The following is a 56,686-nucleotide window of genomic DNA, read 5'->3' as shown; positions in this document are numbered from 1 at the left end:
CCCGCCCCGCGCCGCGTCAAGGACGATCACCCGTCCGGAGGGCACCACCGTGGCGCCCCCACCAGGAGAGGTAGATGTAGTTTGCATTAATTAGCTGCTCTAACTTATTATGTGTATACGCCAACGATCTGGCCGAAGGAGCAGGCATGAGCCACAGCAGTACAGGGGGTCCTCCCGAAGGGGACACGTTCGACGCAGGGGCGACCAGCACGACCAGCATCCTGCGTCAGCCGAAGGCGGTCTGGGCGACCGCCGGGGCATCCGTCGTCGCCTTCATGGGCATCGGCCTCGTCGACCCGATCCTGCCGTCGATCGCCAAGGGCCTCGAAGCGACACCGAGCCAGGTATCCCTGCTCTTCACCTCGTACTTCCTGATCACCGCCGTCGCCATGCTGGTGACCGGGTTCGTTTCCAGCCGCATCGGCGGCAAGAAGACCCTCCTCGCCGGCCTCGCCCTCGTGGTGATCTTCGCGGCGCTCGCGGGCACGTCCGGGTCCGTCGGGGAGCTGGTCGGCTTCCGCGCGGGCTGGGGCCTCGGCAACGCGCTCTTCGTGTCGACCGCGCTGGCGGTCATCGTCGGCGCCGCCGCCGGTGGCAGCGCCGCCGCGATCCTCCTCTACGAGTCCGCGCTCGGGCTCGGCATGGCCTGCGGGCCACTCGTCGGCGCGCTGCTCGGCAACGCCAGCTGGCGCTACCCGTTCTTCGGCACTGCCGCACTGATGGCCATCGGCTTCCTCTGCATCACCGCGTTCCTGAAGGAACAGCCGAAGCCCGCGAAGAAGACCTCGATCCTCGACCCGCTCAAGGCGCTCGGCCACGGCGGCCTCGCCTCCACGGCGATCTCGGCCTTCTTCTACAACTACACGTTCTTCACGGTGCTGGCCTTCACGCCGTTCGTGCTGAACATGACGCCGTACAAATCGGGCGCCGTCTTCTTCGCCTGGGGTCTGCTGCTCGCACTGTGCTCGGTGATCGTGGCGCCGCGCATGCAGGCCAGGTTCGGCTCGCTGAAGGTGCTCGGCGGCTCACTCGTGCTGCTCGCCATCGACGTGCTCGTCCTTGGGTACGGCAACCACACGGCGGCCATCGTCTGCACGATCCTGTCCGGCGCCTTCATCGGCGTGAACAACACCGTCTACACCGAGCTCGCGCTCGGCGTCTCGGACGCGCCGCGCCCGGTGGCGAGCGCCGGCTACAACTTCGTGCGCTGGTTCGCCGCCGCGGCCGCCCCGTTCTTCGCGCCGAAGATCGAGGAGTGGAGCAACATCCACATCCCGTTCGTGGTCGCCGCGGGCACGGCGGTGCTCGGCGCGGTCGTGGTCTGGGTGCGCAGGAAGGCGCTCACCCACGACGCCGAGGAGCTGGAGCCGAAGCACGCCACCGAGGACAGCGTCTCGGTGTACGCGAGCTGACCGGCAGTCAGTCAGTCCAGAGGTACGGACTTGCGCAGTGGGTCGCGCAGGTCCGTACCGGCGTTCAGCCACTTCTCCTGGAGCGCGGCGGCGCCGTGCACCCGCTTCCACGCCGCCTCGTTCGGCGTCATGGGCAGCAGCGGCAGGAAACGTACGGGGTCCAGGGGCTCGTCCAGATCCAGGTCCTCGACCAGCCCCCCCGGCTCCGCGACCAGGGCCGAGGTGAACGGGGCGCCCGGCCACAGCGGTTCGCCCACGTCGAGCGAGGCGCCCGGCGCGACGACGATGCCCTCGACCTGGGGCGAGGCCGCGAGGACCGCGAGCGGGCGCAGCACCTTGTCGGTGTCGGCGAGGCCCGCGCGGACGGTGAGCACCAGCTCCGCGCGAGGGCCCTTGACAGGGTCGGCGAGGGCCGCCGTGGGGTCGGCCATCGGAGACGCGGCCATGCCGAGGGTGGCGTAGCGCACCACGTTCTGGGAGGCATCTGTGAAGCGCAACACCTCGATCCGGTCGGTGCCGAGGAAGGTGACGGCCGCGCGCGCGTCCGGTTCACCCAGGGTTGTCCGGAGTCGCGCATCCACCAGCGCAAGAACTTCTGCCATCCCGCGAGCATAGATCTCGGACCCAACGGGTAAGGACTGGGCCCTCTTTCGTCAGTCGGCTGATAGTCTTGGCCGCTGGTCGGGACAACACGCAGTGCGTGTCCGCCGAGGGCCTTACGCGGGCCCGTCGGGAAACCGACCCGTTTCACGTCCCCCACGGGGGACCGGCCGGAGGAGGTGGGGCTGTCATGGATCGAAGTCGACCGTGCAGTACTACCCGTTCTTCCGGCCTGTAGGGCCCAGGGCCTCATCTCACCCGCAGTCAGCCGCACACCATGCTGGCCGCACCTGCCGGAAGAGCACTTCGTTCCCCTGATCTCATCGATGTCCGCCTCGGACGTCGCGATCTGAATCAGTCAGCGAAGCCGCCCAGCGTCGGTGCGGTGCTTCCCGCTTTGTGGACGTGCAGCATGTCCCGGTTCCCGGTTGACCAGGACGTCCTCATTCCGGGTGGTTCCACCCGACGCGCGGCGACTCCCGCCCGCGAAGGAGCCTGCCCATGTCGATGATGCGCGACCTGCGAGCCGCCGTCCGTCCCTCGCTGCGCAAGAGCGTCGCCCCGTACGCCAACGAGGCGCGCTCCTCTTATGACTTCACGCGGGACGCGGCGGCCTGCTCGGCCGTCGTGGACTGCGCCGTGTACCGCGACGGGGTCCGCCTCCCGTCCTCCGACTGCCTCACGCCCGGCGCGGCGAAGCGCCAGGTGCGGCGCGACGGCGGCTTCGCCTGGATCGGTCTGCACGAGCCGACCGAGGAGGAATTCGCCGGTATCGCCGCCGAGTTCGGGCTGCACCCGCTCGCCGTCGAGGACGCCGTCCACGCCCATCAGCGGCCCAAGCTGGAGCGTTACGACGACACCCTGTTCGCCGTCTTCAAGACCATCCACTACGTCGAGCACGCCGAACTCACCGCCACCAGCGAGGTCGTGGAGACCGGCGAGGTGATGTGCTTCACCGGACGGGACTTCTTCATCACCGTCCGGCACGGCGGCCAGGGCTCGCTGCGCGCGCTGCGGCACCGACTCCAGGACGACCCCGAGCTGCTCGCCAAGGGCCCGAGCGCCGTACTGCACACGGTCGCCGACCACGTCGTCGACGGATATCTGGCCGTGGCGGACGCGATGCAGGACGATATCGACGAGGTCGAGACCGAGGTCTTCTCGCAGCCCGGCAAGGGCTCCCCGCGCGGTTCGGACGCGGGCCGGATCTACCAACTCAAGCGCGAGGTACTGGAGTTCAAGCGGGCTGTCGCCCCGCTGCGGCGCCCGCTGCAACTGCTCAGCGAGCGGCCGATGCGGCTGATCGACCCGGACATCCAGAAGTACTTCCGGGACGTCGCCGACCACTTGGAGCGGGTGCAGGAGCAGGTCATCGGCTTCGACGAGCTGCTGAACTCGATCCTCCAGGCCAATCTGGCGCAGGCCTCCGTCGCCCAGAACGAGGACATGCGCAAGATCACCTCGTGGGCCGCGATCATCGCCGTACCGACCATGGTCTGCGGTGTGTACGGCATGAACTTCAAGCACATGCCGGAGCTGCACTGGCGGTACGGGTACCCGATGGTGCTCGTCCTCATCGGCGGCGTGTGTTTCGCGATCCACCGGACGCTGAAGCGCAACGGGTGGCTGTAGGGCCTGGTGCTGTCAGTGGCGCTGGCTACGCTTTCCGTATGACGACTGCTGAACTGCTCGACGCCGCCCTCGTCGAGGAGGCCACGAAGAAGTCCGGGCTGATCTGGGTGCGCGGGGAGCGGGGCGTGGAGCGGGCCCTGTGGCACGTGTGGCACGAGGGCGCGGCGTGCCTCGTCGGCGACGGGCCCGGCGAGCAGCCGCTGCCGGATCTCGTCGACGGCGGCTCGGCCCTTGTCACCGTGCGCAGCAAGGACAAGGGCGGGCGGCTTGTCGGGTGGCGGGCGAAGGTGGTCGAGCTGGCGGTGGGTACGGAGCCGTACGACGCCGTGGTGGGTGAGCTGAAGGGCAAGCGGCTCAACGCGCCCGATTCGGAGGCCATGCCGGAGCGGTGGGGGCGGGAGTGCCGAGTGCTTCGGCTTGAGCCGGTGGGCGGTCCTACGGAGCCGGTGCCCTCCGGGTCCCTGGCCGCCGTTCCCGTGGGGTCCCCCGCGACCACGCGGAATCCCGTACCGGCAGGCCTCCCGAAACTCCTGCGGCGCCGGCGTTGACGCCTCGGGGCTCCGCCCCGGACCCCGCTGCTCAATCGCCGCAGGGGCTTGATTTGCTCACCCGACCGCAGGGGCTTGCATTATCAAGCCCCTCCGGCGATTGAGGCGATCTTTTCAGCCCCGCCGGCGATTGAGGCGCGGGGTCCGGGGCGGAGCCCCGAGGCGTCAACGCCGGTGCCGGTTACGAGCCCGGCAGGGCCTGGCCGTAGTCGACCGTTTCGGTGGAGGACGGTTCACGGAGGGTGAAGCCGGTGCCCCAGTCGCTGAGTTGGATCGTGCCGGCCCCACCGGCCCGCTCCAGACGCATCGGGTACGCACCACCCTCCAGGGACACGTCGAGCGTGCCGCCCGCCCCCTTGTCACCGGTCAGCTCGACCGTACGGACGCCCCCCGCCGAGCCGCGCTCCCCCTTCGCCAGCTTGCCGTGCAGCGCGAGCAGGCCGTCGAGCAGCACGCCCTTGTCGGTAAACGTGCTCAGCCGCTGGTAGGCCGGGTCCCCCTTCGGCACCTTCACGTACTTGCCGTCGAGCTTCTGCGCGGCATTGCCCGCCCCGTGCGCCTCCTTGCCGTCCTCGGAGTGCGTCCAGAAACCGGCGCCCGCCTTGAGGTACAGGTGATCGCCGACCCGCAGCAGCCGGAACGTGCCGCCGCCGCTGCTCACCGACCCCGTGCCGCCGTCGTCCTTCAGCCGCATGTCCAGCTTGTACGTCTTCTTGTTGACGACCACCGTCCCGGCGACGTGCACCGCGTCGGCGCCGCGGGCCGCCTTGACCGTACGGGACTGGATCTTGGCCGCGGTCAGCTTGCCGACCCCGTTCGTCCCCGCGTCCGGGTCCTCCTCGCTGCACGCCGCGAGGCCCACCGCGAGCCCCGTGCACATCACGCCCACCACGAGTGTCCTGCGGCTACGTCGGGTGAGGGGGCGCAGGGTCACGGGCGGACTACCTCTCGTACGGCAGCTGGGGTGCGGGCAGGTACGGCAGCGTACCCCCGCGATCTTCGGTTACCCGCCGGGGCAGGTGGCCGACGCGCAAAGGCGCGGGGAACGGGGAACGGCTAGCCTGGGCGGGAAATTGCCCGTATATCCGGATGAATGGGAATGAGGAACGGAAGGAGGCGCGCGACGGTATGGCTGGAGGCGTTCCCCGGATCTTCGTGTCGCACCTCTCCGGCATCGCCGTCTTCGACCCGAACGGTGATCAGGTGGGTCGCGTACGCGACCTGGTGGCGATATTGCGCGTGAGCCGCAGACCGCCGCGGCTGCTCGGCCTCGTCGTCGAACTGTCGACCCGGCGGCGGATCTTCCTGCCGATGACCCGTGTCACCGGGATCGAATCGGGCCAGGTCATCACCACCGGCGTGCTCAACGTCCGCCGCTTCGAACAGCGGCCCACCGAGCGTCTGGTCCTCGGCGAGATGCTCGACCGGCGCGTACGGCTCGTGGAGAGCGACGAGGAGGTCACCGTCCTCGACGTCTCCATCCAGCAGTTGCCCGCGCGCCGCGACTGGGAGATCGACCGGGTCTTCGTACGGAAGAACTCCCCGAAGCGCGGCGCGTTCCGGCGCGCCAAGGGAGAGACGATCACCGTCGACTGGTCGGGCGTCGACGGCTTCAACCTGGAGGAGCACGGACAGGGCGCGGAGAGCCTGCTCGCCACGTTCGAGCAGTTGCGCCCCGCCGACCTCGCCAACGTCCTGCACCACCTCTCCCCCAAGCGCCGCGCGGAGGTCGCCGCGGCGCTCAGCAACGAACGCCTGGCCGATGTCCTGGAGGAGCTTCCCGAGGACGACCAGATCGAGGTGCTCGGCAAGCTGAAGGAGGAGCGCGCCGCCGACGTCCTGGAGGAGATGGACCCGGACGACGCCGCCGACCTCCTCGGCGAACTCCCCGAGGACGACAAGGAACGCCTCCTCGACCTGATGAAGCCCAGCGAGGCGGCGGACGTGCGGCGCCTGATGGCGTACGAGGACCGGACCGCGGGCGGCCTGATGACGACCGAGCCGATCGTGCTGCGCCCCGACTCGACGGTCGCGGAGGCCCTCGCCCGCATCCGCAATCCCGACCTGTCCCCCGCGCTCGCCGCGCAGGTGTACGTGTGCCGGCCCCCGGACGAGACGCCGACCGGCAAGTACCTGGGCACGATCCACTTCCAGCGGCTGCTCCGCGACCCGCCGTACACGATGGTCAGTTCGATCCTCGACGAAGATCTGCAGGCACTGACCCCCCAGGCGCAGCTTCCGGAGATCGCCGGGTTCTTCGCGACGTACGACATGGTGGCCGCGCCCGTCGTCGACGACAGCGGCTCGCTGCTCGGCGCCGTGACCGTGGACGACGTACTGGACCACATGCTGCCCGAGGACTGGCGCGAGCAGGAGTTCCACCCCCGGGCCTTCGGCTTCGTTCCAGCAGGTGGGACCCCCTTCACCGGGGAGGTGAACCATGCCGACTGAGGAACGCGAACGCGACGCCCCGCGCAGGCCGCGCATCCGGCTCGACCAGCCGCTCGCGCCGAAGCGGAAGCTGATCCCCGATTACGATCCCGAGGCCTTCGGCAGGCTCTCGGAGCGCATCGCACGCTTCTTGGGGACGGGCCGGTTCATCGTCTGGATGACGGTGCTCATCGTCGTGTGGGTGGTGTGGAACATCGTCGCGCCCCCCGATCTGCGCTTCGACCAGTACCCGTTCATCTTCCTGACGCTGATGCTGTCGCTGCAGGCCTCGTACGCCGCCCCGCTGATCCTGCTCGCGCAGAACCGGCAGGACGACCGCGACAAGGTCAACCTCGAACAGGACCGCAAACAGAACGAGCGCTCCATCGCCGACACCGAGTATCTGAGCCGCGAGATGGCGGCCCTGCGGATCGGCCTCGGCGAGGTCGCGACGCGCGACTGGATCCGCTCCGAGCTGCAGGACCTCATCAAGGAGATGGAGGAACAGCGGCAGTCCGGTCGGGGGCCCGGCGTATTCCCCGCCGAGCGGACGCGGGGACGTGACGTAGACGACCGGTGACAGGGCTTTCCGGGTGCGGGTTACCCCGCCGTAGACTCGGGTGCATGGCTACGGAAGACGCGGTGCGCGAGGCACTCGCGACAGTGAACGACCCCGAGATCAACCGGCCCATCACCGAGTTGGGGATGGTCAAATCGGTGGACATCGGTGCGGACGGCAGTGTCGCGGTCACCGTGTATCTGACCGTCTCGGGCTGTCCGATGCGCTCGACGATCGAGAACAACGTGCGGGACGCCGTCGCGGCCGTCGAGGGCGTGACCCGGGTCGACGTCACCCTCGACGTGATGAGCGACGAGCAGCGCAAGGAGCTGGCGACCGCGCTGCGCGGCGGCACCGCCGAGCGGGAGGTCCCGTTCGCCAAGCCGGGCTCGCTGACGCGCGTGTACGCGGTGGCCTCCGGCAAGGGCGGCGTCGGCAAGTCCTCGGTGACCGTGAACCTGGCGGCGGCGCTCGCCGCCGACGGCCTGAAGGTCGGCGTCGTCGACGCGGACATCTACGGACACAGCATCCCGCGCATGCTGGGCGCCGACGGCAAGCCCACCCAGGTCGAGGACATGATCATGCCGCCGTCGGCGAACGGCGTGAAGGTCATCTCGATCGGCATGTTCACGCCGGGCAACGCGCCGGTCGTGTGGCGCGGACCGATGCTGCACCGCGCGCTCCAGCAGTTCCTCGCGGACGTGTTCTGGGGCGACCTGGACGTGCTCCTGCTCGACCTGCCGCCCGGCACCGGCGACATCGCCATCTCCATCGCCCAGTTGGTCCCGAACGCCGAGATCCTGGTCGTCACCACGCCGCAGCAGGCCGCCGCCGAGGTCGCCGAGCGGGCCGGCTCGATCGCCGTGCAGACCCACCAGAAGATCGTCGGCGTCGTCGAGAACATGTCGGGGCTGCCCTGCCCGCACTGCGGCGAGATGGTCGACGTGTTCGGCACGGGCGGCGGGAAGCTGGTCGCCGAGGGCCTGACCAGGACCACGGGCGCCGAGGTGCCGGTGCTCGGCTCCATCCCCATCGACGTACGCCTGCGCGAGGGCGGCGACGAGGGCAGGCCGATCGTGCTCACCAACCCGGAGTCCCCGGCGGGCTCGGCGCTGCGCGAGATCGCGGACAAGCTCAGCGGGCGCCAGCGCGGCCTCTCGGGCATGTCGCTCGGGATCACGCCGCGCAACAAGTTCTGACGAGACGCCCATCGTGTCTCTGAGACACGAACAGAACGGCGGGCCGCCCATCCCGGGCGGCCCGCCGTTCTTCGTTACGCGTCCGGTTCCGGTTCCGGTTCCAGCGCCGCGATGTCCTTCACGACGGAGAACCCGAGCCCGTACGCACTCATGCCGCGCCCGTACGCGCCGAGGTGCACCCCGGCCTGCGTGGATCCTGCGAGCACCCAGCCGTACTCGGACTCCCGGTAGTGGAACGGGGTCGGCACCCCGTCCACCGGCAGCGTCAGCGTCGCCCAGTCGTCGGACGCGAGATCGTCCGCGAGCACCCACGCCGTCTCGGTCTGCTGCTCCAGCCAGTCGTCGCGCAGTGTGTGGTCCATCTGCACCGGCCAGGTGTAGGAGAGCAGCCCGACGCCGGCGAGCCAGGCCGCCGAGGAGACGGACGTGGCCTCCAGGACGCCGGTACCGTCGGCGGTGCGCCGTACCGGATTGGCGGCGACGGTCACCACGGCCGCGAACCGCTCGCTGTCCTCGGTGAGCTCGCTGCGTACGGAGGGCTCGTCACCGTGCCCGATCGAACCGTGCTCGACGGAACCGTCCGCCGTGGTGCCGACCTGCATCAGCCAACGCGGTCCCGTGAAGGCCTCGTCGAGGCCGTACCACGGGAAGGGCGCCAGCAGGTAGCCGTCGACCGTGCGCCGGGCCGCGAGGGCCTCGCCGGCCCCCTCGGTGGCCGGCGCCTGCGCGCCTACCCGACTCGTCGTCTCCATGTACCCGGCCGCCTCCTCGTCAGTTACGGACCGGCGCGGCCCGCCCCCCTCGGGCGTCCTCACGTCCGCTCCGCGCAACAAGAAGGCAGGATGCCACACCGGGTCCGCGGGGCCCGGTTTCGTCAGGCGTGGTTCAGCCGCGTTCGGGGTGGTTCGGGGTGGTTCAGGTCGCGTCCGCGTCGAAGGGCGGCGGGTCGATGGCGGCCGGCTTCCCGGACTTCTCGGGAGCCTTGCTCATGTCGACCGCCTCGGGGCGCTTCTGCATGTCCACGCGGCCACCGCCGCCGGACGGACTCGACGATCCGGAGTCCTCCAGCTCGCCGACGGTGCGCGCCGCGTCGGAGACGTCGGCCATTTCCTTCTTCAGGTCGAAGCCGTTGCGAATCTCCTTGAGCCCCAGCTCGTCACTGTCCAGCTGCTTGCGGATGAACGTCTTGGGGTTCAGGTCCTCGAACTCGAAATCCTTGAATTCCGGGCCGAGTTCGTCGCGAATGTCCTGCTTCGCACTGTCCGAGAAATCCCGGATCTTACGGATGGTGCGTGAAACGTCCTGAATGACCTTCGGGAGCTTGTCGGGGCCGAATACGAGAACGGCCAGCACGACGATCGCCACGACCTCCAGCGGGCCAATATCGTTGAACACCTTGCACTCCTAGCGTGTCCTCGGCCCGCGGTCGAACATCAGCAGCAGGTCTTCGGCAGGGTCCGGCAGCGGACCCGGTCCACGGTACCCGGCCCACCTGTCCATTCGGTAGCCACCGGACCACCTCCAGGATCTCGCATCCCACGCCATGACCGGTCAAGAACCGGTCAGATGTCGGTCAGCCGTCGTCGGCGGAACCGAGAACGAGCGACATTTCCCGCTCTTTTCCGTCCCGTTCGACCGTGACAACCAGTTTGTCCTTGGGGCGGTGCGTACGGATCTTGACGATCAACTCCTGGCCGGTGTGCACGCGGACGCCGTCGACCTCGGTGATCACATCGCCCGGCTCGATGCCCGCCTTGGCGCCGGGGCCGCCCGGGTTGACGGCCGAGCCGCCGCTGTTGCCCTTCGAGCCGACGCGGGCGCCGTCGCCCGAGAAGTCCATGTCGAGGGTGACCCCGATCACCGGATGTGTCGCCCGCCCGGCGTTGATCAGCTCCTCCGCCACGCGTTTCGCCTGGTTGACCGGGATCGCGAAGCCGAGGCCGATGGAGCCCGACTGCCCCTCCGGCAGCTCCGAACCGCCGGTGTCGGCCGACCGGATCGCGCTGTTGATGCCGATCACGCGGGCCTTCCCGTCGACCAGCGGGCCGCCCGAGTTGCCCGGGTTGATGGGTGCGTCGGTCTGTAGCGCGTCCACGTAGCTGACGTCGCTTCCGTCGCCCTTCCCGCCGCCCGCCGTGACGGGCCGGCCCTTGGCACTGATGATGCCGGAGGTGACCGTGTTCGCCAGGTCGAAGGGGGCGCCGACGGCTACGACCGGGTCGCCCACCTGCACGTTCTCCGAGTTGCCGAGCGGCAGCGGCTTGAGCCCGTGCACCCCGGACACCTTGATCACGGCGAGGTCGTAGCCGTTGTCGTGCCCGACCGGATCCGCGCGGGCGCTCTCACCGCTGGAGAACGTGACCGATATCTCACCGTCGGAGTCGGCCGGCGAGACGACGTGATTGTTCGTGAGGATGTGTCCCTGGCCGTCGAGCACGAAGCCGGTGCCGGTGCCCTGCTCCGAAGAACCCGAGGTGTGGATGGTGACGACGCCCGGCAGGGTGCGCGCCGCGATACCTGCCACGCTGCCGGGATCCCGGTGCGTGGACTCGACGCCGGCCTGCGGCAGTTGAATGCTCGCCCCGACCCCGACCCGCTCCATATACTCCCCGATCCCCCCACCAACGCCTCCGGCGACGAGGGCGACGACAACGGCCCCGAGCACGAGCCGACGCTTACACCGAGACCGAACCTGCTCAAGCCCCTGCGGCGATTGAGCAGGCTTTTCGAGCCCCTGAGACCGGTCGGTATCTTCAAGCCCGTGCCGCCGGTCGGTATTTTCAAGCCCCTGCGGCGATTGAGCAGGCTCTTCAAGCCCGTGCGGCCGGTCGGTATTCTCAAGCCCCTGCGGCGATTGAGCAGCGGGGTCCGGGGCGGAGCCCCGTGGCGTAGGGACAGCTCCGGCCGCGCCGCAGCCCACCGACCCGCCTTCGGCCTCGTCCATAACCCGCCGCTCTCCCCACACCTGGCCCACGGCCCACGGCACCGGCACCGCACCGCCTCACCTGGATTCAACCAGGTTCGACGGCGCGGGCGCAGAGAGTGTCAGCGCAGCGACGAAGGACGGGACGACGCGGTCGGCGACGAAGCCGAGGCAGCGGTAAGGCCGGGCCCTGTCGCCCCGAAGGCGATGCCGTCGGACGAGGCCGAGGGCGATCCGGTGGGCCGTGGCGCGACCGAGACCGCGACAGCGGGGGCGGCGGTGGGACGTATGAGAGGCGACATACGGGCCGCACCGGCCAACAACGGCGTCGAGAACGGATAGCCCGCACTCTCCGCATGGCCCCCGCCCGGCAGCAGCGGCGCTCCCGCCCCGGTCGGCGAGACCGGCGCCGCGAGGGCGCCCCCGCGCTGACCGAGCAGCGAGGAACCCGACCTGCGGCGCTGCGTGTCCGAAGCCGCGGCGGCACCCGACGACTGACTGCGCAGCGGCGTGACATTGCTGCCGGATCCACCACCGCGCGCGTCGGAGCTGTCGACCGGAGCCGCGGTCGTCACCCCGCCGAGCGCGATCGCGGCGAGCGACACCGCACCGGCCGCGGCGAAAGCGAAGCGGCGGGAGCGCGAGCCCCGGTCGCTCTCGTGCCGGTCGGCGCGGGCCACTTCGTGGATGCGGAAGCCGTGCTGGTCGCTGGGGAGGACGGCGGCGTGCGCGCCGGAGGGCGCGTAGCCGAAGGGCTCCGGGTCTACGTCGAAGACTCCCTGGCCGAAGCCCCGGATTCCGCCGAGGGGTCGGCCACTGCCGAATCCGCCTCCCCCGAACGGTGGGGTGCCACCGCCCTTGTCACCTCCTGCGGGCAGTCCCTGGAGGCGGGCGAGAAAGCTGTCGGAGGGCGGCGGCGGGGCTGCCTGCGCGAAGACGCTCTTGAGGCGGCGCTGGGCGTCGGCCTCGGCCTTGCATTTGGCACAGGTCGCCAGGTGCGCGAGGACGCGCTCACGGGCGTCGTGGTCCAACTCGCCGTCGACCAGGGCGGCCAGCCTGTCCCCCAGGTGTTCGTCGGCCGCGGTCTGTTGGCGTTCGGCAGGATTGAGACGTGATCCACTCACGCGGTCGCGCCCCCTCCTCCGAGGACAGGGAAGGCCCCCGTCCGACCGGCGCCCGCGAGCGTGCGGCGCTCCTTGCGGGCTTCGGGCGAGCGGTGCTGCAGCGCCTTGCGCAGCTGCGAACGGCCTCGGTGGATACGGCTGCGGACCGTGCCCAACTTCACACCGAGGGTCGCGGCGATCTCCTCGTAGGAGAGGCCCTCGATGTCGCACAGAACGACGGCGGCGCGGAACTCGGGCGCGAGGGTGTCCAGCGCCTGCTGGACGTCGGCGTCGAAGTGCGCGTCGTTGAACACCTGCTGCGGTGACGGCTCTCTGCTGGGCAGCCGCTCCGCGGCGTCGTCACCCAGCGCGTCGAAACGGATGCGCTGCTTGCGACGGACCATGTCGAGGAACAGGTTCGTGGTGATGCGGTGCAGCCAGCCCTCGAAGGTGCCGGGCGTGTACGTCGAGAGCGAACGGAAGACACGGACGAAGACCTCTTGTGTGAGGTCCTCCGCATCGTGCTGGTTCCCCGTCAGGCGGTACGCGAGACGGTAGACGCGGCCACTGTGCGTGCTGACGATCTCCTCCCACGAGGGGGGAGTCCACGCCTGCGAGTCCGCATCGGCGGCAAAGGTCGCGGTCTGTGCGGAGTCAACGGTGCGGATTCGGTCAGCGGTGTTGGTCACGGATTTCGGCTCACCCGCCGACCTGAGAAGACGCCGAAGCCTTCCTCTCCGATCCACAGGCGCAGCCGCACCTCCCCTATCGGCTCTGGTGGTGTCCAGTGGAGCACCTACCATAACCACTCCGTCCGTTAGCTCCGGATAAGCGTTTTTACTCAGATTTGCCGGTCGGTTCTCGACCGCCGCCCGCACGGCTGCCGCCATCGCGTTCTTCCCCGGTGTTCCCCTTGTCCAGCCTGCTCTTTCCCCCTGCCTGTTCAAACGCGCGGTCCCATCTGCGAGTTCCCGCCACCAACGGATAAAGTCACGCGCAGGCATCCACGGGGACGGGAGAGGGCCATTACCGGCAACCGGCAGACGAGTTGGGCGTTCGCCGACGCCTTTGTCGCCGAGGACGACGCGACTCGCTGGGCCCGCGACCGGGCCCGCGAGGCAGGGCTGTGCCCGGTGTCCCCCGGCGCGGGCGCGACGTTGGGGATGCTCGCTGCCACGGTAGGGGCGAAGGCCGTCGCCGAGATCGGTACGGGCACGGGCGTGTCCGGGCTCCACCTGCTGCACGGGATGCGGCCCGACGGCGTGCTCACCACGGTCGATCCCGAGCCGGAGCGGCAGCAGTTCGCGCGCCAGACGTTCCGCGCGGCCGGCTTCGCCACCAACCGGGCCCGGTTCATCCCGGGCCGCGCCCTCGATGTGCTGCCGCGGCTCGCCGACAGCGGGTACGACCTGGTCTTCTGCGACGGCGACCGGATGGAGTGCCTCGACTACCTCGCTGAATCGTTGCGCCTGCTCCGGACCGGTGGCCTGGTCGTCTTCCAGGGGGTCCTCGCCGAAGGGCGGACCGTCGACGCGGGGCCGCAGCCGGTGGAAGTGGTGCGCCAGCGCGAGCTCCTGCGGGCCGTACGGGAGAGCCCCGAGCTGATGGCCTCGGTACTGCCGGTCGGCGACGGGCTGCTCTGTGCCGTGAAGCGCTGACCCGGGCGCGGCGACACCCCGGACCCTCTGCCCTCTGCCCACACGACCGCCCGCACGCACGACTGCCCCGGCACCACATGGGTGCCGGGGCAGTCGAAAAGGTATGGTCGCTCGCGCGTCAGCCGACGACCGGCCCAACCCCGCCTCGGCGGGGCATGGACGCGGATGCAGAAGGTGTCAGCCCACTACCTTCTTCAGTTCGTCGCCGAGGGCGCTCGCCTCGTCCGGCGTCAGCTCGACCACGAGCCGACCGCCGCCTTCGAGCGGAACGCGCATGACGATGCCCCGCCCCTCCTTGGTCACCTCGAGCGGGCCGTCACCCGTCCGCGGCTTCATGGCCGCCATGCTCGTTCCCCTTCCTGAAACCAGCTCATCGTCAGCCGACGGCCCTCAGAGTGGGCACACGTCACCGGCATCGAACACATTGCTTCCAGGTCATTATCCCGCATCGCGGGACCCGATGACCAACATCGGTCGGCATCGCTTGCACAACGCGCTCGACCAAAACCCCTCAATTCGGGGATCCGACTGCGATACTGCGCCATCTTCGGACCCCGGCTGAGGCCAATTCGTTAGACGCAGGTCACATGCCGAGAGCGTTCCATGGGTCGTGATCTACGTCATGCTGAGCACGGACGACTGAGCGACCGCATAGGAGGAGTCCCATGGCCGACACCGTGCTCTACGAGGTGAGCGACGGGCTCGCGACGATCACGCTGAACCGCCCCGAGGCGATGAACGCGATGAACACCGAGGCCAAGGTCGCACTCCGCGACGCGGTGCAGGCGGCCGCCGCCGACGAGACGGTACGGGCGGTGCTTCTGACTGCGTCCGGCGACCGGGCGTTTTGCGTGGGTCAGGACCTCAAGGAGCACGTCGGCTCGCTGCTCGCGGACCAGGAGTCCGGCGAGGGCCGCACCATGAGCACGGTGCGCGAGCACTACAACCCGATCGTGCGAGCCCTGACCCAGATGCCGAAGCCCGTGGTGGCCGCGGTGAACGGCGTGGCGGCCGGTGCCGGGTTCGGGTTCGCGCTCTGTGCCGACTACCGGATCGTGGCGGACAGCGCGTCGTTCAACACCTCGTTCGCGGGCGTGGCGCTCACCGCCGACTCCGGGGTCTCTTGGACGCTGCCGCGCCTGATCGGCCCCGGCCGCGCGGCCGACCTACTGCTCTTCCCGCGCTCCTTGAAGGCCCAGGAGGCGTACGAGCTGGGGATCGCGAGCCGGCTCGTGCCTGCCGCCGAGCTCGCCGAAGAGGCCAGGAAGACGGCGCGCACCCTCGCCGAGGGCCCGACCGTCGCCTACGCCGCGCTGAAGGAGTCCGTCGCCTTCGCCGGGGACCACTCCCTCGACGAGGCGCTCGACAAGGAGGACGAGCTGCAGGCGCGGGCCGGCGCCTCCGAGGACCACACCATCGCGGTGCGGGCCTTCTTGGCGAAGGAGCAGCCGGTGTACCTGGGACGGTGAGCGGTCCCCTGGCGTCGCCGGTGCCGTGCGCTCGTGCGGCCCCGCGCCCCTATGGGGCGCGGTACGCACAGTCCGCCAGGTGGTCGTTGACCAGGCCGCAGGCCTGCATCAGCGCGTAGGCCGTCGTCGGGCCGACGAAACGCAGACCGCGCTTCTTGAGTTCCTTGGAGAGCGCCTTCGACTCGTCGGTGATCGCCGCCACGTCGCCGAGCTCTTTCGGGGCCGGGCGGGTGACGGCGTCCGGCGCGTACGACCAGATGAGCTTGTCCAGGTCGCCGGGCGACCAGTCCACGAGCACGCGCGCGTTGGCAAGCGTCGCGTCGATCTTGGCGCGGTTGCGGATGATGCCGACGTCGGCGAGCAGGCGCTCGCGGTCGGCGTCCGTGAAGGCCGCCACGTCCGCGATCTTGAAGCCGGAGAACGCGGCGCGGAAGCCCTCGCGGCGCCTGAGGATCGTGATCCAGGACAGGCCCGACTGGAAAGCCTCCAGACAGAGCCGCTCGAACAGCGCGTCGTCGCCGTGGACCGGGCGGCCCCACTCCTCGTCGTGGTACGCGACGTAGTCCTCGGTCGAGAGACCCCAGGGGCAGCGCGGCTTTCCGTCGGGGCCCGGGACGGCTCCCCCTGTCGGCTCGCTCACCGGAACCCCTCCCCCGTCTCGTATCCGAACCCGTACTCACCAGGTGGCGCGTAGCCCGTGTCGGGGCCCCGCTCCTTCGGCTGCGGGCCGGCCCGGGTGTGGGCCGAGGTGAGGGCGGCCTCCAGCTCCGTGATGCGCGCGTCCCGCTCGGCCAGTTCGGCGCCGAGACGGTCCAGCGCCTCGTCCACCTCCGCCATCCGGTAGCCACGCACCGCCGTGGGCAGCCGGAGCGCCTCCAGGTCGGCCGGGGCCAGGGGGCGGTCGGGCGGCAGCGGGTCCGCGTAGAACTGGGACGGCTCGTCGCGCAGCGCCCCGCTGTCGCCGCCGCCGATGACCGCGAACGTCACGGCCGCGATCACCACGACCAGCGCGGCGACCAGAAACAAGAACATGACCATGTCTGCCGTCCCCTGGGTCCGAACGGGCCGTGCGGCCCTCAACCGTCAGGCTTCGATCGTGCCATGCCGCACTGACAGTTAAGGTCGCAGACGACGCTCAACCAGGAACGAGAAGGAGAGTCACAGGGGATGCTCAGGCTGGGCCAGCACGAATTCGGTGCGCACGAGCCGGTGATCATGGCGATCGTGAACCGGACCCCGGACTCGTTCTACGACCAGGGCGCCACGTTCCGGGACGAGCCCGCGCTCGCCCGCGTCGAGCAGGCGGTGGCCGAGGGCGCCATGATCGTGGACATCGGTGGCGTGAAGGCAGGACCCGGCGAGGAGGTCACCGCCGAGGAGGAGGCGCGGCGGACCGTCGGCTTCGTCGCCGAGGTGCGGCGCCGCTTCCCCGACGTGATCATCAGCGTCGACACCTGGCGGCACGAGGTCGGCGACGCCGTGTGCGAGGTGGGCGCGGATCTGCTCAACGACGCGTGGGGCGGCGTCGACCCGAAGCTCGCGGAGGTCGCGGCGCGCCACCAGGTGGGCCTCGTGTGCACGCACGCGGGCGGCGCCGAGCCCCGCACGCGCCCGCACCGGGTGACGTACGAGGACGTGATGGCGGACATTCTGGATGTGACGGTCGGATACGCGGAGCGGGCCGTCGCCCTCGGGGTGCCGCGCGAGTCCGTGCTGATCGATCCCGGCCACGACTTCGGTAAGAACACGCGGCACTCCCTGGAGGCGACGCGGCGGCTTCCGGAGATGGTCGACACGGGGTGGCCGGTGCTCGTCTCGCTGTCCAACAAGGACTTCGTGGGCGAGACCCTCGACAAGTCGGTCAAGGAGCGCGTCATCGGGACGCTGGCCACGACCGCGGTGTCGGCCTGGCTCGGGGCGCAGGTCTACCGGGTGCACGAAGTCGCCGAGACGCGGCAGGTGCTGGACATGGTGGCGTCCATCGCGGGACACCGGCCCCCGGCGGTCGCCCGCCGGGGACTCGCGTAACGGCCCGCTGAAGGGGCCTACTTGCCCGTCTCCTTGGTGACCAGCGTGATCGCCTCCTCCACGTCGTCCGTGATGTGGAACAGCATCAGATCCACCTCTGAGGCCTTGCCCTGGGCGATCACCGTGTTCTTCAGCCAGTCGACCAGACCGCTCCAGTACTGCGAGCCGAAGAGGACGATCGGGAAGCGCGTCACCTTCGTGGTCTGCACGAGGGTGAGCGCCTCGAAGAGCTCGTCCAGGGTGCCGAGGCCGCCGGGGAGCACCACGAAGCCCTGGGCGTACTTCACGAACATCGTCTTCCGTACGAAGAAGTAGCGGAAGTTCAGGCCCAGGTCGACGTACGGGTTGAGGCCCTGCTCGAAGGGCAGCTCGATGCCGAGGCCGACCGAGGTGCCCTTGGCCTCCACGGCGCCCTGGTTGGCCGCCTGCATGGCGCCGGGGCCGCCACCGGTGATCACCGCGAACCCGGCCTCCACCAGCGCCTTGCCGATGGCGACGCCCGCCGCGTACTCCGGGGAGTCCTCCGGGGTGCGCGCCGAGCCGAACACGCTGATCGCGGGCGGCAGTTCGGCGAGCGTGCCGAAGCCCTCGATGAACTCCGACTGGATGCGCAGGACCCGCCACGGGTCGGTGTGCACCCACCCCGAGGGGCCTTCGGTGTCGAGCAGACGCTGGTCGCTCGTCCCTGGCTGCATCTGGTCACGGCGCCGGACCACCGGCCCCGTCCGCTGCTCCACGGGACGTCGCTTGCCCTCCGGGTTGCTCATCGTCTGCTCCCTTCCTGCGTGCATTTCGTGCTGGGGTCCGGGGGTTACCCACCGGGGAGACACAGCACGCACTTACGTAGAGCAAGGGTAGGTCTACGCGGGTTACATACGAGGGACCTGGACGTATCAGGAAGCGGTGAGCCAGGCGGCCAGGCGCTTCTCGCCCTCCAGGATGAGCGAGGTATCGACCCGCTCGTCGATCTTGTGCGCGAAGATCGGGTTGCCGGGGCCGTAATTGACCGCCGGAACGCCGAGTGCGCTGAAGCGGGAGACGTCGGTCCAGCCGAACTTCGGGCGTACTTCGCCGCCCACGGCGGCCACGAAGGCGGCGGCAGCGGGATGGTTCAGGCCGGGCCGGGCGCCGCCCGTGTGGTCGTCGACGACGATCTCCTCGATGGGGCAGCCGGCGAAGAAGTCGCGGACGAACTGCTCGGCCTCCGCCATCGACCGGTCGGGCGCGTAGCGGAAGTTGACGGTGACGGCGCACTCGTCCGGGATGACGTTGGTGGCGACGCCGCCCTCGATACGGACCGCGTTGAGGCCCTCGTGGAACTCCAGGCCGTCGACGACCGGCTTGCGGGGCTCGTAGGCGGCGAGGCGCTCCAGGATGGGGGACGCAGCGTGGATGGCGTTGTGTCCCATCCACGCGCGCGCGGAGTGGGCCCGCTCGCCCTTGGTCTTCAGGATGACGCGCAGGGTGCCCTGGCAGCCGCCCTCCACGTCGCCGTTCGTCCCCTCCAGGAGGATCGCGAAGTCGCCCTCCAGCCAGTCGGGGTGGGCGTCGGCCACATGCCCGAGCCCGTTGAGGTGTGCGGCGACCTCTTCGTTGTCGTAGAAGACGAAGGTGAGGTCGCGGTTGGGCTCGCGGACCGTCCGCGCGATCCGCAGCTGGACCGCGACGCCCGCCTTCATGTCGCTGGTGCCGCAGCCCCACAGGACGCCGTCCTCGTCGAGCCGCGAGGGCACGTTGTCGGCGATCGGGACCGTGTCGATGTGTCCCGCGAGGATGATCCGCTCGTCGTGCCCCAGGTTCGTCCGGGCCACGATGTTGTTGCCGTACCGGTCCACCGTGAGGTGCGGCAGCTCCCGCAGGGCCTCCTCGATCGCGTCGGCGAGCTCCTTCTCGCTGCCACTCGGCGAGGCGAAGTCGACCAGCTGCGCCGTGAGGCGCGCGGCGTCCTGGGTGAGGTCAAGGGGGGTGCGGTCCATGGCGTCGAGCCTAATACCCGTGGGACGAGGGGCCTGTCAGTGGACTCCAGTACCTTGGACGCGTGCCTGAGCCCCCCACTCTCGTCCGGCGCGGCCGCCTCCTGCGGATCGGCGCGGCCGTCGTCGTGCTGCTCGCTGTGGCCACGTACATGGCGGTGCAGTACGCGACCGGGGGCCGCTCCAAGCCGAGATGCACGGTCATCTCGGCGGACGGGGAGGGGGACGGGGCGACGTACGAGTTCACCTCCGAGCAGGCGGTGAACGCGGCGACGATCGCGGCCGTCGGCACCTCGCACGGCATGCCCGAGCGCGCCGTCACGATCGCCCTCGCGACGGCGCTGCAGGAGTCGGGGCTGCGCAATATCGACTACGGCGACCGGGACTCGCTGGGCCTGTTCCAGCAGCGGCCCACGAAGGGCTGGGGCACCGCGGACCAGATCATGGATCCGGCGTACGCCTCCGAGCGCTTCTACTCGCACCTGGCGCAGATCCCCGGCTACTCGCGGCTCCCGCTGACCGCGGCCGCGCAGCGCGTGCAGCGCAGCGGCTTTCCGCAGGCGTACGCGAAGCACGAGCCGGACGCGACGTTGCTGGCCGCCTCGCTGACCGGTCGCGCCGCCGCGTCGCTCACCTGCGACGGGCGGGCGCTCGGTGGCGAGGGTGTGCGGTCCGGCGACCCCGCGCGCGTGCGGGCCGCGCTCGCCCGTGACTTCGGGCGGGACGTGGCGTCCGCGAAAGGGTCGGGCGAGAGGTCCGTCCGCGTCCCCGTGCCTGCCGCCGTCGACTCGGCCGAGGGCGGGGAGCGGCAGCGCGGCTGGGAGCTGGCGCAGTGGGCGGTGGCCAACTCCTCGACGCTGCGCATCGAGCGGGTCTCCTACGCGGGCCGCGAGTGGGCCGCCGGTGGGTCCGGGGACACCTGGCGCAAGGTGTCCTCCGCGAAGCGGGGTGGCCGGTCCGGTCCCGCGGCCTCGATGACCGTCGGTGAGGTCCGGATCGTCACTGGGCAGTAGTCCGGGCGCTCACTCGAACGGGTAACGCGGATCATGCTGGGTGGACGTCGAGAGGGCACCTTCGGGTGAGGTGGGGCGCTGCCCCCAAGACCCTTGTGAGCAGGGCGGCGTAAGGGTTCTGCAGAGGGCGGCGATGCGTGCACTTTGCCCGTTTCTGCCCACAACTGATAATGCGACGCATTACGAACCCTTTACGTTTCCGACCCGCAACCTTCCTGGGGGCTGGGGCTGTTGTCACGGCGTCCGATCGCCGCACGGCAACCGGGCGCCAAACGTTCTCTCCCGTCTAAGGAGCATCATGTCCCTCCCCCTGACCCGTCGGATCGCCCGCGCCGCGCTGCTCGTTGCGGCAGGAGCGGCGCCCGTGGTCGGTGCGGCCGGCTCCGCCAGCGCCGTCGCCCTTCCGGCCACGACCGATCTGGGCGGTGTGACCGCCCTGGACGGTGCGAACGTGGGCGGCACCGTCGACGGCGCGGCGCGGCATGCCACCGGTGCTGCCGGTGCCACCGGCGGCAAGGCCGTCCAGAAGGCCGTGCCGGCGGCGGGCAAGGTCGTGGGCTCCGGCGCGAAGACCGCCACGCCGGCGGCACAGGAGGCCGCGGGTGGGGCGGCCGGTAGCGCGGGTGACGTGCTCGGTGAGACGACCAAGACCGCGACGGATGGTGGGCTGCCGGTGGGTGGTGGTGGCCTGCCGACCGGGGCGCTGGGCAACCTGCCGATCGGCTGACCGCCGGTTTGGTTGAACGGGGTGCCGGGAGCGTTCTGCTCCTGGTGCCCCGTTTTGCTGCCGGGCCGTGCCGTGGCCGGGGCCTGTCGTATGGGTGCGCGGCACCGGGGTGCCGCCTTGCCCACCCTGCCGCCCAAGGCGGCAGATTGCCCAAGGCGGGGGTGGTCGACCGCAACCGGTAGGGAGGCGGGTGGCGGCAGATTGCCCAAGGCGGGGGTGGCGGCCACCCGTACGCCTGAGTGGCGGGTTACCCAGGCGGTGGCGGTGCCCCGTCGGGCCGACGCTCCCGGAGGGGGCGGGTGGGTGGGAGATGGGCGGGCAGCCTGGTGGCGGTCCACTGCACCGTGGCGGTGGGTGGATCAAACCCCGCTCTTGAGCGAGAGCCGACGCCCCCGGGCGGAGCCCCCGGCTCGTGAGGCCCCGGCTCGTGAGGCTCCGCCCACGGGCGGAGCCCACAGGTGCCCGGTGGTGGGAGCCGGCAGGCCCCCACCACCCCTCAGGCCAGCCGGGCCACCGCCGCCGCCACTCGGTCGTCCGAGGCTGTCAGGGCTACGCGGACGAAGGTGGTGCCCGCCTCGCCGTAGAAGTCGCCGGGGGCCACCAGGATGCCGAGGTCGGCCAGGGCGGACACCGTGTCCCAGCAGGACTCGTCGCGGGTGGCCCAGAGGTACAGGCTCGCCTCGCTGTGTTCGATGCGGAAGCCGTGGGCCAGCAGAGCCGAGCGCAGCGCCTCGCGGCGAGCCGCGTAACGCTCGCGCTGCACCCGCACGTGCTCGTCGTCGCCGAGCGCCGCGACGACCGCCGCCTGCGTCGGCGCGGAGGTCATCATGCCGCCGTGCTTGCGGATCTGGAGGAGCGGGCCGAGCACCGAGGCGTCGCCAGCGATGAACGCCGCACGGTAACCCGCCAGGTTCGAGCGCTTCGAGAGCGAGTGGACCGCGACCAGACCCTCGTGCGAGCCCCCGTTGACGTCCGGGTGCAGGACCGAGACCGGGTCGGCCTCCCAGCCCAGCTCCAGGTAGCACTCGTCGGAGAAGATCAGGATGCCGTGCGACCGCGCCCAGTCCACGATGCGCTTCAGCTCGTCCTTGCCAAGGACCCGACCCGTGGGGTTCGACGGGGAGTTGAGCCACAGGAGCTTCAGGCCGGCCGGGTCGAGCTCGGTCGGGTCGTCGTAGACGACGTGGTCCGCGCGGGCCAGCCGGGCGCCCACCTCGTACGTCGGGTACGCGAGGCGCGGGTACGCGACCTTGTCACCCGGGCCGAGGCCCAGCTGGGTGGGGAGCCAGGCGACCAGTTCCTTGGAACCGACGACCGGCAGGACGTTCGTGTGGTCGAAGCCACGGGCGCCGAGGCGGCGTTCGCACCAGCCGACGAGCGCGTCACGCAGCTCGGGGGTGCCCCAGACCGTCGGGTAGCCCGGCGAGTTCGCGGCGTCGACCAGCGCCTTCTGGATCAGTTCGGGCACCGGGTCGACGGGCGTGCCGACGGAGAGGTCGACGATGCCGTCCGGGTGCGCCGCGGCCGTCTTCTTGTACGGCTCCAGCTTGTCCCAGGGGAAGGCGGGGAGGCGGTCGATGGGGGCCGGGACGGTGGACACGGTCAGCTCGCTCTCATACGGGGTGGTGGAACAAATACCTCGGTCCCGTACGGCAGTCAGAGCCGTACGGGACCGGGGCAGCGCCTGTGCGTACCGCTGACGGTTACTGGTTCTGCGGCGGCAGCGCGGCGATGAAGGGATAGTCCTTGTCGATCAGGCCCATCTTCGAGGCACCACCGGGCGAACCGAGATCGTCGAAGAACTCGACGTTCGCCTTGTAGTAGTCCTTCCACTCCTCAGGAGTGTCGTCCTCGTAGAAGATCGCCTCGACCGGGCAGACCGGCTCACAGGCGCCACAGTCGACGCATTCATCCGGGTGGATGTACAAGGACCGCTTGCCCTCGTAGATGCAGTCGACCGGGCACTCCTCGATGCACGCCTTGTCCTTGACGTCGACACAAGGCTGCGCGATGACGTAGGTCACGCTGTCGTTCCTCCTCGATAGGGCGCTGGCGGGCCTCCGCAGGCTCCGCCGCCTGGCGCGCGGGAGCGCGGCGTCGTCGATGCCCGCCTCTAGTATCTCCGTTCCTGGCCATGATCCGAACAGGAGGGGTGGGGCGAGCTGTGGAATTCACTGCGGGCGGACGCCTGGAAGTTCGCATTTCAGGTGATGACGTGGGGAAACGCGTCTCTGTGCGACGGGTGAGCGGGGACGGTTCCGCGGGTCGAAAGTTCACCGACACCGTCGGAGTTCTCACATCGTGGAACGATGGTGTGCTCCTCGTCACACGGAGAAACGGTGAAGGTGTGCGGATCGAGGAGTCCACGCTGGTCGCGGGGAAGGTCGTGCCGGCCGCGCCCGCGCGTCGCCGCGGCCCCTCGGCCACGTACCCGGAGCTCGCTCGCGTCGCCTCGCGCGCGTGGCAGCCGATCGAGAGCGAGCGGCTCGGCGAGTGGGAGCTGCGCGCCTCCGAAGGTTTCACCCGGCGGGCGAACTCCGTACTCCCCTTGGGGGATCCCGGCCGTCCGCTCGACGACGCGCTGAGCCGCGTACAGGAGTGGTACGCGGCCCGTGGCCTACCGGCGTACGCGCAGACGGCGACCGGGGCCGAGGGGGCGCAGGAGGTGCTGTGCGCGGGGCTTGAGGAGCGCGGGTGGGCGCGCGAGGTGAGCGCAGAGCTGCGGATCGCGGCGCTCGCGCCCATCGGGGACGCGCCGGACGCGCCGCACGTGTCGCTGAGCCGCGAGCCGGACGAGGCGTGGCTCGCGCGGTACCAGCGCAAGGGGGCGAGCGAGGTCGCGCTGAAGGTGCTGTGCGCCGGCCCCTCGGTGTGGTTCGCGACCGTGCCGGGCGACGGTGGCGTGCCCGCCGCGATCGGGCGGTGCGTGGTCGACGGGCGGTGGGCCGGGTTCGCCGCCGTCGAGGTCGACCCTGCGTACCGCCGCAGGGGACTCGCCACGGACGTGATGACGGTGCTCGCCCGGCAGGCGCTCGACGAGGGCGCGTCGGCGGCCTGGCTCCAGGTCGAGGCGGACAACGCGGGTGCACACGCCCTCTACGACCGCATGGGTTTCGCCACGCATCACGCGTACCACCACTACCGTGCTCCGGAACGGCGTGACGGTTGATGCCGTAGCGACGAATGCCGTACTGATCGATGTAGCGATCGGCCTGAAAGGGCACGAGGCACGTATGTCCCCCCACCTTTCCCCCCGTTCCACGGAACTGCGGCGGCGGTTCGCCGAAGAGGCGCGGGCCGAGCGGCCCGATCTGGCGCAGCTGTGTCTGCTGCTCGCCGCGCAGGGCGACGCCTCGCTCGACGAGGCCGGCATGGACGCCGTGCAGATCGAGCTGGACGAGCTCGCCGGTCGGCTGCCGTACCGGCCGGGGTCGCCGCACGGCTGGGCCACCGCGTGCGCGGAGCTGCTCGGCGCACGCGCCGGCTTCCACGGCACGCCGAACGACTACCAGCGGCTCGAGTCGTCCCTCCTGCACGAGGTCGTACGGCGCCGCAGAGGGCTGCCGATCCTCTTGTCGGTGGTGTGGCTGGAGGTGGCCCGGCGGGCGGGCGCGCCGGTGTGCGGGGTGGCCCTGCCGGGGCACTTCGTGGTCGGCTTCGGCCCCACCGACGAGCAGGTGCTGGCCGATCCGTTCGACGGCGGGCGGGTCCTTACGGGGTCCGACGCGCAGACGCTCGTGGCGGGGGCGACAGGCGGCCCGCTGGATCCGTCGATGCTGCGGCCCGCCGATCCGCTGGACGTGGTGCTGCGGATCCTCAACAACATCCGGGCCTGGGCGGCGACGCGGCCCGAGCGCTCCGACGTGTCGCTGTGGGCCGTGGAACTGTCGCTGCTGCTGCCCGCCCACCCGGCGCGACTGCGCTACGAGCGGGCCCAGCTCCTCGTACGCCGCGCGGACTTCGTGACCGGGGCGGTGGAGCTGGAGGCGTACGCGGACGTGGTCGGGGCCGTCGACGAGACGGCGGCGGAGTCGGTGCGGGAGCAGGCGCGGGCGGCCCGCGCGATGCTGAACTGAGCCGCCGGGCCGCCGGGAGTCACAGCCAGCCCTTGTCCCGCGCCGCGGCCACCGCCTCCGCCCTGTTGCGGACCGCCAGCTTCTGGATCGCCATCGACAGGTAGTTGCGGACCGTGCCCTGCGACAGGTGCAGCGCGGTCGCCAGCTCCGCGTTGGTGCGGCCGTCCGCCGCCGCGCGCAGCACCTCGCGCTCGCGGTCGGTGAGCGGGTTCGCGCCCTCCGCGAGGGCCGCCGCGGCGAGCGTGGGGTCGATGACACGTTCGCCCGCGAGCACCTTCCGTACGGCGTCGGCGAGTTGCGCGGCCGGGGCGTCCTTGACCAGGAACGCGGCCGCGCCCGCCTCCATGGCGCTGCGCAGATAGCCGGGCCGACCGAAGGTGGTGAGTACGACGACCTTCAACCCCGGGAGCGCCGCACGCAGTTGGGCGGCCGCCTCGATGCCCGTGCAGCCCGGCATCTCGATGTCGAGGAGCGCCACGTCCACGGCGTGCGCGCGGGCCGCGGCCAGGACCTCGTCGCCGCGCGCCACCTGCGCGACGACCTCGATGTCCGCCTCGAGTCCGAGCAGCGCGGCGAGCGCCTCGCGCACCATGGACTGGTCCTCGGCCAACAGCACCTTGATCACGCTCATGCGGCGGATCCTAGACGTCCGCGGAGGCGGCCGGGACCCGGGCCACCAGACGGAAGCCTCCCCCGCGTGCCGCGCCCGTCTCCAGGGTGCCGCCGACCGCGGTGAGTCGTTCGGTGAGGCCGGTGAGGCCGTTGCCCGGCGGCGTCCCGGACGGGCCGGAGCCGTCGTCCTCCACGGTCAGTTCGACCTGGGGTCCTTCGAGGGTCTGACGCCGGGTGACCTCGATGACGCAGCGCCGTGCGCCACTGTGCCGTACGACGTTGGTGACGGCCTCGCGCAGCGTCCAGGCGAGCGCCGACTCGGGTGTCTCGGGCAGCTCCGGGGTCTCGGACGGCACGTCCGCGGCGACGCCCGCCGCGGTCAGCGCGGCCTGGGCGCCCGCGAGTTCGGTGGCGAGCCGGGCGCGCCGGTAGCCGCTGACGGCCTCGCGCACGTCGACCAGGGCCTGCCGGCTGACCTTCTCGATGTCGGCTACCTGGTCGGCCGCCTTGTCGGGGTGGTCGGGCAGCATCCGCCCCGCGAGCTCGCTCTTGAGCGTGATCAGCGACAGCGAATGGCCGAGCAGATCGTGCAGGTCGCGGGCGAGGCGCAGGCGCTCCTCGTTGGCGGCGAGCTGGGCGACCCGGGCGCGCGCCTGGCGCAACTCCCGTGTCGTGCGCACCAGTCGGCGTACGCCCGTCATGGAGAAGCCGCCCAGCAGCGCGGAGACGACCAGACCGATGTCGGGTCCCGCCCCGAGGTGCAGGGCGAGCGCCACCATCACGCCGGTCACCACGAGGATCATGATCTGTGCTTGCCGCATGGGCAGCACGGCCCCGCAGCCGACGGCGACGTACACGAAGAGCACCAGCCAGGACTCGCCGAGCGTCAGGCAGAGCACGCAGGCGAGCACGGGCAGGAGGCCGAGCACCGAGACCACGACGGCGCGGGCGAACGGGCGGTTCGTGTGCCGGAACACCAGCACCAGGTACGTGAGCGTGAACGCGCCGAGCCCCGCCCAGCCGAACACGGTGCCCACCGTGCTGTGGTGGCCCGCCGCCAGGTCGCCGACCGGGTCGCCGAGGAAGACCAGCCACACGCCGATCCACAGCGCTTTCACGAACAACTCGCGTCGGTTCGACGGCGCTCGGCCGGCCTCCGCCCACTCCCCTGGCTCGCTCACGCCTTCAACGTGTCCTTCCGGTACAGCCAGGCCGCGCCTCCCGCGAAGAGCAGGAAGTACGCGACGAGCAGTGCGACGTCCTTGGCCTCGGGGGCGCCACCCAGCTCGATGGCCTGGCCGAGGGCAGCGTACGCGTGAGTGGGCAGCCATTCCGCGATGTTCTGGAGCCACTGCGGGAATCCGGTCGTCGGCATCCACAGGCCGCCCAGGATCGAGAGCCCGAAGTACGTGATCATCGTGATCGGCCGGACGGCGTCGCCGGAGGCGAGATAGCCGATGGCCACGCCGAGCGCGGCGAAGACGAGGCTGCCGACCCAGATCGAACCGGTGAGCGCGAGCCACTGCCAGGCGTCGAACCGTACGTCCTTGAAGGCCGCGGCCACGACGAAGACGACCACGATGGACGGGAGCGAGACGACGGCGGCGCTCGCGGTCTTCGCGAGGACGTAGCCGCGTCCGGGCAGCGGGGTGAGCCGCAACTGCCGCACCCAGCCGTTCTCCCGCTCCTTCGCGATGCGCTCGCTGTTGCCCATGAGGACGGCGGTGAGCGCCCCGAAGGAGGCCATCGAGACCATCATGAACGCGGGCACGTTCAGGCCCGTTCCGTCGACCATACTGGTGCTGTCCGCCTTGCCCGCGATCAGCAGGAAGAGGACGGACGGGTAGATCACGGAAAAGAACAGGAACTTCCGGTTGCGCAGGGCGCGGGTGAGTTCGAGCTTGATCAGGCTGTTCATGCCGTTCATCGGGTCTTGGCCTCCTCGGCCTCGGTGATCGCCACGAAGGCCTGTTCCAGGCCGAGTCCGGCGACTTCGAGATTGCGCGGGTAGACGCCGAGTCCGTAGAGCGCGTGCACGGTCGCGTCGGCGTCGGTGGACTGGATGCGGACGGTCTGCCCGCTGACGGATACGCCGGTCAGGAACGGGAGGCCCTTGATGGCGGGTTCGTCGATCGCGCCCTCCAGGTCGAAGGAGACCCGCCGCGCTCCCGCCTTCGCCTTGATCTCGGCGGCCGTGCCGTCGGCGAGGAGGCGGCCGCGGTGCAGCACGAGGACACGGTCGGCGATCGCGTCCGCCTCCTCCAGGTAGTGCGTGGCGAACAGCACGGTGCGGCCCTGGTCCGCCTGCTCGCGCATGGTCGCCCAGAACGCCTGCCGGGCGCTCACGTCCATGCCGGTCGTCGGCTCGTCGAGGACGATGAGGTCGCTGTCGCCCGCCGTGGCGAGGGCGAAGCGGACGCGCTGTTCCTGGCCGCCGGAGAGCTTGTTGACCTTGCGGTCGGCGATCTGCGTGAGTCCGGCGCGGGCCAGCACCTCGTCGGCCGGGTACGGCTTCGGGTGCAGGGCGCAGCCGAGCCGGACGAGTTCGCGCACGGTCACCTCGTCCATCAGGCCGCCGCTCTGGAGCATGGCGCCGACCCGTCCTGCCGTGATCGCCTCGCGCGGGCTCGTGCCGAAGACACGGACCTCGCCGGTGTCGGCGGGGCGCAGGCCGAGGAGCAGGTCGAGGGTGGTGGACTTGCCCGCCCCGTTCGGGCCGAGCAGGGCGACGGTCTCGCCCGCGTGCAGTTCGAGGCCCAGGTCGTCGACCGCCCGCACGGTGCCGTACGTCTTCGTCACCCCGCTGAAGGTGACCGCTGCGTGTGTCGTCATGGCATTCAGCGTCGCCGCTGGGCGGGGGTGCGCGGCAGTGTCGTCAAGCGTGAGTCCCGCATGACGGATGTCATGCGGGACTCGTGACCCGGGTGCGAGTGCGCGGGTGCGCGGGTGTGCGGGTGTGCGGGCCGAGCTATCCGGCGTTCGTCTGGATCTCCGCGGTGCGCTCCGCCGCGGTCTTGCCGAGCAGCGCCTTACCGATGGCGGCGGCCACGTCCGTGGGCTGGACCGGCGTCTTCTTGCCGGTGCCGCGGGTGACCAGGACGCCGTCGAAGGTGTTGCCGTAGAGCTGCTTGAGCACCGGGAGGTTGTACTTCTCGACCAGCTTCCCGTTGACCGGCTGGACGCTCAGGATCTTCGGCAGCGACTTGTCGGGACCGAACTGGATCGAGGCGCCACCCGCCTTGACCGTGACCAGTCCGGACATCGCGGGCTCGGCGAACTGCTGCATCTTCCGGTCGACCTCGGCGTCCGGGATCGTCGGCTTCTGCGTCGACGTCGCCAGCGGGACCGCTCCGGAGGCGCCGGTCTCGACCTGCGCGTTGTACGCGTCCTTGACGGCGGCGGCCGACTGGGCGAGGTCGAGCCCCTTGCCGGTCTTGCCGTAGACGGGAACGGCCTTGCCCGGCGCGAACTTGATCGTGCCGTCGCCGGACGCGGCGGCGCCGCCCGCGGCCCGCTGCAGGGACGCGGCCAGCTTCTCCTCGTCGACGGGCATGACCGGGGCCACGACCCGCTCGTTGCCGAACAGCGAGCCGATCACCGAGACCGGGTTGTAGTCGCTTCCCGCGGCAGCGGCCACGGTCGACGCGGTGTCGAAGGAGAGGCCCGCCTGGGCCGGCTGCATCGCCACGGTCTTGCCGCCGACCTGCAGCTTCAGCGCCTGCTGGGTGCGCTTGCCGAGGGCGTTCTCGAGCTTGCTGGTCGCCTCGTCGCGGGTGCCGCCACCGATGTCGACGCCCGCGACGGTGGTGCCCTTCGGGACGTCGGCGTGGTTCATCAACAGGCCCGCGCCGTACGCGCAGGTGGCCACGACGACGACGCCCACGCCGAGCAGCACCAGCTTGTTGCGGCCCTTCTTCTTGGGCGCGGGGGTGGACGGCACCGGGTCGGGCAGCTTCGGCGGGGTGTGCACCGCGGGGCCGTCCGGGCCCTGCTGGAACGGGTCGGAGGCGCCGGGGGACTTGGGGCCGCCACCCTCCGAGGGGACGACGCGCATGCCGCTGGTGAGCGTGTCACCCGAGACGTTGTTGCCCCTGGTGTTGCCGCCCGCGGGCGGCTCCGGGGCCGGCTTCTGCGGCGTGAGGATCGCGGTGTCGTCGCTCATCCGCGGCGGCGACTGACCGGCACCGGGGACCAGCGGGTTGGGGACGCCGGGCGGCACCATCGGGCCGTCGCCCGCGGCCGGGCCCGTGGTGGGGCCGGTGGGCCCTTCGCCACGGTCGGGCGCGCCCGGGTCCTGGTTGGCGTTGGCGTTGGCGTTGGCGTTGGCGGAGAAGAACGGCAGGTCGTCGCGGGGTCCCGGTGGTCCGCCCGCGCCGAGGGGCCCGGCCGCCACGGCACCGGACACGTCAAACCCTCCGGACGAGCCACCCGAAGTACCACCCGAAGTACCGGGCGGGCCGCCACCGTTGGATCCCGGAGCGGGCGGCGTGGGCGCGCCACCCGCACCGCCACGCGGCTTGCGCGGCGCGAACCACTCACTCGTCCGCTCCTCGCGCTGAGGCGCGGGAGTGGGGGTGGGCTCCTCAAGCCCCGCCGGCGCTTGAGGCGCGGGGTCCGGGGCAGAGCCCCGCGACGTAGGACCGGCGGGCGGACCCGCAGCCCCGGGGACCGGATCCGCACCGCCCTTCGGCGCCCCGTCGACATCGCTCATCGGCGTGCGCATGACGACCGGCGGGATCGGCCGGGAGCCGGGGATGTTGATCCGGATCCGGGTCGTCAGCGTCGTCTCGGTCTTGGGTGACTCCGGGGCATCCTGGTCGCCCGGCGGCGTCGGACCGGCGTCATCGGACGCCGCGCCCTGCGCGGGCGATCCGTACGGAGGCGTCCCCGACGGGTAGGCGGCAGCGCCGCGCCCCTGGGGCCCGGAGGACGAACTGTCAGTTTCACGGCTCAAGGCAGGTTCTCCCGGTTGGCTCCGCCGCCCGTCTCGACCTCTCGCGGGCTGCTCGGCGGCGCGCACCACCATACTGGCCGCCGCCGGAAGTCACTGTGCGACGGATGACGAATCCGGAACCGCACGCGCCGCACGACGACCCAAAGTGCTACGTCACTTCCCAAGTCGGGCGGCGGGCGCGGGTGGTTGCCCGGGCAGCCAGAAGGTGGCGCACATCACAGCGACTGCCATCCCTCCGAGGAGGAAGAGGTACGAGCCGGCTCCCGCGCCGAACAGAAAGTCGCCCTCGGGACGGCTCGCGGTGAGCAGGATCACCGCGAGCACCCAGCCCGCCGCGGGCGCGACCGCCCCCGCGCGACCGCCCGCGATTCGCGCCCCTCCGTGGAACAGCCCGGCCGCCCCGACGAGCGCGAGCAGCAACCCGCCCGGGAACCAGCCCCCTTGGACGAGCGCCCCGCCGACCGCGAGGACCGCGCCGAGGACGAAAAGGGCAAGCAGGACGATCGTCCGCCCCGCACCGAACCCGCCGAAACTGAAGGGCAGGTCGCCCCCCTGCGCCACCGACCCGCCGGGAGCCGCCTTGCCGCCGGCCGCCGCGGCCCGCCCGTTCCTGTCGCCGCTCATCGCTCGGTCACTCCCTCAAGGCCCTCGAACAGGTCTTTCTCGTAAGGCGATCCGGGCTCGCCCCGCACCAACTCGTAGTACTCGATGTCGAACAGCGGCTGCGCGAGATCGTTGGAGAGCGCGAAGACGCCGCGTACCTCCGGCACGTCGACCTGGGTGGCGTGCGCGCGCATCGCGGCCGCCTTCCGCTCCGCGTACGGCCGCCCGTCGATCGCCGCGGTGATCCGCTCGTCGGCGACGACGCCCGGCACGTCGTCCACCACGGCGGCGACGTCGAAGGGTGTGGCGTCGAGCACGCCCGCGAGCCACCGGAACCGCTCCTCGGCGACCGTGCGCGGCACGCGGTTCCAGTAGACCTTGGCGATCGCGTGCGGCTCCCCGAGCTCGCTCCGGAAGGTGGCGTCCGCGGCGAGCTCGACGGCGCGCGTCGCGACGCGGTGGGCCTGGATGTGGTCGGGGTGCCCGTACCCCCCGTCGGGGTCGTACGTGATCAGGACCTGCGGGCGGGTCTCGCGGATCACGGCGACGAGGTGGGCCGCGGCCTCGTCGAGGTCGGCGGCCCAGAAGGCACTCTCCCGCCCGTTCTGCGGGGCGCCCATCATTCCGGAGTCGCGGAACCGTCCGGGGCCGCCCAGGAAGCGGTGGTCGGTGACGCCGAGCTCCTTCATGGCAACGGTCAACTCGCCGATCCGGTGCGGGCCGAGGAGATCCTCCCGGTCAGGGGCGAGATGAGCCAGTTCGCCCGGAATGACCTCGCCCTCCTCGCCGAGCGTGCAGGTCACCAGCGTGACCTGGGCGCCTTCGGCGGCGTACTTGGCCATGGTGGCGCCATTGTTGATCGACTCGTCGTCGGGGTGCGCATGCACGAGGAGCAGGCGCCTACCTGGCATTTCCGTCATGCCCATAGCGTAGAACGCCCCACTGACACCGGGCCGACGGCCGGTGTCGCTAGAACTTGATGCCGCCGACCATGTCCGCCACGTTCGTCGTCAGCTCCTTGATCGTGGGAGCGACGGACGAACTCGCCAGGTAGAAACCCAGGAGCACACACACGACCGCGTGCCCCGCTTTCAGTCCCGACTTCTTGATCAGGATGAAGACGATGATCGCGAACAGCACCACGGCCGAGATCGAGAGTGCCACAGCGGTCCTCCTCCAAAGTGATCCGGTCGCCGACGGACTCGTACCCACACAGCGCTAACGATCATAACTATCCGTACCCGCGCACGAGTCGCGATCAGGGAGCACCCGATGCGACCGGGAGCGCACGGGGGGCGCGCACGCACCATCGCCCGCTCGTCGGCACCGAATGTTCACGGCGGCCCGCCTCCAGCCGGATCCGAACACGACAGTCGACCGTGGCCGGCCCGATCCGCCGGAACAGCCCTGGAGTCTGCCGTTCGGGCCAGGCCTGATCCGAACGGCAGGCCCTAGGCTGCCTGGATGACCATCGAGACCTTTCCCCGTCAGCACGCGCGTACCCAGCGCTTCACGTTGGGGGCGCCGCGTGCCTTCACGGTGGCGCCGGACGGTGAGCGTGTCGTCTTCTTGCGTTCCTCCTCGGGTACCGATCGGGCGAACGCGCTGTGGGTGCTTGACGTGGCGGGTGGTCAGGAGCGGGTGGCCGCCGACCCGGTGGCCCTGCTCGGCGGGGCGGCGGAGAAGCTGTCGGACGCGGAGCGGGCCCGGCGCGAGCGCAGCCGTGAGGGCGGCGCGGGCATCGTGGGCTACGCGACGGACGCCGCCGCCGAGTTGGCCGCTTTCGCCCTGTCGGGGCGCCTGTTCACGGCCGAGCTGCGGGTGGGCACCGCCCGGGAACTCCGGGTGCCGGGCCCCGTGTTGGACCCGCGCCCCTCCCCCGACGGGCGGCACATCGCGTACGTCACCCGGGGCGCGCTGCGCGTCGTCGGCGCGGAGGGCGAGAACGACCGGGCGCTCGCGGAGCCGGAGTCGGAGACCGTGACATACGGGCTCGCTGAGTTCGTCGCGGCCGAGGAGATGTCCCGGTTCCGCGGCCATTGGTGGTCGCCCGATTCGGACCGGCTGCTCGTGGCCCGCGCCGACGACGCGGACGTGCGGCGCTGGTGGATCGCCGACCCCGCGCACCCGGACCGGGAGCCGGCGCGCGTCGCCTACCCGCGCGCCGGTACGCCCAACGCCGAGGTGCGCCTCTTCGCGTACGACCTCGAAGGCAACCGCAACGAGGTGACCTGGGACCGCAGGGCGTACCCGTACCTGGCCCGCGTGCACTGGTCGGCGGACGGCGCCCCGCTGCTCCTGGTCCAGGCCCGCGACCAGCGCAGCGCGCTCTACCTCGCGGTGAACACGGACGACGGTTCGACGCGGATGGTGCACGCCGACGAGGACGACGTGTGGCTGGAGCTGCTGCCCGGTGTGCCGTGCTGGTCGCCGAGCGGGCAGCTCGTACGGATCGCCGACGAGGGCGGCGCGCGGGTCCTCGCAGTGGGCGAACGGCTGCTGACCACATCTCAGTTGCACGTCCGGGCGGTGCTCGACGTGGGCGAGAGCGACGTGCTCGTCTCCGCCTCTGCCGGGGTCGACGCCGCGTCCCCCGAGACCGGCGAGGTGCACGTGTACCGGGTCAACGAGCTCGGGGTGCGGCGCGTCTCCGAGGAGCCCGGCGTGCACTCCGCGGTGCGCTCCGGCGACGGCTCCGTCAGCGTGCTCGTCTCGGCGACACCCGACTCACCCGGCGCGCGTGCGCGCGTGGAGCGCGAGGGCAAGCACGTCGCCACTGTCGTCTCGCACGCCGACCGCCCGCTGCTCACCCCGCGCCTGACGCTCACGGAGGCCGAGGGCATCCCGTGCGCTGTTCTCCTGCCCTCCTCTTACGAGGAGGGGGACGGCCCGCTGCCGGTCCTCATGGACCCGTACGGCGGCCCGCACGGGCAGCGCGTCGTGGCCGCGCACAACCCGCATCTGACCTCGCAGTGGTTCGCCGACCAGGGCTTCGCGGTGATCGTCGCGGACGGCCGGGGCACCCCCGGCATCTCGCCCGCCCGTGAGAAGGCCATCGCGGGCGACCACACCGTCACCCTCGACGACCAGGTCACCGCGCTGCACGCGCTGGCGGACCGCTTCCCGCTCGACCTGTCCAAGGTGGCGATCCGCGGCTGGAGTTACGGCGGCTTCCTGGCGGGACTCGCGGTGCTGCGCCGGCCGGACGTGTTCCACGCGGCGGTCGCGGGCGCCCCGGTGACCGACCAGCGGCTCTACGACACCCACTACACCGAGCGGTACCTGGGCGATCCGGCGGCGAACCCGGAGGCGTACGCGAAGAGTTCCCTGGTGACGGACGACGGGCTCTCGGACCCGGCCGAGCCGCACCGGCCGATGCTGATCATCCACGGTCTCGCCGACGACAACGTGGTCGTGGCGCACTCCCTGCGGCTGTCCTCCGCGCTGCTCGCCGCGGGCCGCCCGCACGAGGTGCTCCCGCTGTCCGGTGTGACCCACATGACGCCCCAGGAGCAGGTCGCCGAGAACCTGCTGCTGTTCCAGGTCGACTTCCTGAAGCGGTCGTTGGGGCTGTAGGGCGTGTCGGCCAGGGCCTACGGCAACCGGGCCGGAGCGACATGCGCTCCGGCCCGGCTCACGGCACCCGCACGGCCGTACGCGAGACACTCTGACGCGGTGACATATCGGCGCCGCTTCGGCCGGATTGCCTGCGTGTAAAGACGTGTAAAGACCCGTCAGGCCCCTACTCCGTCGGCACAATCTGCTTCTCTTCCGCGAAGTGGCAGGCCGACGGGTGACTGGCCGGGGTGTCGCCGCCCCGGAAGACCTCGGGCACGGCGAGCAGCGGCTCCTCGTCCACGCAGCGCTGCTGCGCCTTCCAGCAGCGGGTGCGGAAGTGGCAGCCGGAGGGCGGGTTGGCGGGCGAGGGCACGTCGCCGGAGAGCAGGATGCGCTCGCGCCCCTCGCGCGCTTCCGGGTCGGGCACCGGCACCGCCGACAACAGCGCCTGCGTGTAGGGGTGCGTCGGGTGGTCGTAGATCTCGGCGTCCGAGCCGATCTCGACGATCCGGCCCAGGTACATGACGCCGACCCGATCCGAGATGTGCCGCACGATGGACAGGTCGTGCGCGATGAAGACGTAGCTCAGGTCGAACTCGTTCTGGAGCCGGTCCATCAGGTTGACCACCTGCGCCTGCACCGACACGTCGAGCGCGGACACCGGCTCGTCCGCGACGATGATCTCGGGGCGCAGCGCGAGCCCGCGCGCGATGCCGATGCGCTGGCGCTGGCCGCCGGAGAACTGGTGCGGGTAGCGGTTGATGTACTCGGGGTTGAGGCCGACGACGTCCAGCAGGTCCTGGACCTTCTTCCTGCGGTCGCCCTTCGGGGCCACCTCGGGATGGATCTCGTACGGCTCCCCGATGATGTCGCCGACCGTCATCCGCGGGTTCAGGGACGTGTACGGGTCCTGGAACACCATCTGGATGTTGCGGCGGACGGCCTTCAGGGCGCGGCCGGACAGTGTGGTGATGTCCTCGCCCTTGTACGTGATGACGCCGGCCGTGGGGCGTTCGAGGTTGACCAGCATCTTCGCGACGGTGGACTTGCCGCAGCCGGACTCGCCGACGATGCCGAGCGTCTCGCCCTGCCCGAGGTCGAAGTCCACCCCGTCGACGGCCTTCACCGAGCCGATCTGCTTCTTGACGAGGACGCCCCTGGTGAGCGGGTAGTGCTTGGTCAACCCGCGTACCTGGAGGAGCGGTTCGTGTCCGGAGGCCGAGCCGTGCGCCGCGTAGTCGTTCTCGGAGTGCGCCTTGCGCAGGAGGTGCTCGGCGATCCGGCCCTCGCGCTTCAGGTCGTCCTTGCTCACGTGCTTACCGTGTTGCGGCATCGAGCGTCTCCTTCCAGAAGTGGCAGGCGCTGCGACGGTTCTCGGAGACGCGGGCGAGCGGCGGGACGTCCGTGCGGCACACGTCCTGGGCCATCGGGCAGCGCGGGTTGAAGGCGCAGCCGGGCGGGATGTTCATGAGGTTCGGCGGGAGCCCCTTGATGGCGAAGAGCTCCTGCCCCTTCTGGTCGAGGCGCGGGATCGACTCGAGGAGGCCCTTGGTGTACGGGTGTGCGGGCGCCTTGTAGATCTCGTGCACCGGCGCCGTCTCCACGATCCGGCCCGCGTACATCACGGCGATCTTGTCGGCGACGTCCGCCACGACACCCAGGTCGTGGGTGATGAGGATGAGCCCCATGTTGAGCTCGCGCTGCAACTCGGCGAGGAGGTCCATCACCTGGGCCTGCACGGTGACGTCGAGGGCCGTTGTCGGTTCGTCCGCGATGATCAGCGAGGGCTCCAGGGCGAGCGCCATCGCGATCATGATGCGCTGGCGCATACCGCCGGAGAACTGGTGTGGGTACTGGCTCACCCGCTCCTTCGCGGCCGGGATGCGCACCCGGTCCATCAGCTCGACGGCCCTGGCCCGCGCGGCCTTCTTGGACATCCCCTTGTGCACGACGAACATCTCGCCGAGCTGCTCCCCCACAGTGAGCACGGGGTTGAGGGAGGACAGCGCGTCCTGGAAGATCATCGCCATCTCGGCGCCGCGGATCTTCCGCCGCTCCTCCTCCTTGAGGTTCAGCAGGTCCTTGCCCTTGAAGAGGATCTCGCCACTGGCGATCCGGCCCGGCGGCATGTCGAGGATGCCCATGACGGCCTGCGCCGTGACGGACTTCCCGCTTCCCGACTCGCCGAGCACGGCGAGCGTCTCGCCCTCGTCGACGGTGTAGTTGACGCCGTTGACCGCCTTGGCGACTCCGTCGCGCGTACGGAACTCGACGTGCAGGTCGCGTACTTCCAACAGGTTCGTGTTCGCCACGGTCGGCTACCTCAGCTTGGGGTCGAGGGCGTCGCGCACCGCGTCGCCGAGCATGATGAACGCGAGCACCGTGAGGGCCAGCGCTCCCGCCGGATACAGCAGCATGTGCGGGGCGTTGCGGATGTACGGGGCGGCGTTCGAGATGTCGATGCCCCAGGAGACCGCGGGCGGCTTGAGGCCGACGCCGAGGAACGAGAGCGTCGCCTCCAGGGCGATGAACGTGCCGAGCGCGATGGTCGCGACGACGATCACGGGGGCGACGGCGTTCGGCAGGATGTGGCGCAGCAGGATCCGGGAGTTGGCGGCGCCGAGGGTGCGCGCGGCGTGCACGTAGTCGTTCTCCTTGACCGTGATCACGGAGCCGCGGGCGATACGGAAGATCTGCGGCCAGCCGAGCAGCACGATGAATCCGACCACCGGCCACACGGTCGTCGACGTCACCACCGACAGCAGGACGAGGCCGCCGAGGATGACGGGGATGCCGAAGAAGATGTCGGCGCCGCGGGAGATCACGGCGTCCGCCCAGCGCCCGTAGAACCCGGCGAGCGCCCCGAGGATCCCGCCGAGCAGGGCCACACCGAGGGTGGCGAAGACGCCGACGGTGATCGAGGCCCGGGCCCCGTAGACCGTGCGCGTGTACAGGTCGCAGCCCTGCGCGTCGTAGCCGAAGGGGTGTCCCGAGGTGGATGTGTCCTGGCCGTGCGCGAGGTCGCAGTCGTTGGGGTCGCCGCTCGCAAGGAGCTGCGGCCAGATCGCGACGACGACCAGGAACAGGATGATCAGCGCTGAGATGATGAAGACCGGGTTGCGGCGCAGCGAGCGCCAGGCGTCCGACCACAGGGAGCGCGCGGGCCCCTCGGCGCCGCCGCCCTCGGGCGTCCCAGGCGTCAGCTGGGCCTCGACGGTGACCGGAGTGACGGGCTCAGGCATAGCGAATCCTCGGGTCAAGGACGGCGTAGAGCAGGTCGACGATGAGGTTGGCGAGCAGGAAGACGATCACCAGGACGGTCACGAAGCCGACCACGGTCGGCGAGGACTGGTGCAGGATGCCCTGGTAGAGCTGGTAGCCGACGCCGCGGATGTTGAAGATCCGCTCGGTCACGATGGCGCCGCCCATCAGGGCGCCGATGTCGGTGCCGATGAACGTGACCACCGGGATCAGCGAGTTGCGCAGCAGGTGCCGCCAGATGATGCGGCGCCGCGGCAGGCCCTTGGCGACGGCGGTGCGGACGTAGTCGGAGCGGGCGTTGTCGGCGACGGAGGTCCGGGTCAGCCGGGTCACGTACGCCAACGACACGGACGCGAGGACGAGGCCCGGCAGGATCAGCTCGCTCAGCGGCGCCTCATACGCCACCGAGGGCTTGACGATCCCCCACTCCATGCCGAACAGGAGCTGGGCGACGAGTCCGGTCACGAACGTCGGCACGGAGATCACGACCAGCGTCAGGACGAGGACGCCCGTGTCGATGGGCTTGCCGCGGCGCAGGCCCGTGATGACGCCGAGGCCGATGCCGATGACGATCTCGAAGACGATCGCCACGAACGTCAGCTTGATGGTGACGGGGTAGGCGCGCAGCATCAGGTCGGCGACGGAGTCCCCGTTGAAGGCGGTGCCGAAGTCGCCCTGGAAGATGTTGCCGAGGTAGATCAGGTACTGCTGCACCAGCGGCTTGTCGAGGTGGAACTGCTCGCGCAGCGCCGCCTGGGTGGCCGGGTCGCAGGCCTTGTCGCCGCAGAGCGCCGCGGTCGGGTCGCCCATGACGTTGACCATGAGGAAGATCAGCAGCGTGGTGCCGATGAACACCGGGATCATCTGCAGCAGCCGTCGGATCACATAACGCCCCATGGCACCTCCCTCACGTCAGCCGAGCGGTCGTGGTTCTCAGTCATTGACGGTCATCTCCTCGAAGACCGGCACGCTGAAGGGGTTGAGCTTCACGTCGTGCACGCGGGAGCCGTAGACGGCGGTGCCGTTCTGGTACCAGAGGGGGATCGCCGGGAGCTGCTCGGCGAGGATCCGCTCGGAGTCCTGGAAGTCCTTGATCGCGTTCTTCGGGTCCGGGTCCGCGTTGGCCTTGTTGATCAGCGCGTCGAACCGCTTGTCGCTCCACTTGCCGTCGTTGCTGGGGGCGCCCGTGGTGTAGACGGGCTGCAGGAAGTTCTGGATCAGCGGGTAGTCCATCTGCCAGCCGCTGCGGAACGGGCCGCTGAACTTGCCGCTCTGGATCTGCGTACGGAAGTCGGCGAAGGTGCCCACCGGGTTGCCGACGCAGGCCTTCGAGTCGCCCATGACCCGGTTGACGCTGTTGCAGATGGCGTCGATCCACTGCTTGTGGTTGCCGGTGTCGGCGTTGTAGCTGAGGACGAGTTTCCCGCCGGGGAAGCCGCCGCCCTCGTCGATCAGCTGCTTGGCCTTCTTGGGGTCGTACTCGCAGCGGTCGCCGCAGATGTCGGGGTTGTAGCCGCCCTCCTTGCGGAGCACGGGGGACGTCCAGTCCTTGGCCGGGATCCGGGTCTTCTGGAAGATCTTGTCGGTGATCTGCTCGCGGTTGATGGCGAGCGAGATGCCGCGGCGGACCTTGAGGGCGTCGGCGGTGGCCCACTCCTTGTCGTACATGGGGAACATCAGCGTCTGGATGATGCCGGCGGGAGTGTTGATGTACCGGTTGCCGATGTCCTTGTGGAGATTGCTGAGCTGCTCGGCCGGCACGGCGTCGGTCACGTCGAGCTGGCCGGCCACGACATCGGTGTACGCGGTGTTGTCGTCGGTGTAGACGAGCAGGTCGACGCCCTTGTTGCGGGGCTTGGCACCGTTGTAGTCGTGGTTGAGCCGCAGCTTCATGCGGCCGCCGCGCTCGTAGTTGGTCACCTCGTAGGGGCCGTTGCCGAACGGCTTCTCCAGCCACTCGTCGTGGTCGGTGAAGAACTTCTTCGGCAGCGGGGAGAACGCGGCGTAGCCGAGCATGTCGGGGAAGAGCGAGAACTTCTGGTTGAGCTCGACCGTGAAGTGCGTGTCGTCGACGACCTTGAGCCCCGACAGCTTCTTCGCCGTGGGCTTCCCCTTCACGGGGTGGACCTTGTCGTAGCCGTCGATATAGCCGAAGAAGTCGGCGCCGATCTGCGCGTTCGGCAGGTAGGCGGCGTAGTTCCAGGCGTCGACGAACGACTGCGAGGTGACCTTCGTGCCGTCCGCGAACTTCCAGCCGTCCTTCAGCGTGACCTTGAAGTTCTGCGCGTCGTCGCTCTTGATCGACTTGGCGACGGCGTACTCGGGCTCGGCGGTGACGGGGTCGTAGATCTTGAGACCCCGGAAGATCATGTCGAGGACCTTGCCGCCGTTGACCTCATTGGTGTTCGCGGGTTCCAGCGGGTTCTGCGGGTCGCCCCACTTCGCGCGCACGACACCCGACTCGGTGGCGGTGGCGCCGCAGGACGCGAGCCAGGGCACGGCCAGCACCAGGGCGGCGGCCAGGGCACCGGTACGCAGGCCGAGGCGCATCAGGGTCCTCCAGAGGGCGTTACGGGGACGAGCCTTGGGCCCATTGGACCCGCGGGTCGACCACTACGCCTGTTTTGTCACCCATCTGGGGGCGGGCGTGCCGCGTCCGGACATGCCGATGCCCGGCCCCGGTGAGAACACCAGGGCCGGGCATCGGGCGGAGGTCAGGACTTGTCGTCGCCCTCGAGGGCCGCGAGGGCGGGGTCGAGGACGATGTCCTGCCCACGTGCCTCGACGGTCGGGTCCTCCGGGAAGTGACAGGCCGTGAGGTGCCCTGCCTTGTTGCCGGAGAGCTGGACCAGCGGGGGCTCGTCCGTGGCGCACTTGTCCTGCGCCTTCCAGCAGCGCGTACGGAAGCGGCAGCCCGACGGCGGGGAGATCGGCGAGGGCACGTCGCCCTCGAGCCGGATCCGCTCCCGCTTCTCGACGTCGAGGTCCGCCTCCGGCACGGCCGACATCAGCGCGTGCGTGTACGGGTGCCGCGGGCGGTTGTAGAGCGAGTCGCGGTCCGCGATCTCCATGATCTTGCCGAGGTACATCACGGCGACGCGCTGCGAGAAGTGCCGCACGATGGCCAGGTCGTGGGCGATGAAGACGAACGCGATGCCCATCTCCCGCTGAACCTTCTGGAGGAGGTTCACCACCTGCGCCTGGATCGACACGTCGAGCGCCGAGACCGGCTCGTCGGCGACGATCAGCTTCGGCTCCAGGGCCACGGCGCGGGCGACCCCGATGCGCTGGCGCTGACCGCCGGAGAACTCGTGCGGGAACCGGTTGTAGTGCTCCGGGTTGAGGCCGACGATCTCCAGGAGCTCACGCACCCGCTTCTCGCGGCCACCGGGCGGATTGATCCCGTTGATCTCCATCGGTCCCGCGATGATCGAACCGACCGTCTGCCGCGGGTTCAGGGACGCGTACGGGTCCTGGAAGATCATCTGGATCTCGGACCTGATCGGCGCCAGCTGCTTGCGCTTCGCGTGGCTGATGTCCTGGCCCTTGTACGTGATCGTGCCCTGCGTGGGCTCGTACAAGCGGGTCAGCAGCCGGCCCGTGGTCGACTTGCCGCAGCCGGACTCGCCGACCAGGCCCAGGCTCTCGCCCGCATAGACCTCCAGGTCCACGCCGTCGACGGCCTTGACCGCGCCGACGGTGCGGCGGATCGGGAAGCCGCCCTTGATCGGGAAGTGCTTCTGCAGGTCCCGGACCTGGAGCAGCGGTTCGGCACCGCTGTCGCGCTGGTCGGGGATCGCGTCGGCGACCGCCGTGGTGGTGTTGCTCTTGTTCTCGCTCATGGTCATGCCCCAGTCGCCGGTTTCAGCTCAGCCCAGCCGGGGCTGAATCGTCTCGATGAACACCTGCTGCTTCTGGTCCGCCGTCAGGTGACAGGCGGAGCCACGACCCTGCGGAAGCTGCGGCCGCTCGCCCGAGCAGCGTTCGCCCGACACCTTGTCGGTGAAGGCGCAGCGCGGGTGGAACGGGCAGCCCGAGGGCGGATTCAGCAGCGACGGCGGCGAACCGGGGATCGGCATCAGCGGCTCGTCGATGTCCGAGGTGAGGCGCGGCATCGAACCCAACAGGCCCCAGGTGTAGGGGTGCTGAGGGTTCTTGAGCACCTCGCGCACGCTTCCGCGCTCGACGGCCCGGCCCGCGTACATCACGAGCAGGTCGTCGGCCATGTTCGCGACGACACCCAGGTCGTGCGTGATCATGATGATCGCGGAGCCGAACTCCTGCTGCAGGTCCTTGAGCAGGTCGAGGATCTGCGCCTGGACGGTCACGTCGAGGGCCGTGGTCGGCTCGTCGGCGATGAGCAGTTCGGGGTTGCAGGCGAGCGACATGGCGATCATGGCGCGCTGGCGCATACCGCCGGAGAACTGGTGCGGGTAGTCGTCGACGCGCTGCTTGGGCTGCGGGATGCCGACCTTCCCGAGCATCTCGATGGCGCGGTCCCGGGCCTCCTTCTTGGAGGCGCCGGTGTGCTTGCGGAACGGCTCGGCGATCTGCCGCCCCACCGTGTAGTACGGCGACAGGGCGGTCAGCGAGTCCTGGAAGATCATCGCCATCTTGTTGCCGCGGAGCTTCTCCAGCTCGGACTCCGTGGCGGTGAGAAGTTCCTTGCCGTCAAGGAGGATCTCACCGTCGATGGTGGTGTTCGTCTTGGAGTGCAGGCCGAGCACGGTCAGGTTGGTGACCGACTTGCCGGATCCGGACTCGCCGACGATGCCGAGCGTCTTGCCGCGCTCCAGGTCGAAGGAGAGGCCGTCCACCGCCTTGACGGCGCCGTCCTCGGTGGAGAACTGCACCCGCAGGTCGCGTACCGACAAGAACGCGTCGGAACCGGTCGGGGCCGGAGCGTCCTCGGGCTTGGTGAGTGTGGTCACTGGGGTTCTCCTAGGACAGCCGCACGCGCGGGTCGATCACGGCGTACAGGGCGTCCACGACGACATTGCAGATGATGATGAAGGCGGCGCTGAGCAGCATCACGCCCATGAGGACCGGCAGGTCCTTGTTGGTGACCGAGTCGATCGCCAGACGGCCGAGTCCCGCGAGGTTGAAGGTCAGTTCGGTGACCATGCCGCCGCTGAGCAGTGCCGCGATGTCCATGCCGAGGATCGTGATGATCGGGATGAGCGAGCCACGCCAGGCGTACCGGAAGAAGACGAAGCGACTGCTCATCCCCTTGGCCTTGGCGGCTCTGACGTGTTCCTCCTGGAGCTGCTCGATCATCGAGGAGCGCGACATTCGGGTGTAGTTGGCGGTGAAGATCGTCGCCATCACGACCCAGGGGATCAGCAGCCCCATGAACCAGGAGCCCGGGTTCTCCGTGAACGGCACGTACTTGGGCGCCTTCAGCCAGCCGGTGCTGTAGACGAAGATGCCCAGCACGATCGGGCCGAGCAGGTAGATCTGGAACGAGCTGGTCACCAGCGAGGCGCCGGAGACGGCCTTGTCGATCCAGGTGCCGCGGAAGCGGGCGGCGAGCAGTCCCGCGCCGAGGCCGGCGATGAGGAAGACGACCATGCCGCCGATCATGAGCGAGACGGTCAGCGGGAGACGGTCCATCATCGTGTCCCAGACCATCTGGTTGTTCCTGAACGAGACACCGAAGCACGGCGCGGCACAGTGGCCCACCCCGAAGTCACGTCCCGCGAAGATCCCGACCAGGAAGTTCCAGTACTGAACCGGCACCGGGGAGTCGAGCCCGAGGTTCTTGTGAATGAGCTCCAGCGCGTCCGGGGTGCAGTTCTTGCCGCACGCGAGCGTCGCCGGGTCCTGTGGGATGGCGAAGTACATGAAGAACGTGAAGGCGCTGATCAGCAGGAGGATGAGTGCTGCGCCAGACGTCCGGCGTATGAGAAATCGAAGCATGGCAGAAAGCTGCTCTCAGGACGGCGGCGGTGGGAGACCAGGAGGCGTTGTGCGGCGGCCCGGGGGCGAGAGCTCCGCCGCTCTCCCGCCCCCGGGAACTGCCTTGTGCGGACTACTTCTTGAGGTAGATGCGCGTCGGGTCGGTGTAGTTGGTGACCGACGAGTAGCGCAGGCCGCCCACGTTGGAGCCGGCGATCTGGAAGATCTTGGTGTAGTAGATCGGGGCTGCCGGGTTGATCTTCTCCGAGATGTAGTTGGAGAGCTTGCGGTACTCCTTGGCGCGCTCGGCCGCGTCCGCGATCTTCTGGATGCGGGCGCTCTCCTCGTTCACGTGCTTGTCGTTCACGTGCGAGTAGTTGGAGCCGCCGTCCTGGATGTTGGTGCCGTCGTACGTCGGCGGGAAGACGGTGTTGCCGTCGGCCCAGTCCTGGCCCCAACCGGTCATGTAGAGGTCAAAGCCGTTCTTGACCTTGCCCATCTGCTCGTACCAGGTGGCGTTGTCGACTTCCTTCTTCTGGATGTCGAGGCCGATCTTCTCCAGGTTGTTGATGATCAGGTTCGCCTGGGTGACACGGACGGGAACGTTGGCGTAGGCGTAGACGAGCTTCTTGCCCTTGGCGCCCGCCTCGTCGATCAGCTTCTTCGCCTTGGCGATGTCGCCGTTCGCCTTCTTACCGCGGTTGAAGATGTCGTCCGACTTGCTGTAGCCCGGAAGCGTCGGCGCCGTCAGCGAGTTGGCGGCGTCGCCACCGTAGGCACCGCCGTCGGCGTGCGCGGCCGCGGTGGCCGGCATCGCCAGGGAGATGGCGTCACGGATCTTCTTGTCCTTGATCCGGTCCATGTTCATGTTCAGCTGCCACACGTACGGGCCGTAGCCCTGGACGGTGCGCTTCATCACGGCCTTGTCGGTCGTGATCTTCTGCAGCTGGGTGGCGTCGATCTGGCCGGTGAACATCAGGGAGTTCTTGGCCTCGCCGCGGTCGGCCAGGATCGTCTTGGTCTGGTCGGCCTTGGAGACGTTGTAGTCGATGTTGAACCCGTCCACGTAGGCGTGGCGCATCGGGTCCGTCTTCTCGTCCCACTTGTCGTTGCGGACGAGCTTGAGGCTCTTGCCCGGCTTGTACGCGGAGATCTTGTACGGGCCGGTGGCGACCGGCTTCTGGTCGTACTTCTGCTTGGTGTCCGTCTTCTCGGGCACGACCGAGTACGCCGCCATGGCCAGGGCCTGCGGGACGTCGGTGTGGGCTTCCTTGAAGTGGAAGGTGATGGTCTTGGCGTCCGGCGTGTCCAGGACCGAGTCCGGCAGGTGCTTGCCCTTGAACGGGCCGCCGTACGCCTTGCGGTACGAGGTGCCGGAGCCGGACAGCCACTGCTGGATGTACGCCGGACCGTCCGTGATGAACGGGTCGTACATGCGCTCGATGGAGTGGCGGATGTCGGCCGAGGTGATGACGTGGCCGTTCTGGTCCTTGACGCCGTCCTTCAGCTCGAAGGTCCAGGTCTTGCCGCCGTCCGAGGACTTGCCCGCGTCCTTGGCGAGGTCACCGACGACCGTCTGGGTGCCCTTGTCGTCCTCGGTGTACGTGGTCAGGCCACGGTAGAGGAGCTTGGAGAGCAGGCCGGCGTCGGAGACGTATATCTGGCCCGGGTCCAGGTGCGAGAAGTCGCTCTCCTGGTAGACCTGGGCGACGCCGCCCTTCTTGGCGCCCGGGACCGGCTCGGCCGGGCCCTGGGAGTCCTGGGCGGTACCCATGACGACGGGCCGGGACTGCGCCTTCGCGTCCTTCTGGGTCTTGCCCACGCTCTTGTCGTTGTCGTTGCTGCCGCTGCTGCAGCCGGTCAGCGTGAGGGCGCCGACAGCGGCGGCGACGACCGTCGCCTGCGCCGTACGCGAACGAAGGATGCTCATGGAGTTGAATCCACCTGCCTGTGAGTAGTGATCCTTGTGTGCTGCCTGACGCATCCGGCTGTGTCGGTCCGGCGCCCGGGTGGCAGCGACCCTCGGTGATGCCTGGTCAGCGTCCGGTCTTGGGATCGAAGGCGTCCCGGACCGAGTCACCGAAGAGGTTGAACGCCACGAAGAAGACGACCATGGCGACACCCGGGAAGTACAAGTAGGTCGGGTCCACCTCGTAGATCTTCGCCGCGGTCGCGAACATCAAGCCCCAGTCGGGCGTGGGGTCTTGATATCCGACGCCGACGAAGGAGAGGAAGGCGACCGAGAGGATGGTGCTGGGAAGCAGGTACGTGCCCTGCACGATGATCGGCGTCACCAGGTTGGGCAGCAGCTCCTTGCGGATGATCCGCCAGGGGGAGGCGCCCGCGACCTTCGCCGCCTCCACGAACTCCCGCTCTCGCAGGGACAGCGTCACCGCGCGCACCAGGCGGGCCAGGGTCATCCACGTGAGCAGCCACATGATGCCGGTGATGGCGAGGAACCGGACGTAGACCGGCGTCTCCTCGTCCGGGGCGACGAAGACCGTGACGATGACGGGCATGGCCGCGACCATGAACAGCTGGTTGGGCAGCGCCATCATGAAGTCGGTGAGCCGGCCGAGCCAGTAGTCGATCTTGCCGCCGAAGTAGCCGGCCGCCAGACCGATCACGACACCCAGGATCACCATGCCGATCGTCGCGCACAGAGCGGTGTAGAGCGACGTACGCATGCCGTAGAGCAGATACGCGAAGACGTCGCGCCCATAGTTCGGGTCGATGCCGAACCAGTGCTCGGGCGACATACCGCCGTTGGGACCCGCCGGCAGGTTGAACTCGTTGAGGAGCGTGGGGTCGTCCTGGCCGTAGAAGGTGTACGGGTCCTTGCCGTACAGCTTGCAGATGACCGGGGCGAGCGCGGCTATCACGAAGAACACCAGGACGATCCAGGCGGACAGGACGCCCGTCCTGTCCCGCTTGAAGCGCCGCCACATCAACTGGCCGGGGCTGCGCCCCTCGAGCTTCTTGGGCTCCTTCGCGTCGCCCTGCGGCGCGCTCTCCTTGTCCAAGGCGGAAGAGGTCTCGGCGCCCTCAATCTCGATTGGACTTGTCATGATTCGTCCATTTCACAGGTGTTGGAGGCTGTCGGAGGTGAAAGCGGCCCGGCAGCCGTCGCACGGCGTACGTCACTCGAAGCGCACGAGAGGGACTAACGGCTGGGGTGAGCCCACCCCTGAGGAAGTGTCAAAAACATGGGCCCCTCCTCATGAGTCCACTTCGTTCACTGCAAGTGGAGGCAGAAGGTCGCCACCCTGCCGACACCCCTGACGGCGAAGTTGACGCTGCCTCAGCGTGCTCGCGAGTCGCCGCCCCCCATTAGCGCGTGACCCTTTGACCCGAGCTCTACGCGGACCACTATTAGCCACAGCCGCTGCCGCGACCACACTCTTTTGGTCTCGGTTCGATCACACCTGATGCGTACTTCTCCCAAAATCCGGACAAACAGATCCTAGATAGAGGGACACGAAACGGACGTGTTACATACCTATCGACCATCGGCGTCCGCATTCCGGACTCCGGCGTGGACTTAATCACTTGCGCTCGACCGGATTTTGACCCCTTGTTGGGAGACATCACGGCCGGGTGTGTCACTGCGCGTAGACCGCGTGAAGAGTAGCGGGAACGCAAAAGGCCCGGCACCCCCTTCGGGGGTACCGGGCCGAACTGCCGTCAGGTCAGTTGTGCTTGGCGCGCGAGGCGCTGCGGCCGCGCTCCTTGTGGTCCAGGACGACCTTGCGGATGCGGACGGCCTCCGGGGTCACCTCGACGCACTCGTCGTCGCGGCAGAACTCCAGGGACTGCTCCAGGGAGAGCTTCCGGGCCGGGACCACGTTCTCCGTGTTGTCCGCGGCCGCGGCACGCATGTTGGTGAGCTTCTTCTCCTTGGTGATGTTCACGTCCATGTCGTCGGCGCGCGAGTTCTCACCGACGATCATGCCCTCGTACACCTCGGTGCCGGGCTCGGTGAACAGCACACCGCGCTCCTGGAGGTTCATCATCGCGAAGGGGGTGACCGAACCGGCACGGTCGGCGACGAGCGAGCCGTTGTTACGGGTCGTCAGCGTGCCGAACCACGGCTCGTGGCCCTCGTGGATCGAGTGGGCGATGCCCGTACCGCGGGTGTTCGTCAGGAACTCCGTACGGAAGCCGATGAGGCCACGGGACGGCACGACGAACTCCATGCGGACCCAGCCGGAGCCGTGGTTCGACATGTTGTCCATGCGGCCCTTACGGACGCCCATGAGCTGCGTGACGGCGCCCATGTGCTCCTCGGGGACGTCGACGGTCATGCGCTCGACCGGCTCGTGCGTCTTGCCGTCGACCTGCTTGGTGACGACCTGCGGCTTGCCGATCGTCAGCTCGAAGCCCTCGCGGCGCATCTGCTCGACCAGGATCGCCAGCGCCAGCTCACCGCGGCCCTGCACCTCCCAGGCGTCGGGGCGCTCGGTCTCCAGGACGCGCAGCGAGACGTTACCGACCAGCTCGCGCTGCAGGCGGTCCTTGACCTGGCGGGCGGTGACCTTGCGGTCCTTGACGGCCGCCTTGGCGTCCGCGCCCTTGCCCGTGCCACCGCGGCCGACCAGCGGCGAGGTGTTCGTACCGATGGTCATGGAGATCGCCGGCTGGTCCACCGTGATCAGCGGCAGCGCGACCGGGTTCTCCGGGTCGGCAAGGGTCTCGCCGATCATGATGTCGGGGATGCCCGCGACGGCGCAGATGTCACCGGGGCCGGCGACCTCCGCGGGCTTGCGGGTCAGCGCCTCCGTCATCATCAGCTCGCTGATGCGGACGTTCTGGACCGTGCCGTCGCGCTTCATCCACGCGACCGTCTGGCCCTTGCGCAGCTCGCCGTGCTCGACGCGGAGCAGCGCGATACGGCCGAGGAAGTTGTCGGCGTCGAGGTTGGTGACGTGGGCCTGGAGCGGCGCGTCCTCCTCGTACGTCGGGGCCGGCACGGACTCCAGGATCGTGGAGAAGAACGGCTCCAGGTTGGTGGAGTCGGCCGGGACCGTGCCGTCGTCCGGCTTGGTCAGCGAGGCGACGCCGTCACGACCACAGGCGTAGACGATCGGGAACTCGATCTGGTCCTCATCGGCATCCAGGTCGAGGAAGAGGTCGTACGTCTCGTTGACGACCTCGTCGATGCGCGAGTCGGGCCGGTCCGTCTTGTTGATGCACAGGATGACGGGCAGCCGCTGCTTGAGCGCCTTGCCGAGCACGAAGCGCGTCTGCGGCAGCGGGCCCTCGGAGGCGTCCACGAGGAGCACCACCGCGTCCACCATCGACAGACCGCGCTCGACCTCACCACCGAAGTCGGCGTGGCCGGGGGTGTCGATGATGTTGATCGTGATGACCTCGCCGCCGTCCTTGGGGTGATACTTCACCGCCGTGTTCTTGGCGAGGATCGTGATGCCCTTCTCACGCTCCAGGTCGTTCGAGTCCATCATGCGGTCGTCGAGCGACTCTGCTGCGTGCGCGGCGAAGGAGCCGGCCTGCTTGAGCATGGCGTCGACGATGGTCGTCTTGCCGTGGTCGACGTGGGCGACGATGGCGACGTTACGGATGTCGTGGCGCGTGGCCATATTGCGGCGTACTCCCGGAGTGAAGGGTCGGCTGCGCGTACTTCTTTGGTACACGCGCCCTGCCGGGCTGGACACGCCACGGCCTCACCCCATGGTACGTGGCCCCGCGGCCCCCGGCCCAGCCGGGCCGGACGGACCGCCGCCGAAGCGCCGGGCCGTCCGGGAAAACCGCAGGTCAGCCAGCGTCCTCCGTGGGTGAGCCGACGGCCTTCGCACCCGGCTTCAGGAAGCCGATGTCCTCATAGGAGGGCTCCTGGAAGCCGAACGCCCCCGCGTTCACCAGGTTCGCCTTCGTCGCCACCAATTCGGGCCGCTGGTAGAGCGGAATCGATCCTGCGGCGGCCCAGATGCGCTCGTCGGCCTGCCGGACGAGCGAGCGCTCCTTGTCCTGGTCGAGCTCCCCGACGGCCTGGTCGAAGAGCTGGTCGATGTGGTCGGTGCCGACCCGGGTGTAGTTCTGCTCGACCGTGAGCTCGCCGTCGGCGGCCGGGACCGGCTTGGCGTAGATCGGGCGGGCGTCGGTGGCCGGGTAGGCGGAGCCGGGCCACGAGTACAGCGCCAGGTCGTACTCGCCCGCCGCGATGTGGTCCTTGAAGTAGGTCTCGTCGTCGACCTTCGTGATGTCCGTGCGGACGCCGATCTTCTGGAGCATGGTCGAGATCCGGTCGGCGACGGACTTCAGCTGCTCGGCGTCGGGTCCCGAGGGCAGTACGAAGTTCAGGGTCAGCGGCTTGCCGTCCTTGGCGAGCTGCCCCGGGGCGGCCCCTGCCTTGGCGCCCTGCTTGCCACCGGCCTCGCCCGAGTCCTTGGCGGCGGCCTGCTGCGGAGCCGGGGTCCCCTTCGGGGCGTACGCGCCGGGGGCCGCGCCCTGCTTGGCGTCGCCCGCGTGCTTGCCCTCCCGCTCGGCGGAGCGCACCTTCGCGGCGTCGGCCTGGTGCAGCAGCGCGGAGTGCTGGGCCGCGGCGAGGGCGCCGGGGCCCAGCAGCGGGGGCGCGGCGTCGCCGGGCTTGGCGTCGTCCGCGGACTTCTGGTCGTCCTCGCCCATGATGTACGTGCCGTCGCCGGACTCGGCCGCGGCGCCCTCCGCCTTGCCGCCCGCGGTCTTGGGCTTCTGCTGCTTCTCCTGGAGCGGCCCGCCGCGCACCCAGCCCGCCTCCGCGAGCAGCGCCTGCGCCTTGTCGGCGTCCTGCTTGCCGAGCGCGTCGCTGTTGTCGGTGTAGGCGGCCTGGCCGGAGAGGGCGAGGTGGCTGCCGACGGTCGTGGCCGGAAGACCGAGCGGCTTGAGGACGCTCTGGGCGAGCTTGTCGCGGTCGAGGGCGCGGGCCACGGCCTGGCGCACCCGCTCGTCGGCGAGCGGACCGCTCGAACCGTTCAGGGCGAGCTGCGTGTAGGCGGGTTCGAGCGACTTGCGGACGACGAAGCCGTTCAGCCCCGCCTGCTCCTTCGCGTACTTCGCCACGGCCTTGCGGGTCTTCGCGCGGGCCTCGAGCTCCGCCTCGGCGACCTCCCAGTCCTCGTTGTGCGCCCGCGCCCAGGAGCGCAGCGCGTCACCGGAGGTGACGTCGGCGCCGGGTCCGTGCGCGAGCGGGCCCGACGCGCCCTTCTCGCGGGCGGCGTACGCGATGCGCTCGGCGGACTCGGGGTCGACGTCGGCGAGGTCCAGCTTGTCCGCGGCGAGCGCGGCGGTCCGCTTGTCGCGCGGCACGGCCTTGAGTTCCAGCTTCTCGAGCTTGGCCGGGCGGCCCCACCAGCGGGGGTTGCGCTCCAGCGTGACCTGCTTGCCGCTCCGGTCGACCTTGCCGGGCGCGAAGGGGCCCGCGGTCACCTTGAGCTTGCTGCGCGCGCCCTCGTTGAAGGCGTCCGGGCTCCCCATGACGTCCTTGGGGTACAGCGGCGAGAACAGCGAGCGCCAGTCCGCGTACGGCTTGGCGAACGTGACCCGCACCTCCAGGTCGTTCTTGCCGCGCTCGACGTTCTCGATGCGGTTGTAGCCCGCGTTGTGGGCGGTCCAGTACGCGCTGTTCTTCCCCGACAGGGCGCGCCACTGCGCGGCGAAGTCGGCGGCGCCGATCTCCCGGCCGTCGCTCCATACCGCCTGCTGGTTCAGCTTGTACAGCACGACCTGCTTGGGCTCGGTCTTGATGACCTCGGCCTTCTCCAGGTAGTCGGGGTCGGCCTGCGGGCGGCCCTGCGCGTCGAGCCGGAACATCGAGGGCAGCACGGCGCCGGTGACCCGGCTCGTGGCCGCGTCCGCGTCGGCCTGGAAGGAGTTGAGGGTCTGCGGCACGTCGTCGACGGCCCACCGCAGCGTGCCGCCGTCCTTGATGTGCGTACGGGCTGCCGAGGCGACGTCGGGGCCCGCCGCGGGGCGGCTCGCGTCGTCGTCGGAGCCGCACCCGGCGAGCGCGGTCACGGCGAGCGCACCGCTCACGAGGAACGCGGCCGAGCGTGCGGCGGCTCCTGGGCGCCTTGGGACATGGGGCATCACGGGTACCTCCGGGGCTGGCCGGTTTTGTCACGTTTGGCGGTATATGGAGCTGATCACATCTATCGGCCAACTGAAGTGGATCCGGGGTGCGGCACCCTCCGACACGCCCGTAAGGCACCCGGAAGCCACCCGTGCGGCCCAAAGAAGCCCGAACCCGAGGGGCGCGCACCACGGCGCACACCGGCAATCCGCACGAATCCCTTCACAAACAGCAATGTGACGCGCGACACTCTCAGGCGCATGAGCAACTCCGCCGCACCAGCGGAAGTGAGGCCAAGTCATGTCCCTGCACGACGACTTGACGGCGGTTCAGGCCTGCGTCGACGAGCTCGCGCGCGCCGTGGGGCGCCTGCAGCCCCAGCTCGCGGGCGTCGCGGGAGGTCCGGATCTGCGCCGGGTGCGTGCCGACACCGCGCATCTGCGAGAGAGCGTCGCCCTGCTGCGCGAGTCGGCCGCGAGCCCTGACGTGCCGCACCGCCCCGACCTCGTGACGATCCCCGACGCCCCGTACGACAGGTCCCTGTGGACCGACTCGGACGACGAGGGGCTCGGCGCGCGGGACCGGCACGCCCCCTGACCTGCCCTCGCCCACCCCCGATCCCCGTCCACCTGTCCCTGCGAGCGGAGGCTTCGTTGGCCACCGGCACGGAACCCACCAGTACCGAAGACCCCCATATCGAAGGCGGCACCGGCGTCCGAGGCCGGACCCGTGCCGCGATCGCCGCGCCCCATCTGCGCACCGACCGCTGGTGGCTGGCCCCGGCCGCGACCGCGGGTGGCCTGTTCGCCTTCATCGTCTACTCGACCTGGCGGGCCTTCGGAGGCGCCGACTACTACGCGGCCCCGTACGTCTCGCCGTTCTACTCGCCCTGCCTCGCGGACAACTGCGAACCGATGCGGCACGGCCCCAACTGGGAGATCTTCGGCGGCTGGTGGGGCCTGTCCCCCGCGCTGCTCATCCTGATCTTCCCGCTCGGCTTCCGGCTGACCTGCTACTACTACCGCAAGGCCTACTACCGCGGCTTCTGGGCCTCACCGCCCGCCTGCGCGGTGGCCGAGCCGCACAAGAAGTACAGCGGCGAGACGCGGTTCCCGCTGATCCTGCAGAACATCCACCGCTACTTCTTCTACGCGGCCGTCCTCGTCGCCTGCATCCTCACGTACGACACCGTGCTGTCGTTCCGCGACGAGAACTACGAGTGGGGCCACATGGGGCTCGGCACCCTGGTCTTCCTGCTCAACATCGGGCTGATCTGGGCGTACACGATCTCCTGCCACTCGTGCCGGCACATCGTCGGCGGGCGCCTGAAGCACTTCTCGAAACACCCGGTGCGGTATCGGCTCTGGGGATGGGTGGGGAAGCTGAATGCCCGTCACATGCTGCTTGCCTGGGCCTCGTTGGTGAGCGTCGCGCTCGCCGACTTCTACGTGTATCTGGTCGCGTCCGGTGCTTTCGATGATCCGAGGTTGTTCTAATGGCTGTAGTGGAGCGACAGCAGTGGGATGTTGTCGTGGTGGGCGCCGGTGGCGCGGGGCTGCGGGCCGCGATCGAGGCGCGTGAGCAGGGCGCTCGTACGGCCGTGATCTGCAAGTCCCTGTTCGGCAAGGCCCATACGGTGATGGCCGAGGGCGGCATCGCGGCCTCCATGGGCAATGTGAACTCCCGGGACAGCTGGCAGGTGCACTTCCGCGACACGATGCGCGGCGGCAAATTCCTCAACCAGTGGCGGATGGCGGAGCTGCACGCACGCGAAGCGCCCGACCGCGTATGGGAGTTGGAGACCTGGGGCGCCCTGTTCGACCGCACCGGCGACGGGCGGATCTCGCAGCGCAACTTCGGTGGGCACGAGTACCCGCGGCTCGCGCACGTCGGCGACCGTACGGGCCTCGAACTGATCCGCACGCTCCAGCAGAAGATCGTCCAACTCCAGCAGCAGGACTTCAAGGAGACCGGCGACTACGAGTCCGGCCTGAAGGTCTTCCAGGAGTGCACGGTCACCCGGGTCCTGAAGGACGAGGACGGCCAGGTGTCAGGCACCTTCTGCTACGAGCGGGAGAGCGGGCGCTTCTTCGTCATCGAGGCGCCGAGCGTCGTCCTGGCGACCGGCGGCATCGGCAAGTCCTTCAAGGTGACGTCGAACTCGTGGGAGTACACGGGCGACGGACACGCGCTCGCGCTGCTCGCCGGAGCGCCTCTCCTGAACATGGAGTTCGTCCAGTTCCACCCGACAGGCATGGTCTGGCCGCCCTCGGTGAAGGGGATCCTGGTCACGGAGTCGGTGCGCGGCGACGGCGGCGTGCTGCGCAACTCCGAGGGCAAGCGGTTCATGTTCGACTACGTCCCCGATGTCTTCAAGGAGAAGTACGCGCAGTCGGAGGAGGAGGGCGACCGCTGGTACGAGGACCCGGACCACAACCGCCGGCCCCCCGAGCTGCTGCCGCGCGACGAGGTGGCGCGGGCCATCAACGCGGAGGTGAAGGCGGGCCGCGGATCGCCGCACGGTGGCGTGTTCCTCGACGTGTCGACGCGCATGCCCGCCGAGACGATCCGGCGCCGACTGCCCTCCATGTACCACCAGTTCAAGGAGCTGGCCGACGTCGACATCACGGCCGAGGCGATGGAGGTCGGGCCGACCTGCCACTACGTGATGGGCGGCATCGCGGTCGACTCGGACACGGCGGCGGCGCGCGGTGTGCCGGGGCTCTACGCGGCCGGTGAGGTGGCCGGCGGCATGCACGGCTCCAATCGGCTCGGCGGCAACTCGCTCTCCGACCTGCTGGTGTTCGGGCGCAGGGCGGGGCTGCACGCGGCGACGCGCGCCGTCTCGCGCCGCACGGCGCGTCCGACCGTGGACGACGAGCAGATCGACACGGCGGCGGCCGAGGCGCTGCGGCCCTTCTCCGCGGAGGGCCAGGAGGAGGGCGTCACGCCCGAGAACCCGTACACCCTGCACCAGGAGCTCCAGCAGACGATGAACGATCTCGTCGGCATCATCCGGCGGGGGCCCGAGATGGAGCAGGCGCTGCGCAGGCTCGCGGATCTGCGGGTGCGGGCGCGGCGGGCCGGGGTCGAGGGGCACCGCCAGTTCAATCCGGGCTGGCACCTGGCGCTGGACCTGCGGAACATGCTGCTGGTCAGCGAGTGCGTGGCGCGGGCCGCCCTTGAGCGCACGGAGTCGCGGGGCGGGCACACCCGTGAGGACCATCCGGCGATGGACCGGGAGTGGCGGCGGGCGAATCTGCTCTGCCAACTCCGGGACCCCACCGGCGGGTTGGCGGCCACGGACCCGGTGCGTGGCCAGATCACGCTCACCCGCGAGACCACCGAACCGATCCGCCCCGACCTGCTCGCCCTGTTCGAGAAGGAGGAGCTGGTGAAGTACCTGGCCGAAGAGGAGCTTTTCGAGTGAGCAGCTACGAGGCGGCCTTCCGGGTGTGGCGGGGCGACGTCGGCGGGGGCGGCCTGGAGGACTTCAAGGTCGAGGTGAACGACGGCGAGGTGGTCCTCGACATCATCCACCGCGTGCAGGCGACGCAGGCGCCCGACCTGGCGGTCCGCTGGAACTGCAAGGCGGGCAAGTGCGGTTCGTGCTCGGCGGAGATCAACGGCCGGCCGCGGCTGATGTGCATGACCCGCATGTCCGTCTTCACCCGCGACGAGGTGATCACGGTGACGCCGCTGCGTGCCTTCCCCGTCATCCGCGACCTCGTCACCGACGTCGGCTTCAACTACACGAAGGCCCGCGAGGTCCCGGCCTTCGTCCCGCCCGCCGGGGTGGGTCCCGGCGAGTACCGGATGATGCAGGAGGACGTGGACCGCTCGCAGGAGTTCCGCAAGTGCATCGAGTGCTTCCTGTGCCAGGACACCTGCCATGTCGTCCGCGACCACGAGGACAACAAGTCGTCCTTCGCGGGGCCCCGCTTCCTGATGCGCGTGGCGGAACTCGACATGCACCCTCTGGATGCGGCGGCGGAGGACGGCCTGGACCGCAAGACCACGGCCCAGGACGAACACGGCCTCGGTTACTGCAACATCACCAAGTGCTGCACCGAGGTCTGCCCCGAGGGCATCCACATCACGGACAACGCGCTCATCCCCCTGAAGGAGCGAGCGGCCGACCGCAAGTACGACCCGGTGGTCTGGCTGGGCAACAAGATCCGCCGCCGCACTTGAGCCCCTGCGGGTCTTGAGCAGCGGGGGCCGGCGGGCGGCGCCGCCATTTTCAAGCCCCTGCGGCGATTGAGCAGCGGGGTCCGGGGCGGAGCCCCCGAGGCGTGTGATGGCGGTGCCGTCCGCACACGTCGCGGGGCTCTGCCCCGGACCCCGCCGGCGATTGAGGCGCGGTCCAGGGCCTGGTCGGCATT

Annotated in this window: 51 protein-coding genes and 1 pseudogene; 18 read left to right on the top strand and 34 right to left on the bottom strand. The window is 69.9% G+C overall.

Annotated elements, in window-relative coordinates; genetic code table 11:
• Window positions 1–146: 146 nt before the first annotated feature.
• A complete protein-coding gene (locus ABT004_RS09800) occupies window positions 147–1,412 on the top strand; it encodes an MFS transporter (protein WP_351333470.1) in 1,266 nt (421 codons plus the stop codon).
• A gap of 11 nt (window positions 1,413–1,423) precedes the next feature.
• Here ABT004_RS09800 and ABT004_RS09795 read toward each other — a convergent pair whose 3' ends face one another.
• Window positions 1,424–2,014 carry a suppressor of fused domain protein gene (locus ABT004_RS09795; RefSeq protein ID WP_351333467.1) on the bottom strand — a complete coding sequence of 197 codons (591 nt, stop codon included), beginning with the start codon at window positions 2,012–2,014 and terminating at the stop codon, window positions 1,424–1,426.
• Window positions 2,015–2,513: 499 nt separating this feature from the next.
• Here ABT004_RS09795 and ABT004_RS09790 point away from each other — a divergent pair, with 499 nt between their 5' ends.
• Complete coding sequence (locus ABT004_RS09790; RefSeq protein ID WP_351333465.1) at window positions 2,514–3,644, top strand: magnesium and cobalt transport protein CorA; 1,131 nt, start codon at window positions 2,514–2,516, stop codon at window positions 3,642–3,644.
• Window positions 3,645–3,682: 38 nt separating this feature from the next.
• Window positions 3,683–4,192 carry a hypothetical protein gene (locus tag ABT004_RS09785; protein WP_351333462.1) on the top strand — a complete coding sequence of 170 codons (510 nt, stop codon included), beginning with the start codon at window positions 3,683–3,685 and terminating at the stop codon, window positions 4,190–4,192.
• 181 nt (window positions 4,193–4,373) lie between these two features.
• Here the strand turns inward: ABT004_RS09785 and ABT004_RS09780 are convergent, their stop codons facing one another.
• On the bottom strand, window positions 4,374–5,072 hold the full coding sequence (locus ABT004_RS09780; protein ID WP_351333594.1) for a hypothetical protein: 699 nt from the start codon (window positions 5,070–5,072) through the stop codon (window positions 4,374–4,376).
• 248 nt (window positions 5,073–5,320) lie between these two features.
• Here ABT004_RS09780 and ABT004_RS09775 point away from each other — a divergent pair, with 248 nt between their 5' ends.
• The 3 genes from ABT004_RS09775 to ABT004_RS09765 are packed head-to-tail and all read left to right on the top strand — an operon-like array spanning window position 5,321 to window position 8,380.
• Window positions 5,321–6,643, top strand: a complete 1,323-nt coding sequence (locus ABT004_RS09775) for a magnesium transporter MgtE N-terminal domain-containing protein (protein ID WP_351333459.1) — start codon at window positions 5,321–5,323, stop codon at window positions 6,641–6,643.
• Window positions 6,633–7,202 (top strand): DUF1003 domain-containing protein, encoded by a 570-nt coding sequence (locus ABT004_RS09770; RefSeq protein WP_351333457.1) that lies wholly within the window; start codon window positions 6,633–6,635, stop codon window positions 7,200–7,202. The genes ABT004_RS09775 and ABT004_RS09770 overlap by 11 nt, the downstream gene beginning before the upstream one ends.
• Before the next feature lie 44 nt (window positions 7,203–7,246).
• Window positions 7,247–8,380, top strand: coding sequence for an Mrp/NBP35 family ATP-binding protein (locus ABT004_RS09765; RefSeq protein WP_351333454.1), 1,134 nt, complete (start codon window positions 7,247–7,249; stop codon window positions 8,378–8,380).
• A gap of 74 nt (window positions 8,381–8,454) precedes the next feature.
• Here ABT004_RS09765 and ABT004_RS09760 read toward each other — a convergent pair whose 3' ends face one another.
• From ABT004_RS09760 to sigE, 5 genes and pseudogenes are all read right to left on the bottom strand, one after another.
• Window positions 8,455–9,132, bottom strand: a complete 678-nt coding sequence (locus ABT004_RS09760) for a hypothetical protein (protein WP_351333452.1) — start codon at window positions 9,130–9,132, stop codon at window positions 8,455–8,457.
• 163 nt (window positions 9,133–9,295) lie between these two features.
• Window positions 9,296–9,775 carry a sec-independent translocase gene (locus ABT004_RS09755; RefSeq protein ID WP_351333450.1) on the bottom strand — a complete coding sequence of 160 codons (480 nt, stop codon included), beginning with the start codon at window positions 9,773–9,775 and terminating at the stop codon, window positions 9,296–9,298.
• Window positions 9,776–9,953: 178 nt separating this feature from the next.
• Window positions 9,954–11,063: pseudogene (locus ABT004_RS09750) on the bottom strand (S1C family serine protease); the annotation flags it as partial.
• 362 nt (window positions 11,064–11,425) lie between these two features.
• Window positions 11,426–12,427, bottom strand: a complete 1,002-nt coding sequence (locus tag ABT004_RS09745) for an anti-sigma factor family protein (protein WP_351333448.1) — start codon at window positions 12,425–12,427, stop codon at window positions 11,426–11,428.
• Complete coding sequence (gene sigE / locus ABT004_RS09740; RefSeq protein WP_351333445.1) at window positions 12,424–13,209, bottom strand: RNA polymerase sigma factor SigE; 786 nt, start codon at window positions 13,207–13,209, stop codon at window positions 12,424–12,426. Before sigE ends, ABT004_RS09745 begins: the two co-directional genes overlap by 4 nt.
• Before the next feature lie 156 nt (window positions 13,210–13,365).
• On the opposite strand from sigE, the gene ABT004_RS09735 reads away from it, so the two are divergent.
• Window positions 13,366–14,064, top strand: coding sequence for an O-methyltransferase (locus ABT004_RS09735; protein WP_351333591.1), 699 nt, complete (start codon window positions 13,366–13,368; stop codon window positions 14,062–14,064).
• Between the two features lie 177 nt (window positions 14,065–14,241).
• On the opposite strand, the gene ABT004_RS09730 is transcribed toward ABT004_RS09735, so the two are convergent.
• The gene (locus ABT004_RS09730; RefSeq protein ID WP_266713770.1) at window positions 14,242–14,409 is read right to left on the bottom strand and encodes a DUF3117 domain-containing protein; all 168 of its coding nucleotides are present in this window, start codon (window positions 14,407–14,409) and stop codon (window positions 14,242–14,244) included.
• Window positions 14,410–14,729: 320 nt separating this feature from the next.
• Here ABT004_RS09730 and chcB point away from each other — a divergent pair, with 320 nt between their 5' ends.
• Complete coding sequence (chcB, locus tag ABT004_RS09725; protein ID WP_351333442.1) at window positions 14,730–15,533, top strand: 2-cyclohexenylcarbonyl CoA isomerase; 804 nt, start codon at window positions 14,730–14,732, stop codon at window positions 15,531–15,533.
• Window positions 15,534–15,582: 49 nt separating this feature from the next.
• Here chcB and ABT004_RS09720 read toward each other — a convergent pair whose 3' ends face one another.
• On the bottom strand, window positions 15,583–16,173 hold the full coding sequence (locus ABT004_RS09720; protein WP_351333440.1) for a DNA-3-methyladenine glycosylase I: 591 nt from the start codon (window positions 16,171–16,173) through the stop codon (window positions 15,583–15,585).
• Window positions 16,170–16,571: a DivIVA domain-containing protein gene (locus ABT004_RS09715; RefSeq protein WP_351333438.1), complete on the bottom strand. Its 402-nt coding sequence runs from the start codon at window positions 16,569–16,571 to the stop codon at window positions 16,170–16,172. The genes ABT004_RS09720 and ABT004_RS09715 overlap by 4 nt, the downstream gene beginning before the upstream one ends.
• A gap of 129 nt (window positions 16,572–16,700) precedes the next feature.
• Between ABT004_RS09715 and folP the strand changes: the two genes are divergently transcribed.
• A complete protein-coding gene (gene folP / locus ABT004_RS09710; RefSeq protein ID WP_351333436.1) occupies window positions 16,701–17,561 on the top strand; it encodes a dihydropteroate synthase in 861 nt (286 codons plus the stop codon).
• A 17-nt stretch (window positions 17,562–17,578) separates the two neighbouring features.
• Here folP and ABT004_RS09705 read toward each other — a convergent pair whose 3' ends face one another.
• Window positions 17,579–18,328 (bottom strand): LOG family protein, encoded by a 750-nt coding sequence (locus ABT004_RS09705; RefSeq protein WP_351333434.1) that lies wholly within the window; start codon window positions 18,326–18,328, stop codon window positions 17,579–17,581.
• Between the two features lie 126 nt (window positions 18,329–18,454).
• Window positions 18,455–19,537 (bottom strand): succinyl-diaminopimelate desuccinylase, encoded by a 1,083-nt coding sequence (gene dapE, locus ABT004_RS09700; RefSeq protein ID WP_351333432.1) that lies wholly within the window; start codon window positions 19,535–19,537, stop codon window positions 18,455–18,457.
• Window positions 19,538–19,599: 62 nt separating this feature from the next.
• On the opposite strand from dapE, the gene ABT004_RS09695 reads away from it, so the two are divergent.
• Window positions 19,600–20,547: a VldE C-terminal domain-containing protein gene (locus ABT004_RS09695; protein WP_351333430.1), complete on the top strand. Its 948-nt coding sequence runs from the start codon at window positions 19,600–19,602 to the stop codon at window positions 20,545–20,547.
• A gap of 298 nt (window positions 20,548–20,845) precedes the next feature.
• Complete coding sequence (locus ABT004_RS09690; RefSeq protein ID WP_351333428.1) at window positions 20,846–21,274, top strand: ATP-binding protein; 429 nt, start codon at window positions 20,846–20,848, stop codon at window positions 21,272–21,274.
• Between the two features lie 496 nt (window positions 21,275–21,770).
• Here ABT004_RS09690 and ABT004_RS09685 read toward each other — a convergent pair whose 3' ends face one another.
• Window positions 21,771–22,874 carry a bifunctional succinyldiaminopimelate transaminase/glutamate-prephenate aminotransferase gene (locus ABT004_RS09685; protein ID WP_351333426.1) on the bottom strand — a complete coding sequence of 368 codons (1,104 nt, stop codon included), beginning with the start codon at window positions 22,872–22,874 and terminating at the stop codon, window positions 21,771–21,773.
• 103 nt (window positions 22,875–22,977) lie between these two features.
• Window positions 22,978–23,298, bottom strand: a complete 321-nt coding sequence (gene fdxA / locus ABT004_RS09680) for a ferredoxin (protein ID WP_266713752.1) — start codon at window positions 23,296–23,298, stop codon at window positions 22,978–22,980.
• Window positions 23,299–23,438: 140 nt separating this feature from the next.
• Here fdxA and ABT004_RS09675 point away from each other — a divergent pair, with 140 nt between their 5' ends.
• Complete coding sequence (locus ABT004_RS09675; RefSeq protein ID WP_351333424.1) at window positions 23,439–24,443, top strand: GNAT family N-acetyltransferase; 1,005 nt, start codon at window positions 23,439–23,441, stop codon at window positions 24,441–24,443.
• A 64-nt stretch (window positions 24,444–24,507) separates the two neighbouring features.
• Window positions 24,508–25,350 (top strand): transglutaminase-like and tetratricopeptide repeat-containing protein, encoded by an 843-nt coding sequence (locus ABT004_RS09670; RefSeq protein WP_351333422.1) that lies wholly within the window; start codon window positions 24,508–24,510, stop codon window positions 25,348–25,350.
• 19 nt (window positions 25,351–25,369) lie between these two features.
• Here ABT004_RS09670 and ABT004_RS09665 read toward each other — a convergent pair whose 3' ends face one another.
• The 8 genes from ABT004_RS09665 to ABT004_RS09630 form a co-directional block, all read right to left on the bottom strand.
• Window positions 25,370–25,981 carry a response regulator gene (locus tag ABT004_RS09665; RefSeq protein ID WP_351333420.1) on the bottom strand — a complete coding sequence of 204 codons (612 nt, stop codon included), beginning with the start codon at window positions 25,979–25,981 and terminating at the stop codon, window positions 25,370–25,372.
• Window positions 25,982–25,991: 10 nt separating this feature from the next.
• Window positions 25,992–27,143: a sensor histidine kinase gene (locus ABT004_RS09660; RefSeq protein WP_351333417.1), complete on the bottom strand. Its 1,152-nt coding sequence runs from the start codon at window positions 27,141–27,143 to the stop codon at window positions 25,992–25,994.
• Window positions 27,140–27,880 (bottom strand): ABC transporter permease, encoded by a 741-nt coding sequence (locus ABT004_RS09655; protein WP_351333589.1) that lies wholly within the window; start codon window positions 27,878–27,880, stop codon window positions 27,140–27,142. Before ABT004_RS09655 ends, ABT004_RS09660 begins: the two co-directional genes overlap by 4 nt.
• Before the next feature lie 5 nt (window positions 27,881–27,885).
• Window positions 27,886–28,794 (bottom strand): ABC transporter ATP-binding protein, encoded by a 909-nt coding sequence (locus ABT004_RS09650; protein ID WP_351333414.1) that lies wholly within the window; start codon window positions 28,792–28,794, stop codon window positions 27,886–27,888.
• Between the two features lie 136 nt (window positions 28,795–28,930).
• Window positions 28,931–30,916: a hypothetical protein gene (locus ABT004_RS09645; RefSeq protein WP_351333411.1), complete on the bottom strand. Its 1,986-nt coding sequence runs from the start codon at window positions 30,914–30,916 to the stop codon at window positions 28,931–28,933.
• Window positions 30,917–31,069: 153 nt separating this feature from the next.
• Entirely contained in the window at window positions 31,070–31,540 is a 471-nt protein-coding gene (locus tag ABT004_RS09640; protein WP_351333408.1) for a DUF6113 family protein, read from the bottom strand.
• Complete coding sequence (gene mshB, locus ABT004_RS09635; protein ID WP_351333405.1) at window positions 31,537–32,439, bottom strand: N-acetyl-1-D-myo-inositol-2-amino-2-deoxy-alpha-D-glucopyranoside deacetylase; 903 nt, start codon at window positions 32,437–32,439, stop codon at window positions 31,537–31,539. Before mshB ends, ABT004_RS09640 begins: the two co-directional genes overlap by 4 nt.
• A 49-nt stretch (window positions 32,440–32,488) precedes the next feature.
• Window positions 32,489–32,683 carry a hypothetical protein gene (locus ABT004_RS09630; protein WP_351333402.1) on the bottom strand — a complete coding sequence of 65 codons (195 nt, stop codon included), beginning with the start codon at window positions 32,681–32,683 and terminating at the stop codon, window positions 32,489–32,491.
• 300 nt (window positions 32,684–32,983) lie between these two features.
• Here ABT004_RS09630 and ABT004_RS09625 point away from each other — a divergent pair, with 300 nt between their 5' ends.
• A complete protein-coding gene (locus ABT004_RS09625) occupies window positions 32,984–35,095 on the top strand; it encodes a S9 family peptidase (RefSeq protein ID WP_351333399.1) in 2,112 nt (703 codons plus the stop codon).
• A gap of 166 nt (window positions 35,096–35,261) precedes the next feature.
• On the opposite strand, the gene ABT004_RS09620 is transcribed toward ABT004_RS09625, so the two are convergent.
• From ABT004_RS09620 to ABT004_RS09565, 12 genes are all read right to left on the bottom strand, one after another.
• Entirely contained in the window at window positions 35,262–36,410 is a 1,149-nt protein-coding gene (locus ABT004_RS09620; protein ID WP_351333396.1) for an ABC transporter ATP-binding protein, read from the bottom strand.
• The gene (locus ABT004_RS09615) at window positions 36,394–37,389 is read right to left on the bottom strand and encodes an ABC transporter ATP-binding protein (protein ID WP_451190529.1); all 996 of its coding nucleotides are present in this window, start codon (window positions 37,387–37,389) and stop codon (window positions 36,394–36,396) included. Before ABT004_RS09615 ends, ABT004_RS09620 begins: the two co-directional genes overlap by 17 nt.
• A 6-nt stretch (window positions 37,390–37,395) precedes the next feature.
• Window positions 37,396–38,319: an ABC transporter permease gene (locus ABT004_RS09610; RefSeq protein WP_351333393.1), complete on the bottom strand. Its 924-nt coding sequence runs from the start codon at window positions 38,317–38,319 to the stop codon at window positions 37,396–37,398.
• Window positions 38,312–39,235, bottom strand: coding sequence for an ABC transporter permease (locus ABT004_RS09605; RefSeq protein ID WP_351333390.1), 924 nt, complete (start codon window positions 39,233–39,235; stop codon window positions 38,312–38,314). Before ABT004_RS09605 ends, ABT004_RS09610 begins: the two co-directional genes overlap by 8 nt.
• Window positions 39,236–39,271: 36 nt before the next feature.
• Window positions 39,272–40,888 (bottom strand): peptide ABC transporter substrate-binding protein, encoded by a 1,617-nt coding sequence (locus ABT004_RS09600; RefSeq protein WP_351333387.1) that lies wholly within the window; start codon window positions 40,886–40,888, stop codon window positions 39,272–39,274.
• A 164-nt stretch (window positions 40,889–41,052) separates the two neighbouring features.
• Window positions 41,053–42,180: an ABC transporter ATP-binding protein gene (locus ABT004_RS09595; RefSeq protein WP_351333384.1), complete on the bottom strand. Its 1,128-nt coding sequence runs from the start codon at window positions 42,178–42,180 to the stop codon at window positions 41,053–41,055.
• 27 nt (window positions 42,181–42,207) lie between these two features.
• On the bottom strand, window positions 42,208–43,269 hold the full coding sequence (locus tag ABT004_RS09590; RefSeq protein WP_351333381.1) for an ABC transporter ATP-binding protein: 1,062 nt from the start codon (window positions 43,267–43,269) through the stop codon (window positions 42,208–42,210).
• A gap of 10 nt (window positions 43,270–43,279) precedes the next feature.
• Window positions 43,280–44,257 carry an ABC transporter permease gene (locus ABT004_RS09585; protein ID WP_351333378.1) on the bottom strand — a complete coding sequence of 326 codons (978 nt, stop codon included), beginning with the start codon at window positions 44,255–44,257 and terminating at the stop codon, window positions 43,280–43,282.
• A gap of 112 nt (window positions 44,258–44,369) precedes the next feature.
• On the bottom strand, window positions 44,370–46,166 hold the full coding sequence (locus tag ABT004_RS09580; protein WP_351333375.1) for an ABC transporter substrate-binding protein: 1,797 nt from the start codon (window positions 46,164–46,166) through the stop codon (window positions 44,370–44,372).
• Window positions 46,167–46,272: 106 nt separating this feature from the next.
• Window positions 46,273–47,304 carry an ABC transporter permease gene (locus ABT004_RS09575; protein ID WP_351333372.1) on the bottom strand — a complete coding sequence of 344 codons (1,032 nt, stop codon included), beginning with the start codon at window positions 47,302–47,304 and terminating at the stop codon, window positions 46,273–46,275.
• 621 nt (window positions 47,305–47,925) lie between these two features.
• Window positions 47,926–49,833, bottom strand: coding sequence for a translational GTPase TypA (gene typA, locus ABT004_RS09570; RefSeq protein ID WP_351333369.1), 1,908 nt, complete (start codon window positions 49,831–49,833; stop codon window positions 47,926–47,928).
• 175 nt (window positions 49,834–50,008) lie between these two features.
• The gene (locus ABT004_RS09565) at window positions 50,009–52,318 is read right to left on the bottom strand and encodes an ABC transporter substrate-binding protein (RefSeq protein WP_351333367.1); all 2,310 of its coding nucleotides are present in this window, start codon (window positions 52,316–52,318) and stop codon (window positions 50,009–50,011) included.
• A gap of 283 nt (window positions 52,319–52,601) precedes the next feature.
• Here ABT004_RS09565 and ABT004_RS09560 point away from each other — a divergent pair, with 283 nt between their 5' ends.
• Genes ABT004_RS09560 through ABT004_RS09545 form a run of 4 tightly spaced genes read left to right on the top strand, consistent with a single transcriptional unit; the run spans window position 52,602 to window position 56,495 of the window.
• Window positions 52,602–52,898, top strand: coding sequence for an Rv0250c family protein (locus tag ABT004_RS09560; RefSeq protein ID WP_351333365.1), 297 nt, complete (start codon window positions 52,602–52,604; stop codon window positions 52,896–52,898).
• A 56-nt stretch (window positions 52,899–52,954) separates the two neighbouring features.
• Entirely contained in the window at window positions 52,955–53,797 is an 843-nt protein-coding gene (gene sdhC, locus ABT004_RS09555) for a succinate dehydrogenase subunit SdhC (RefSeq protein WP_351333362.1), read from the top strand.
• On the top strand, window positions 53,797–55,731 hold the full coding sequence (locus tag ABT004_RS09550) for a fumarate reductase/succinate dehydrogenase flavoprotein subunit (RefSeq protein WP_351333358.1): 1,935 nt from the start codon (window positions 53,797–53,799) through the stop codon (window positions 55,729–55,731). Before sdhC ends, ABT004_RS09550 begins: the two co-directional genes overlap by 1 nt.
• Window positions 55,728–56,495 (top strand): succinate dehydrogenase/fumarate reductase iron-sulfur subunit, encoded by a 768-nt coding sequence (locus ABT004_RS09545; RefSeq protein ID WP_351333357.1) that lies wholly within the window; start codon window positions 55,728–55,730, stop codon window positions 56,493–56,495. The genes ABT004_RS09550 and ABT004_RS09545 overlap by 4 nt, the downstream gene beginning before the upstream one ends.
• The last annotated feature ends 191 nt before the right edge of the window (window positions 56,496–56,686 follow it).

Origin of the sequence: Streptomyces sp. NPDC002790, assembly GCF_040295505.1 — a bacterium.
GTDB lineage: Bacteria > Actinomycetota > Actinomycetes > Streptomycetales > Streptomycetaceae > Streptomyces.
Note: the sequence above shows the minus strand (reverse complement) of the source record. Positions and strands in the feature narration are given on the sequence as shown.

Coding starts and splice junctions, on each gene's coding strand:
- ABT004_RS09800 (WP_351333470.1), top strand. CDS start 147: ATGAGCCACAGCAGTACAGGGGGTCCTCCCGAAGGGGACACGTTCGAC.
- ABT004_RS09795 (WP_351333467.1), bottom strand. CDS start 2,014: ATGGCAGAAGTTCTTGCGCTGGTGGATGCGCGACTCCGGACAACCCTG.
- ABT004_RS09790 (WP_351333465.1), top strand. CDS start 2,514: ATGTCGATGATGCGCGACCTGCGAGCCGCCGTCCGTCCCTCGCTGCGC.
- ABT004_RS09785 (WP_351333462.1), top strand. CDS start 3,683: ATGACGACTGCTGAACTGCTCGACGCCGCCCTCGTCGAGGAGGCCACG.
- ABT004_RS09780 (WP_351333594.1), bottom strand. CDS start 5,072: ATGTGCACGGGGCTCGCGGTGGGCCTCGCGGCGTGCAGCGAGGAGGAC.
- ABT004_RS09775 (WP_351333459.1), top strand. CDS start 5,321: ATGGCTGGAGGCGTTCCCCGGATCTTCGTGTCGCACCTCTCCGGCATC.
- ABT004_RS09770 (WP_351333457.1), top strand. CDS start 6,633: ATGCCGACTGAGGAACGCGAACGCGACGCCCCGCGCAGGCCGCGCATC.
- ABT004_RS09765 (WP_351333454.1), top strand. CDS start 7,247: ATGGCTACGGAAGACGCGGTGCGCGAGGCACTCGCGACAGTGAACGAC.
- ABT004_RS09760 (WP_351333452.1), bottom strand. CDS start 9,132: ATGGAGACGACGAGTCGGGTAGGCGCGCAGGCGCCGGCCACCGAGGGG.
- sigE (WP_351333445.1), bottom strand. CDS start 13,209: ATGGTAGGTGCTCCACTGGACACCACCAGAGCCGATAGGGGAGGTGCG.
- ABT004_RS09730 (WP_266713770.1), bottom strand. CDS start 14,409: ATGGCGGCCATGAAGCCGCGGACGGGTGACGGCCCGCTCGAGGTGACC.
- chcB (WP_351333442.1), top strand. CDS start 14,730: ATGGCCGACACCGTGCTCTACGAGGTGAGCGACGGGCTCGCGACGATC.
- ABT004_RS09715 (WP_351333438.1), bottom strand. CDS start 16,571: ATGGTCATGTTCTTGTTTCTGGTCGCCGCGCTGGTCGTGGTGATCGCG.
- folP (WP_351333436.1), top strand. CDS start 16,701: ATGCTCAGGCTGGGCCAGCACGAATTCGGTGCGCACGAGCCGGTGATC.
- ABT004_RS09705 (WP_351333434.1), bottom strand. CDS start 18,328: ATGAGCAACCCGGAGGGCAAGCGACGTCCCGTGGAGCAGCGGACGGGG.
- dapE (WP_351333432.1), bottom strand. CDS start 19,537: ATGGACCGCACCCCCCTTGACCTCACCCAGGACGCCGCGCGCCTCACG.
- ABT004_RS09690 (WP_351333428.1), top strand. CDS start 20,846: ATGTCCCTCCCCCTGACCCGTCGGATCGCCCGCGCCGCGCTGCTCGTT.
- ABT004_RS09670 (WP_351333422.1), top strand. CDS start 24,508: ATGTCCCCCCACCTTTCCCCCCGTTCCACGGAACTGCGGCGGCGGTTC.
- ABT004_RS09665 (WP_351333420.1), bottom strand. CDS start 25,981: ATGAGCGTGATCAAGGTGCTGTTGGCCGAGGACCAGTCCATGGTGCGC.
- ABT004_RS09655 (WP_351333589.1), bottom strand. CDS start 27,880: ATGAACAGCCTGATCAAGCTCGAACTCACCCGCGCCCTGCGCAACCGG.
- ABT004_RS09650 (WP_351333414.1), bottom strand. CDS start 28,794: ATGACGACACACGCAGCGGTCACCTTCAGCGGGGTGACGAAGACGTAC.
- ABT004_RS09640 (WP_351333408.1), bottom strand. CDS start 31,540: ATGAGCGGCGACAGGAACGGGCGGGCCGCGGCGGCCGGCGGCAAGGCG.
- mshB (WP_351333405.1), bottom strand. CDS start 32,439: ATGACGGAAATGCCAGGTAGGCGCCTGCTCCTCGTGCATGCGCACCCC.
- ABT004_RS09625 (WP_351333399.1), top strand. CDS start 32,984: ATGACCATCGAGACCTTTCCCCGTCAGCACGCGCGTACCCAGCGCTTC.
- ABT004_RS09620 (WP_351333396.1), bottom strand. CDS start 36,410: ATGCCGCAACACGGTAAGCACGTGAGCAAGGACGACCTGAAGCGCGAG.
- ABT004_RS09610 (WP_351333393.1), bottom strand. CDS start 38,319: ATGCCTGAGCCCGTCACTCCGGTCACCGTCGAGGCCCAGCTGACGCCT.
- ABT004_RS09605 (WP_351333390.1), bottom strand. CDS start 39,235: ATGGGGCGTTATGTGATCCGACGGCTGCTGCAGATGATCCCGGTGTTC.
- ABT004_RS09600 (WP_351333387.1), bottom strand. CDS start 40,888: ATGCGCCTCGGCCTGCGTACCGGTGCCCTGGCCGCCGCCCTGGTGCTG.
- ABT004_RS09595 (WP_351333384.1), bottom strand. CDS start 42,180: ATGAGCGAGAACAAGAGCAACACCACCACGGCGGTCGCCGACGCGATC.
- ABT004_RS09585 (WP_351333378.1), bottom strand. CDS start 44,257: ATGCTTCGATTTCTCATACGCCGGACGTCTGGCGCAGCACTCATCCTC.
- ABT004_RS09580 (WP_351333375.1), bottom strand. CDS start 46,166: ATGAGCATCCTTCGTTCGCGTACGGCGCAGGCGACGGTCGTCGCCGCC.
- ABT004_RS09575 (WP_351333372.1), bottom strand. CDS start 47,304: ATGACAAGTCCAATCGAGATTGAGGGCGCCGAGACCTCTTCCGCCTTG.
- typA (WP_351333369.1), bottom strand. CDS start 49,833: ATGGCCACGCGCCACGACATCCGTAACGTCGCCATCGTCGCCCACGTC.
- ABT004_RS09565 (WP_351333367.1), bottom strand. CDS start 52,318: ATGCCCCATGTCCCAAGGCGCCCAGGAGCCGCCGCACGCTCGGCCGCG.
- ABT004_RS09560 (WP_351333365.1), top strand. CDS start 52,602: ATGTCCCTGCACGACGACTTGACGGCGGTTCAGGCCTGCGTCGACGAG.
- ABT004_RS09550 (WP_351333358.1), top strand. CDS start 53,797: ATGGCTGTAGTGGAGCGACAGCAGTGGGATGTTGTCGTGGTGGGCGCC.